Origin of the sequence: Paenibacillus cookii, assembly GCF_018333375.1 — a bacterium.
In the GTDB taxonomy this organism is placed as follows: Bacteria; Bacillota; Bacilli; order Paenibacillales; family Paenibacillaceae; genus Paenibacillus_AQ; species Paenibacillus_AQ cookii.
This window is the reverse complement of sequence record NZ_BORW01000028.1, coordinates 1-57,671: the sequence shown is the minus strand read 5'-3', so window position 1 is coordinate 57,671 and position 57,671 is coordinate 1. Positions and strand designations below refer to the sequence as shown.

Below are 57,671 nucleotides of genomic sequence, written 5' to 3'. Positions count from 1 at the left end.
GCAAATTCGAGAGTTGCGAAGCCCTATGTTATACTGGAAACAATGCATGAATTTTCAAAGAAGGGACTTTGGCAGACATGGGAAAAGACATGGGAGACAAGCTCAGCCGTTGGTACCGCACGACCATCCGGGTTCGCTATCAGGAAAGCGACCAGATGGGCGTCGTCTACCACGCCAATTACTTGAACTGGTTTGAGATCGGACGGACCGAAATGATCCGCGAGCTTGGCATTACATACCGTAGCATGGAGGAGCAGGGGGTGTTGCTGCCCGTCACGGACCTCGACATGAAATTCAGCCAGCCTGCCCGCTATGACGATGAAATTACGATTTTTACGCGGATGACCTCCTTTTCGAAATTGAGGATCAAATATGCATACGAGGTAAGAAGGCTTTCGGCCGAGGAACGCGGCGGATGGGACGCCATGGCCTGCGCAGAGGGGCAGGAGCTGCCCGGAGAGCTGCTGGTGTCGGGTTCGACGAGCCACGTATGGGTAAGCCGCGAATGGCAGCCCGTCAGGCTGGACAAAAGCGCTCCGGAGCTTTATGCCGCATTGGAGAGGGCGCTCGCCAGGGGAGGCGTTTCGTAATGTGGAAATGGCCGCTTGCCGTGTTGATCGTCGTGGCTGCCGAAATTTACGGCTTTGACCTGGTGGCAAGCCGGGTCGGAGCCGGCAACACGTTCCTGTTAACCATCGTAACCTCCGTCATCGGGATGGTCATGATGCGTTTCGAAGGGCGCAAGGTGCTGGAAGATTCGCGCGCCCGGATCAACGCCGGGCAGGTCCCGGGGAGAAACCTCGTCGACGGGTTATGCGTGTTTATCGGGGGGGTTTTGCTGGTCGTTCCGGGGTTCCTTACCGACATCGTGGGCTTCACGATGGTGTTCCCGCTGACCCGCCCGCTGTACCGTTTCCTGATCCTGAGATGGCTCGAGCGGAAAATGAAAGACGGAAAAATCACGATTTATCGCCGTTAAATGCAGCCTTTGGCTGCATGATAAAAATTATTTTATGTGTCTGATAAAACAATTTGATGCTCTTATCGGGGGCGCTTATGTTCACATATCCGACAAAATACTTTATGATAATAGTGATTCCATTACTTGGCGCCCTTCATTGTCAGGTAGAATGGCGGACGGCCGTCTTTTTTCTTTCGAATAAAATGTAAATGTTTTCACGGCTCGTTTGATCCGTTTTAAAATCCGTTTTACAAAGGAGAGATGTACGATGACAGCTACGAAAGGCCTTGAGGGAATTGTCGCCGCAGCTTCTTCCATCAGTTCGATCGTGGACGGTGTGCTCACATACCGCGGTTACAATATCGATGACCTTGCGCAGAACGCAAGTTTTGAAGAAGTAGCCTATCTGCTGTGGTTCGGAAAGCTGCCTAACGAGGCAGAACTGAAACAGCTCCAACAGGATTTAAGCAACGAAGCTACCATTCCGGATCAAGTCATCCAGCAAATGAAATCATATCCTAAAGATACAAACACGATGGCTGCTCTCCGTTCGGCGGTATCGGCACTTGCCTTGTACGACGCGGAAGCCGATGACATGAGCCGTGAGGCGAACGAACGCAAGGCGATCCGCCTTCAGGCGAAGCTGCCTACCGTCATCGCCGCGCTGGCGCGCATTCGCGACGGCAAGGAGCCGGTGGCGCCGCTGGCCGGGGCGTCCATTGCCGAAAACTTCCTGTACATGCTGAGAGGCGAAAAGCCGGAAGAGGTTTCGGTGAAAGCATTGGATCAGGCGCTTGTGCTGCATGCGGACCATGAGCTGAACGCATCCACGTTTGCCGCGCGCGTAACCGTGGCTACGCTTTCAGACATCTATTCCGGCGTGACTTCGGCGATCGGCGCTTTGAAGGGGCCGCTGCACGGCGGAGCCAACGAAGCCGTCATGAAAATGCTGAACGAAATCGGATCGATCGAAAACGTGGAGCCGTACATCATGAACAAGCTGGAAAACCGCGACAAGATCATGGGCTTCGGCCACCGCGTCTACAAAAACGGCGATCCGCGCGCGAAGCATTTGCAAAAAATGTCCCGCGAGCTCGGCGAAATGAAAGGCGATACGCGGCTGTACGAAATGTCCGTCAAGATCGACGACCTGGTCACGAGCCAAAAAGGTTTGCGTCCAAATGTGGATTTCTACTCCGCTTCTGTGTATACTCAGCTAGGGATCAATCACGAGTTGTTTACTCCGATTTTTGCCATCAGCCGCGTGTCCGGATGGACCGCGCACATTCTCGAGCAATACGAGAACAACCGGATCATCCGTCCGCGTGCCGAATACGTCGGTTTGACCGATCAGAAATACGTGCCGGTGGAACAACGCGCTTAACGGGCAAAAGATGATGCAGGGGACCGAAGCGCCGCATGCCGCGCGTTTTCGGAGCCCCTATGCGGCTGTCTATGGATCCAGAAATCATGTTTATGAAAACGAAGGAGGATGTTCATAATGAAATTGGAAAAGTTCGCACTTCCTACCGAGGGTGAAAAAATCGAAATCGTAAACGGCAAGCTCCAGGTGCCTAACAACCCGATCATTCCTTTTATCGAAGGGGACGGCACCGGCCGCGACATCTGGAAAGCATCGAAACGCGTTTTGGACGCTGCGGTGGACAAGGCTTACGGCGGCTCCAAAAAAATCGCGTGGTATGAAGTATTCGCCGGCGAAAAAGCTTTTAATACATACGGAGAATGGCTGCCGAACGATACGCTGGAAGCCATCCGTGAATATATCGTTGCCATCAAAGGACCTTTGACTACGCCGATCGGCGGCGGCATCCGTTCCCTGAACGTGGCGCTTCGCCAAGAGCTCGACCTGTACGTCTGCCTGCGTCCTGTGCGTTATTTCAACGGCGTGCCTTCGCCGGTTAAGCATCCCGAGCAAGTCGACATGGTTATTTTCCGTGAAAATACCGAAGATATTTATGCAGGGATCGAATACAAAGAAGGCTCCGAAGAAGTGAAAAAGGTCATCAAATTCCTTCAGGAAGAAATGGGCGTCAACAAAATCCGCTTCCCTGAAACTTCCGGTATCGGCATCAAGCCGGTTTCCTCCGAAGGCTCCAAGCGCCTCGTCCGCGCCGCGGTCGAATATGCGATCAAACACGGCCGCAAGAGCGTTACGCTCGTTCACAAAGGCAACATCATGAAATTCACCGAAGGCGCGTTCAAAAACTGGGGCTACGAAGTGGCCGAGCAGGAATTCGGCGATAAAGTGTTCACTTGGGCCCAATACGACGCCATCAAAGAAAAAGACGGCGTAGACGCCGCAAATGCCGCTCAAAGCGCTGCGGAAGCCGAAGGCAAAATCATCGTGAAGGACGCGATTGCGGACATCGCCCTGCAGCAAGTGTTGACTCGTCCGACCGACTTCGACGTTATCGCTACGCTCAACCTGAACGGCGACTACCTGTCCGACGCGCTTGCGGCCCAAATCGGCGGCATCGGCATCGCTCCGGGCGCAAACATCAACTACGTAACCGGCCATGCGATTTTCGAAGCTACGCACGGCACGGCTCCGAAATACGCGGACAAAGACGTGGTGAACCCTGGATCCGTTATCCTGTCCGGCGTTATGCTGCTTGAGCACCTCGGATGGCAGGAAGCGGCCGACCTGATCTACAAAGGCATGGAAACTTCGATCAACAACAAAACCGTTACTTACGACTTTGCCCGCCTGATGGACGGCGCAACCCAAGTGAAATGCTCCGAGTTTGCAGATGAAGTCATCAAAAACATGTAGGAGTGAGGTACATGGCATTAGCACGTAAAAAAATTACGGTTGTAGGCGCCGGGTTCACCGGCGCGACTACGGCTTTAATGCTGGCTCAAAAAGAACTAGGAAACGTGGTATTGCTGGATATCCCTCAATTGGAAAACCCGACGAAAGGCAAAGCGCTCGACATGCTCGAAGCGAGTCCGGTGCAGGGCTTCGACAGCCAGATTATCGGCACTTCGAACTACGACGACGCGGCCGGCTCCGACATCGTCATCATCACGGCCGGCGTAGCCCGCAAACCGGGCATGAGCCGCGACGATCTCGTGAACACGAATGCGGGCATCATGAGATCGGTTTGCGAAAACGTAAAAAAGGTCGCTCCGGAATCGATCGTCATCATCCTGAGTAATCCTGTGGACGCCATGACGTACGTCGCGTACAAAACGCTCGGTTTTCCTAAAAACCGCGTCATCGGCCAATCCGGGGTGCTGGATACCGCCCGTTACTGCACGTTTATCGCGCAGGAGCTGAACGTATCCGTGGAGGACGTTCGCGGCTTCGTGCTTGGCGGACACGGCGACGACATGGTCCCTCTCGTTCGTTATTCGAACGTCGGCGGCATCCCGATCGACAAGCTGATCCCTGCGGACCGCATCGAGGCGATCGTGCAGCGGACCCGCGTGGGCGGCGGCGAAATCGTCAACCTGCTCGGCAACGGCAGCGCATATTATGCGCCTGCGGCTTCCCTGGTCCAGATGGCCGAAGCCATCCTGAAGGACAAAAAACGGATCATTCCGGTCATCGCTTACCTCGAAGGCGAATACGGCTACAACGATTTGTTCCTGGGCGTTCCCGCGATTCTCGGCGGCGACGGCATCGAAAAGGTGTTCGAGCTGGAGCTGACGGCCGAAGAAAAAGCGGCGCTCGACAAATCGGCAGATTCCGTGCGCAGCGTCATCGCCGTGGTGAACGCGTAACGGACCGCTTGCAAAGCATGCATCATTTTTAAGAAAACCTCTAATTTTGTTCACGATTTAGAGGTTTTCTTTTCTTTTGGTTGGTGTAAAATGATATTGAGTGTAATCTAAATCATAGACACTAGTGGAGGGATATTGTTCATGGCAATGGTAATGTTATTCATACATATTATTGGCGCCGCTGCTCTGGGATTTTATTTGATTTTGCCGTTCGTCGTCGGAAAAGTGACCAAATTGTCCCTGTCTGCCCAGGAAGGCAGCGCGACGGCCATCCGCGGATTAAACACGTACGCGCAAATCGCGCTGATCATTCAATTGCTTACCGGCGGATATTTGATGAGCCAAGGGGAATACTCCGTGCCTTGGATGATCGTTGTCGTTATTTTGTTCCTGGCGATCGGAGCGATCAGCGGCATGATGGGCAAACCGCTTCGTCTTGCCGTGGACGGGATTAAAAATAACCGCGACATTTCGGTCGAAACCGGAAAAATCCGCACGCTCAGCGCGTTGCTGGCGATTTGCGTGCTTGTGATGCTGTTTTTCATGGTGTACAACCACATCATCTAACTCGAACTAACTTGCTGAAATAAACGAAAACCATCCTTCCGTGGCGGGAAGGATGGTTTTTTTCGGTGTTTATTGATCCGGATCATAGGGTAAGTAAATAGCGTCGGACGAATAAAGGGTTTGTTTTACTTGCATCCTAATATGGGAATGGTATCCTGTGTGCCAGAAATGGACCCAAAGCCAAGATCAGCACGGAAAGGAGCATGAATCATGTCAGGAAATCAGCAAAGCAAACAAACAATGCCTCCCCAGCACCAGAACCAACAGCCGGGGATCGAATCGGAAATGAATCCGCGGCCGAAATACGAGCCGAAAGATTACGTCGCCGCCGGAAAGCTGAAGAACAAAAAGGTCATCATCACCGGGGGCGACAGCGGGATCGGACGGGCCGTGGCCGTTGCGTTCGCGAAAGAAGGCGCGGATATCTCGATCGTATACCTGAACGAGCACGGAGACGCGGAGGAGACGAAACGGCAGATCGAGCAGGAAGGGCGCAAGTGCCTGCTGATTCCGGGCGATATCGGCGACGAGGCGTTTTGCAAAAACGCCGTGAACCAGACGGTGCAGGAACTGGGCGGATTGGACGTTCTGGTCAACAACGCCGCCGAGCAGCACCCGCAGCAGAAAATCGAGGATATTACGAAAGAGCAGCTGGAGCGCACGTTCCGTACGAATATATTCGGCATGTTTTTTATGACGAAAATGGCGATGCCGTATTTGAAGAGCGGCAGCGCCATCGTCAACACGGCATCGGTGACGGCCTACAAAGGCAACCCGACGCTGATCGATTACTCCTCCACCAAGGGCGCAATCGTCAGCTTCACGCGCGCCTTGTCGATGAATGTGGCGCCGAAAGGCATCCGCGTCAATGCGGTGGCGCCCGGACCGATTTGGACGCCGCTCATCCCGTCCACGTTCGACGAGCAGCAGGTAAGCCAATTCGGGGGAGATACGCCGATGAAACGTCCGGGGCAGCCGGAAGAGCTTGCGCCTGCGTACGTCTATCTGGCGTCGGACGATTCTTCCTACGTGAGCGGCCAAGTCATCCACGTCAATGGCGGGGAGATCGTCAACGGCTAATCGCGTACTCGAAAAAACAAAAAAGGTTGTGCGGATGTAAGATCCGCCCAACCTTTTTTTGCGTTCGGTTTCCGGTTTCCTTCGCAACGTTGTTCGAAAGTCACTCCGAATCCGGCACAAGCTGCGACAGCTCATCGAGCGACATGTCGAAGCTCGGAGCCATATGCTCCAGGAAATAGTCGGCTTCGGGCAGCTGAAGCTGCTTGATTTTGGCCAGGGTCTGCTCTTTGGCTACGGCGAACTCGCGATTGCCGGAAGCGACCTCCAAGGCGCATTTGAGATAGGCGTCCAGACTGTCGGCGGCTTTGACATACCCCAGCAGCCGGCGCTGCTCCTCATCGCCCGAATCTTGGCGGAACAGGGCGGCGTATTCCCCTTGAAGCTCGGGAGGAGCCATCGCCGCCAGCCGCTGCGCCGCAATGCTCTCCATTTCGCGAAAGCTCGCCAGCAGCTGGGGATTGTTATGTTTAACGGGCGTCGCGATATCGCCGGTAAATACCTCGACGGCGTCATGGTACAACGCAAGGGTGGCTGCGCGGTCCGCGTTCAAATTCCGGCCGAAATACGTGTTCCCGATCAGGCACAGCAGATGGGTTAACAGCGATACGTGGAACGAATGCTCCGCGACGTTTTCGGTTCTTGTGTTTCGCATCAGGCTCCAGCGCCGGATGTATTGCAATCGGTACAAATAAGCAGTCATCGGAAAGTCCAAAGAAATACGCTCCTTAGGTTAATAATTTAATCCAGCCTTAACATTCGGTTATTATTATACTCTTATGCCCGGACGGCGGGCTACCCGAAACGGAATGCTTTTCATTGGGAAGATTTCGGGATAGGATAAGAGAAGGAATTGATGCCAATCCATGAAAAGGAAGACATGACATGAGACCCTTTCGCATCAGGCTTACTTTGATTTTAATGGTCATGATCGGGATATCCATGGCCGGGGCGGGATTGACCATGGCCCGGGTATTCGAGAAATCCCATATATCGGCGCTGGAGGAAAACATGATCCGGGAAATCCAGCTGCTCAGCCGGACCTTCGATTTCCGCCCGACGCAAGGCGGGGACGCCATGGCTTATTATACCCGCGAAGCCAGGGAGCTGGCGGCTTTGACGGACTCCAGGGTCACTTTTATATCGAAAAACGGCACGGTCATCGGGGATTCGGAGAGCGATCCGCGGCAAATGGACAACCACGGCGGACGCGAAGAGATCGTCGATGCCGCCCGAAAGGGATCGGGGTATGCGATCAGGCATAGCTCCACGTTAAAGGAAGATATGTTGTATGTTGCGGTTCCTGTCGTAGCCGGAGACTATGACGGCTTCATTCGGCTGTCGGTCAGCCTGGCGTTCGTCGATCAGGGCGTGCGGAAGGGCTGGACGCTGATGGCCGGAGGTTTGGCCATTTTGTTCGTTGTGGCGGCGGTTGTCAGCTACCGCGTTGCGGCCGGACTGACGTCCCCTTTGGAAAAAATCACGAGAGTGGCGGGAAGGATTTCGAAGCTGGATTACGACGCCAGGGTGAGCATCACGCGAAAAGACGAAATCGGCGAGCTGGCAAAAGCGATCAACGGCATGGCCGACAGCCTGCAAAATCAGCTGCAGACGATCCGGGACAATGAGAACCTGCTGCAAAGCGTACTGGACAACATGACTACCGGCATATTGCTGGTTAACCCCGAAGGCACGGTGGCTTTAATCAATCCGGCCGCAGAGCGTATGCTGCATCTGAAAGGCGGGCAGTTAACCGGCCGTTCCGTCACGGAAATGAAGCAGTATTACGAGCTGACGCGCCTCATTCAGGACGGGATCGGGCAGCGGGATTTCATCCATGAGGAACGTATCGTCTACCAGCCGGAGGAAACGATCCTTCAACTGGACGGCGTGCCGATGTTCGGGGAGGACGACCGTTTTAAAGGCATGTTGTTCCTGCTCCAGAACATTACGGCGATCCGCCGCCTTGAGAACATGAGAAGCGAATTCGTGGCGAACGTATCGCATGAGCTGAAGACGCCGGTGGCCGCGGTCAAAGGATTTGCCGAGACGCTGCTTGGCGGAGGAGTCAAGGACGAGGAAACCGCGAGATCCTTCCTGCAGATCATCTATGACGAAAGCGAGCGGTTGAACCGGCTGATCAGCGACATTCTCGATTTGTCCAAAATCGAATCCAGGCGGTCTCCGATGGATTACGCGCCGGTTCATTTGGCTTCCTTTTGCGGATCGATCATCGATACGATGGCGACCGTGGCCGAGAAAAAAAGGATTGCGCTCCATGCCGACATTCCCGAGGAGCTGTTTATCGAAGCGGATGAAGACAAGCTGCGCCAAATTTTGCTGAATTTGCTGTCCAATGCCGTAAGCTACACGCAGGACGGCGGCAAGGTCGAGCTGAAGGTCCGCGAGCTGCAGGATGCCGAAGGAACGGAAAAGGTCGTGATCAAGGTGACCGACACCGGCATCGGCATCCCGAAAAAAGACCAGCCGCGCATTTTCGAGAGGTTCTACCGCGTGGATAAGGCGAGATCCCGAAGCTCGGGCGGAACCGGCTTAGGGCTGTCCATCGTGAAGCACCTGGTGGAGCTGCATCACGGCGATATTTCCGTGGACAGCGAACTGGGCATCGGAACGACCTTTACGGTTGAACTGCCGATGCTGCAGGAATAAAATGAATGTAAAATGGCTGCAAGCGTGGTCGTCTCTTTTTGCGTTACTTTACACAGCGTTTACAATGAAATGATACAATGGACTTGCTAAAGCAGAAACCATTGTATATGGAAGCGGGGGTACATTACATGTCACAGCGTTTGCTGGTTATCGAAGACGAACCGACGCTCGCCAGATTGCTGTCCTACAATCTGACGCAGGAAGGGTATGAAGTGACGACGTCGGATCATGGGACGACCGGCTTCGAGCGCGCGGTGCAGGAGCCGTTCGATTTGATCGTGCTGGATTTGATGCTGCCGGGAATGAACGGATTCGACATTCTGGGCAAGCTGCGCGGGAAAGGCATCGCGACGCCGGTCATTATTTTGACCGCCAAAAATGCCGAAGAAGAAGTCGTCCAGGGCTTGAAGCTCGGCGCCGACGATTACATTACCAAGCCGTTCGGCGTGTCCGAGCTGCTAGCGAGAGTCGCCACGGTGCTGCGACGCGTATCGGGAGTGAAGGAGGAGGCTGCGCCGCAAACCTCGGACTCGGCCATCCGTCTCGGCAAGCTGGAGATTTTCCCTGAGAAATACGAAGTGTTGCTCGGCGGGACCAGCATCAGTTTGCGGCCGAAGGAATTTGAGGTCCTGCTTTACTTGGCGCGCAAGCCGGGCGTCGTGTTGACCCGGGACGATCTGATGAATGCCGTATGGGGCTTCGATTACATCGGCGGCCAGCGCACGGTGGACGTCCATGTCAGCTCGCTCCGCAAAAAGCTGGAGCTGGAACCCGAATCCGTGCACATCGACTCCATCCGCGGGGTCGGATATAAACTTGTCATCAACAAAGGAAGCGCTCATCATCAACCGCAATGATGGGGGCTTCTTTTTTATGGAATTTACAATCCCCGAATCCTTCCTGCATTCTCCGTTAATCCTTCCGCGGTATGATGCAGCTAAAACAGCCATATTTAGGGGGAGTCAATTTTGAGCACGCTGCACATGGAGAACAAGACAGAAAACGATCTTCATCGGCGAGGTACCGGGAGCGCACGGAACGGCCGTGCCGCAACCGCCAAAACAGCAGCGTCCATCGAATCGAAAACAAAGGGACCCGGACGGTCCGCTGCCGGATATTTGCGAGACGTGCCGGGGGTCGACCCGGACATGACCTGCAGGGAAGCTTTCGACCTGCTGAAGGAGCAGCCGCATCTTCCGTGCGTCGTGATCTGCGGGGAAGGGATGCGCCCGGAAGGACTGCTGATGAAGGAGGCGTTTTACCGGAGGCTGACCGGCCGTTTTGCCGCCGATTTGTATTTTCGCCGCCCGGTAAAGGATTTTGGCGAAAAAGAAATTCTCGCGCTGGACATCCATGACGATCCGGCCTTGATGATCCGAAGCGCTTTGGCAAGACCGGAGTCGCGATTTTACGATTGCGTGATCGTAACCGACAACGGCCGGTTCACGGGCGTGCTGACGGTGCTCGACCTGATGAAAATGTCCGGGGAGCTGCAGGAGGAAGCGGAAGAGCGGCGAAAGCATACCGTCCTTGAAAATTACGGGCATGTAAGCGGGATGGAAAAATCCTTATCCGAGGTGGAAGAGGCCGCGAACCTGACGTTAACCGAATGCCTCCGGATGAAGGAATGGACGGCGGAAGGCCGGCGGAGGCTGAACGAAGCGGGCGAATCGTACGCCGAGGCCGTAGCCCTCATGAACCGCAATCAGGAGCAGGCGGAGCGCCTCATCGAACATGCGGGGCAGATTTCCGCGCTGACGAAAGGCATCGCCGACCTGGCGGATCAAAGCGGCCTGCTCGCCATCAACGCGTCGATCGAAGCCGCCCATGCAGGCAGCCAGGGCCGGGGCTTCCAGATCGTGGCGGCGGAGGTCAGGTCGCTGGCTTCCCAGACCCGGAAGCTTGCCGCGGATATTTCGAAGCTGCTCGAATCCATCAGCGAGCTGGCCGGGGAAACCGGGACGCTGACCGCGACGGGAGTCCGCCGGATCGAGTCCGGAGCGAAGCGGTTGTCCGAGGGCAGCCGGATATTCGGGGAGCTTGAACAAGCCACGGATCAGGTCGAAAAGACGGGACAATCGGTATACCGGCTCGCCCAGGATACGGCCAAACAGGCGTTCAGCGTAAAACAGGAATTGGAGCGGACATTAGACTGAAATAGCGGGAAAAACGGAATCCTTCGGTTTTACATTTTACACTGCGTTTACAATCGCGGCGCACAGCTTTTACATAACCGTTATACAATGAAATGGAGTTGCAGGTCCAACTGCCCCAACGGCTTATCGACAGGACATCCCATTGAACGAAGGAGACCTGAATTATACATGGAAAACATTATCGAAATCGAAGATTTGAATCTATATTACGAACAATTCCATGCTTTGAAAAATATAAATCTGGATATCCCGAAACATACGGTCACCGCCTTGATCGGCCCGTCCGGCTGCGGGAAATCGACGCTGCTGCGCACGCTGAACCGGATGAACGACATGATTGCCGGCACGCGCATCGAAGGCTCCATCAAAATCGGCGGCGTCGGCATTTATGCCAAGGACGTCTACGTGGAAGAGCTGCGCAAGCGCGTCGGCATGGTATTCCAGCAGCCGAACCCGTTCCCGAAATCGATCTACGACAATGTGGCCTACGGCCCGCGCCTCCACGGCATCCGCAGCAAAAGCACGCTGGACGGCATCGTGGAAGAAAGCCTGCGCCAAGCCGCGTTGTGGGAAGAGGTCAAAGATTATTTGAAGCGTTCCGCGCTCAGCTTGTCCGGGGGGCAGCAGCAGCGTCTTTGCATCGCGCGTGCGCTGGCCGTTAACCCCGATATTTTGCTGATGGACGAAGCCACGTCCGCGCTCGATCCGATTTCCACGTTGAAAATCGAGGAGCTGGTGCAGGAGCTGAAAGAAAAATACACCATCGTCATGGTGACTCATAACATGCACCAGGCTGCCCGCGTATCCGGGCGGACCGTCTTTTTCCTGAACGGGGAAGTCGTCGAAGCGGATGAGACGAAAACGCTGTTCAGCAATCCGCGGGATGCAAGAACGGAAGATTATATCTCCGGGCGATTCGGCTGATATAGAAGAAAACAACGTCAATAAAATTGTATAGGGGGAAACATCGGCCATGATTCGGAGAAAAGAATTGGATCACGACCTGGACCAGCTGCGTTCGCTGCTTGTTCGAATGGGGGAGCATGTCGTTGAGGCGCTCGACGGAGCGGTTCTCAGCCTCAAGACGCAGGATAGCGAAAAGGCGCAGGAAATCGTGCAGGCGGACGTGCTGCTCAATCAGATGGAAGAGGAAATTATGGATATCGGGTCGCGCCTGATCGTTACCCAGCAGCCGGTTGCGAAGGATTTGCGCAGAATTTTGGTTGCTTTTAAAATCTCCAGCGATCTTGAACGCATGGGCGACCTTGCCCTTGACGTGGCCAAAGTGACTTTGCGCCTGCAGGGCGAGCCGTTGATCAAGCCGCTGATCGACATTCCGCAAATGGCGGAAATCGTCAAAGTGATGATCGAGGAAGCGATCACGTCCTACTTGAACGAAAACACCGACCTTGCCTACAAAATGGCGCAGGACGACGACCAGGTCGATCTGTTGTACAGCCGCATTTTAACGGAATTATACGATCATATGAGAGTCAATCCGGATTCGTTGTCCCAAGCGTTGCTGCTCACGCTCGTCGGCCGTTATATCGAACGGATCGCGGACCATGCGACAAACATCGGGGAAAGCGCCGTGTATCTCGTGACGGGAAAACGCCCGGATTTGAACCGGTAAAACGCTATTTAACGCATAGAAGGCAGCAATTTGGCTATCAACATTGAAATGGATGAAAACATCGGAAATTTGCCGGTGTTTTTCTATTTATGCCCCCGATTTTTTTCTCGAATACAGGGTCATGTGTTAAGATATTAAAAGGCATGGCTTACAAGAAATCGAACGCTCGAATCGCTGGTAAATCAAGCAAGGGATCAATCCGTTAACCAAGCGGTACGTCTTCATTGAAATACATCCGACGGGTCATTTTTTTTCGAAATAAGGAAGTTTAAAAAAGGGAAGGTGCTGTATGAGCAAACTGATTCTGATCGACGGAAACAGTATCATTTACCGGGCATTTTTTGCGATGCCCCCGCTGACGAACACCAAGGGACTGCACACGAACGCCGTGTACGGATTTACGAATATGCTGCTTCGCCTGATCGAGGACCATAAACCGACGCATATGATGGTGGCTTTCGACGCGGGCAAAGTGACGTTTCGCCACGAAGGATACCAGGAATACAAAGGCGGCCGCGAAAAGACGCCCCCGGAGCTGTCCGAACAGTTTCCGCTGCTGAAGGAGCTGCTGCAGGGATTCGGCATTTCGCAGTTTGAGCTTGAAGGTTACGAAGCGGACGATATCATCGGCACCGTGTCGCGGATCGCGGAGGAAGCGGGACACGACATTCTCGTCGTCACCGGAGACAAGGATATGCTCCAGCTTGCATCGGACCAAGTCCAGGTGGGTCTTACCCGCAAGGGCGTAACGGAAATCGAGACGTACACGCCTGAGCAGATTCAGGAAAGATACGGCCTGAAGCCGCTGCAGATCATCGACCTGAAAGGGCTGATGGGCGACGCTTCCGACAATATCCCCGGCATCCCGGGCGTCGGGGAAAAAACGGCGCTCAAACTCCTTCATCAATTCGGATCGGTCGAGGAAGTGCTCGCGAACACCGCTGAGCTGAAGGGCAAGATGAAGGAAAAAATCGAAACCCACGCGGAGGATGCCGTCCTCAGCAAAAAGCTGGCGACGATTTACCGCGAGGTGCCGCTGGACAAGTCGTTCGACGACATGATCTTTGATGGATTAAAGGAAGAAAGCGCAGGCCCTGCGCTGGCGAAGCTGGAATTCAAATCGCTGCTCGAACGTTTGTCGTTCAAGGGAAACGGCGCCTCAGACCCGTCCGGCCCGCAGCAGGCTCCGGCCAAGGAAGTGAACGTTGTGGTTTTGACCGAGGACCGGATCGCCGAATTGAACGAAGCGCTTGGGGCCATCGAAGCGCTGCATGTGGAAACAAACGGGGAAAATCCCCATCATGCCGATGTGGTCGGCGTGGTTTTTTCCGGTCCGGAGAAGCATTTCTACGTACCGTTTGAGGTTTTGAAATCCGCAGCCGCGGAGCCTGTCCGAAAGTGGCTTGCGGATGCCGGGGTTCCAAAACGCGGGTATGACCTGCACCGGACGGATCTGGCTTTGCACTGGAAAGGCATTGCGTTTGCCGGGGCATCGTTTGACGTGCAGCTGGCGGCTTACCTGCTCGACCCGACCGAGTCCAATCAAAACCTTCATGCGCTGGCCGCCAAATACGGGCTGCAGACGCTGGCGTCCGACGAGGACGTCTTCGGCAAAGGCGCAAAATACAAGGTGCCCGAGACGGAGGTCCTGAGCAAACATCTTGCCGCCAAGGGAGCGGCCATTCTGGACCTGATCCCGCTGCAGGAAAAAGAGCTTGAGGGCAACGAAATGGCATCGCTGTTCCATGACCTCGAAATGCCGTTGTCGCGCATTTTGGCCGACATGGAAAAACAGGGGATTTCGGTGAACAAGGACGATCTGACGGAGCTGGGCAAAGAGTTCGAGGCGCAGATCGACGAGCTCGTCAAAAATATTTACGAGATCGCCGGCACCGAATTCAATTTGAATTCGCCGAAGCAGCTGGGCGAAATTTTGTTCGTGAAGCTCGGCCTTCCGGTCATCAAAAAAACGAAGACGGGATATTCCACCGATGCCGAGGTGCTTGAAAAGCTTGCGCCGTACCACGATATCGTGCGTCTCATTTTGCAATACCGGACGATCGCCAAGCTGCAATCGACCTACGTGGAGGGCCTCCTGAAGGAGATTTCGCCGGAAACGGGAAAAGTGCATACCTATTACCGCCAAACCATCGCGGCGACGGGCCGCCTCAGCAGCCAGTTTCCGAATTTGCAAAACATTCCGATCCGCCTCGAGGAAGGCCGGAAAATCCGCAAGGTGTTCGTGCCGTCGGAGCCGGGCTGGTATATCCTGGCGGCGGACTATTCGCAAATCGAGCTGCGCGTGCTTGCCCATATTTCCGACGACGAAGGCCTGAAAGAAGCGTTCCTGCACGACATGGACATCCATACGAAAACGGCGATGGACGTCTTTGGCGTCACCGCGGACGAAGTGGATGCCAATATGCGGCGTTCGGCCAAGGCGGTCAATTTCGGCATCGTCTACGGCATCAGCGATTACGGCCTGTCCCAAAACCTGAACATCACCCGGAAGGAAGCCGCGCGTTTCATCGACCAATATTTCGATGCGTTCAGCGGCGTCCGGCGCTATATGGACGAGATCGTACGCGATGCGAAACGGGACGGATTCGTGAAGACGCTTCTGGAGAGAAGGCGTTACCTGCCCGAAATCAACGCAAGCAATTTCAATCTGCGTTCGTTCGCGGAGCGTACGGCGATGAACACCCCGATTCAAGGAACCGCGGCGGACATCATCAAGCTGGCCATGGTGCATATGGATGCCGCTTTGGCGGAGCAAAAACTGAAAAGCCGCATGCTGCTGCAGGTGCATGACGAACTTGTATTCGAAGTGCCGGAAGACGAGCTGGAGCTGATGAAAAAACTCGTGCCGGAAACGATGGAAAACGCCCTGAAGCTGTCCGTGCCGTTAAAAGCGGAAGTCAGCTATGGCATGAATTGGTACGAAGCGAAATAATGCCCCATGACGGCCCCGCATCCGTTATAATGGGGATGAGGTGAAGACATCATGCCGGAATTGCCGGAGGTTGAAACAGTCAAAAGAACGTTGAATCAATTGGTCAAAGGCAAGGTCATTGACCGGGTTACCGTAAATTTGGCGCGGATTATCCAGCGCCCTGACGATATAGATCAGTTTGCTTTTATGCTGGCAGGACATCGGATCGAAGGCGTGGAGCGCCGCGGCAAATTTTTGCGGATTCTCCTGGACGGCCTGGTCCTGGTATCCCATCTCCGGATGGAGGGGCGATACGGCGTGTACGCCGGCTCCGATCCCGTGGAAAAACATACGCATGTCATTTTCCATTTTAACGACGGGACCGAACTTCGCTACAAGGACGTCCGCCAGTTCGGAACGATGCACCTATTCCAGCCGGGGGAAGAGTTTGCTTTGCCGCCGCTAAACAAGCTCGGCTTGGAGCCGCTGGATCCGGAGTTTACCCCCGGGAAGTTTAAAGAAGCGCTAAAAGGAAAAACTTCGAAAATCAAGGCGGTTCTGCTGAACCAAGCATATGTCGTCGGCATCGGGAATATCTATGTGGATGAGTCGCTGTTCCGCGCGGGGATTCACCCCGAGCAGCCGGCGAACACGCTGACGGACAAGCAGTTTGAAGCTTTGCACCAGGCAGTCGTGGCCACGCTGGCGGAGTCGGTTGAGGTTGGCGGCTCCTCCATCAAATCCTATGTCAACGGGCAAGGGGAGATGGGGATGTTCCAGCATCGACTGAAAATTTACGGACGCCAAAACGAGCCTTGCGTCACCTGCGGAACGCCGATCGAAAAGACCGTGGTCGGCGGACGCGGCACGCATTATTGCCCGGTCTGCCAGACCCTGAATTAAATAAAAGCATGGGCGTGCACTCCTTGTTTGTCCCTCCCATATACTGAGACCGTAGTGGACTTCAGGGAAAACGGAAGCTTCAAGACCCCGGTTCTTATTCAGAGCCGCGGGTTCGGGATCGGCCGTTTCGACAAGGGGAGGGAAACCAGGGGTGCTCAGTCATGTCTTTTCGCTGCTCCTGCTTGCGTTTGCATTAAGTTTGGACAGTTTCGGGGTCGGGATTACATATGGGTTGAGGCAGATGAAAATTTCGTCGTTGTCCGTCGTCATCATCTCCATATGTTCCGGAGTCATCATTTATATATCGATGCAGGTCGGCGTGCTTTTGGCCCGCGTCGTGTCACCGGACGCCGCTTCGGTTGTCGGGGCCGTCATTTTGATCATCATGGGGTCGTGGTCCTTGATCCAGTTGGTGATTCAGAAGGAAAAGGAACGGGACGACAAACCTGACGATAAACATACGGCAAACATCAAAGCGTCGGACCAAAGCCATGCAAGCGGGGCCGCGTTGCCGACGGCTTCCAGGGAAATGCCGGAGCAAACGGTATTTTCGCTCGAAATCCGCAAGCTGGGCCTCGTCATCCGCATTTTGCGGACGCCGTCTTCGGCGGATATCGATAAATCGGGCAGCATTTCGGGATTCGAGGCGATGTGGCTTGGCATTGCGTTATCGCTGGACGCTTTCGGGGCCGGACTCGGCGCTGCATTGCTAGGATTTTCGCCCGTTTGGACCGCGCTCGTCATCGCGCTGTTCAGCGGAACGTTTTTGGTGGTCGGCATGAAAACCGGCTTTAAATTCGCGGCAAGATCATGGATGCGGCATTTTACCGCGCTTCCGGCGTTGTTATTGATCGCCATGGGAATAATAAAGCTGTTATGAGGTGGTTTTGCACATGAATATCGGGTTAACCGGAGGTATTGCAACAGGAAAAAGCACCGTGTCCGCGCTCCTTGTCAACAAAGGGGCTCTGCTTGTCGATGCCGACGCGATCGCCCGGGAAGTCATGCTCCCGGGTCATCCCGTTTTGGCGGCGGTTGCCGAGCATTTTGGACAAGCCGTTATTCTTGAGGACGGCACCCTCGACCGGAAGAAGCTTGGGGACATCGTATTCCGCGACCCTACCCAGCGCAAAGCTCTGAATGACATCACGCATCCTGCCATCCGGAAGGAGATCCGCGGGCGGATGGACGATTTGCAGCGGGAACATCCGGACAAGCTGGTGGTCGTGGACATCCCCCTTTTATACGAATCGGGACTTGAACATATGTTTGAACGCGTCATGGTGGTTTATGCACCGGAGCACGTTCAGCTGGAGCGATTGATGCGGCGAAACCCATTGACGGCGGAGGAAGCGGCGGCAAGGATCCGGTCGCAAATGGATATTGAGGAAAAGAAGCGGAAGGCCGATATCGTGATCGACAACAGCGGAGACGCTGAGGAAACGGAGCGGCAAGTGGATCGGTTCTGGCTTCAAGCGGGATATGTATGAAGGCTGTTCGATTTTTGCGCAAAAAAAGAGTCCTGCTGCTGCTGTTCATCGGTTTTGTCGCGGTTTTGTTTTTCAGCACGAACTGGATGTCCTGGTTTTACCCGATCTATTACAAGGATAACATTCGCGAGCAGGCGGAGCGCTATGACGTTGACCCGTTTTTGGTCGCCTCGATCATCCGCGTGGAATCCAACTACAAGCTGGGCAAGGAATCGAAAAAAGGAGCGCTCGGCTTGATGCAGCTGATGCCCGACACGGCCCAGTGGGTCATGGAGCAGGCCAAGCTGCCGGAAGTCACAATGGACCATATCAAACATAAACCGGAGGCGAGCATTGCCATCGGAACCTGGTACCTGAGAAATTTGAGCAACCAGTTCAAAGGGAACCGCATCGCCGTCATCGCGGCCTATAATGCAGGACCGGGCAAGGTGGACGGGTGGTTGAAAAAGGGAGTTTGGGACGGAACGCTGGAATCGGTCAAAGATATTCCCATCGGCGAAACAAGGCACTATGTTCAGCGGGTGATTTATTATTATAATCAATATACGCGGATATACAACGAGTTTTGAATTTGGGGCGGACAAGCCATCCGAAGGAACTCCATGAGCGGGGTTTTGCTCTGACGCTTCCGTTCCCGTCACGGCAAAAAAGTATTGAAGCAGCCTCATCGGCTGCCCCAATACTTCTTTGGATGCATGTATTATTGGAATTGACCAGCCAGTTGTTGTTCAGCCAGGGTCACCAAACGTTTAGTGATGAGTCCCCCGATCGAACCGTTCTCATAGGAAGTCATGTTGCCTTGGTATCCGTCTTGCGGGATGGAGATACCCAGTTCCTGAGCAACTTCGTATTTCAATTGGTTCAGGGCTGCAGTAGCTTTAGGTACTACCAGGTTGTTGGAGTTGTTGTTTTGAGCCATTGATGTTCACCTCCTTGCTGTTTGTAAAAGTAGTATGTCTCAAAGATTCAAACTTCATCACTTTTTTTAAATGTTTTTCAGTTGGAAATTATAAGTAATTTTTTGTATCATCCCATCCACCCTCAAGGTAAAGGAAGTGAGTATGCATGAAATGTCCCTACTGCGATTACGCAGGCACCAAGGTGCTGGACTCCCGTCCGGCCAACGACAACAAATCGATCCGCCGCAGACGCGAATGCGAAAAATGCAGCAGGCGTTTTACGACGTTCGAAATGGTGGAGGAAACTCCGCTGATCGTCATCAAAAAAGAAGGAAGCCGCGAGGAATTCAGCCGGGACAAAGTGCTGCGCGGCCTCATCCGCGCATGCGAGAAGCGCCCGGTATCGGTGGAACAGCTTGAAGCCATCGTGTCCGAGGTGGAAAAAGCGCTTCGCAACACCGCGGTAGCGGAAGTCGAAAGCCGCCACATCGGCGAGCTGGTCATGGAGCAGTTGTATCCGGTGGACGAGGTTGCTTATGTGCGTTTTGCCTCCGTATACCGGCAGTTCAAAGACATCAACATGTTCATGAAAGAGCTGAAAGGGCTGCTTTCGAAGAATACGATGCCCGACTCGGTCGACTGACCGGATGTCCGAAGGCGCAAACGGCTAGGTGGAAGACATCAAGCCGCTTGCGTCTTTTTTATTTTCCGGGGTTACCGGCAAAAACATGGCATGGCATTCTGGGTGAATTCTTTACTTATGTGCCGTTGTAAAGTTCTGAAATTTATTTTAATTTTGTCAAGGTTGTTCGAAAATAAATTGTGAAAATTCGTTGACAACGGCAAAATATCAAATGTAAGATAATAACATATATGGGCTGGTTATGACGAAAATACATCGGGAGACATGGGAGGGGTCATCGATTTGTCTAATTTTGAAAGCGTTTTAAATGTAAAAAATCCTAAAAGCAGGATGTCCAAACGGAACGTTTGGAAAGAGCATGTCTTGGCTTACGCATTTTTGGCGCCTTCGATCATTTTATTTATCATGTTTTTGTTTTACCCGATGCTGAAATCCGTTTATTTGAGCATGACGATTACGGATCCTCGGGGACAGGTGGCCGAGTTCGTCTGGTTCGAAAATTTCGTGAACCTGTTCCAATCGCGCCAGCTTTATTCCAATTTGAGCGTAACGCTTCTGTTTATTTTGTACACGGTGCCGACTTCGCTGATCTGGTCCTTGTTTTTGGCGGCGATCACCCACAACAAGCTGCGGGGAATGAAAATTTTCCAATTCATATTTTCGCTGCCGATCGTCATTTCGGTCGGTACGGGATCCATTATCTGGTTTTTGCTGTTTCACCCGACGGCGGGGATGTTGAACTATTTTCTCAGCCTCATAAGCGTTGGCCCGATTCCGTGGCTGACCGACCCGGCCTGGGCGCTCATTTCCATTTCCATCATGACTGTTTGGATGAACATGGGTTTTCTGTACATCGTGTTGTCCAGCGGGCTGCAAGGCATTCCGGAGGAGCTTTATGAAAGCGCTAAAATCGACGGTTCCGGACCTGTACGCACGTTTGTGCGGATCGTGATTCCGCTGTTGTCGCCGACGATTTTTTTCGCCTTGATCGTTTCGGTGATTGGAGCTTTCCAGGCTTTCGGCCAAATTCATATCCTGACCAAAGGCGGTCCGATCAACTCCACCAACGTCATCGTCTACTCCATTTACCAGGACGCCTTCGTGAACTTCCGCTTCGGGATCGGCAGCGCGCAGGCGCTCATCCTGTTTTTGATTATTTTGGCGCTGACCGTGCTGCAGTTTAAAGTTCTGGAAAAGAGGGTGCACTATCAATGATTGCGAAACGAACGACTGCGCTGCTGCTGTACGTCCTGCTTGCCGCGTTGGCGCTGATGGTGTTGTATCCGCTTATTTTTACGGTGTTTTCGTCGTTGATGACCGAAAAAGAAGTATCCAATTTTCCGCCGCCGTTGTTTCCGACCCGTTTCCATCTCGATAACTTCAAGGAGGCCATCGCCGGATTTCCGATCGTCCGGTTCATATTGAACAGCTTTATCGTATCGGCCGCGGTCATGATCAGCCAGGTCGTGACATCGAGCCTAGCGGCGTACGCTTTTTCGTTCCTGAGTTTCAAAGGCAAAAACGCGCTGTTTGCGATGTTTCTGTCGACGATGATGATTCCATGGGAAGTGACGATCATTCCGAACTATTTGCTGATCAAAAGCTGGGGCTGGATGGACAGCTACCAGGGGCTGATCGTTCCTTTCATGGCCGGCGCTTTCGGGGTGTTTCTGCTCCGCCAGTTTTTTCTGCAGCTGCCGCGCGAATTGTTCGACGCAGGAAAAATCGACGGATGCGGGCATTTGCGGCAATATTTTTCGATCGTGCTGCCGCTTTCCAGGCCGGCGCTGGCCACGCTTTCGGTCTACGTGTTCTTGACGCATTGGAACCATTATCTTTGGCCTCTGCTCATTACGAACCGGGCGTCCATGCGGACCGTCCAAATCGGGGTGGCGATGCTGCAGCATGCCGAGGTCATGTCCTGGAATTTGATTTTGGCCGGGGTGACGCTGGTGCTGCTGCCGTCCTTCATCCTGCTGGCTTTAGGCGTCAAGCAGCTGGTGCGCGGCATCGCGGCGGGGGCGGTAAAGGGATAAAAGCGGTGATCGGCCTTGGATTTGCGGCGGGGCTTGTCATACAAGGCAATAGGCAGGTTTTTTAATAAAAGGGGAGGAATGATGCAGACTATGGGGAAGAAGAGGCTTGTAAGTTTGATGCTGGCAGCGGTAATGCTGCTGATGGCGGCCTGCAGCGTGAACATGGGCGAAGAAGAGCCGAAAGCGGCCGAACCCGGCACGAAAGGCGCCGAAACGAAAAGCGGGGCGCAAAAGGTCGTGTTCTGGCATGCCATGGGCGGTGCGACGACGAAGGTCGTGGATCAACTGGTGGACAACTTCAATAAGTCGCAGGATAAAATCCAGGTGGAAGCGGTGTACCAGGGAACATATGACGATTTGCTGAGCAAGCTGAAGGCGTCGATGGGCACCAGCGAAGGGCCGACGGTCGTGCAGATGTACGAAATCGGCAGCCGGTTCATGGTTGATTCCAAGCTGATTACGCCGATGCAAAACTTTATCGATCAGGACGGGTGGGACGTCGGCCAGCTTGAACCGAACATCAGCGGTTACTATACATTCGATCACAAGCTGTATTCAATGCCGTTTAACACGTCGAATCCGATTTTGTATTATAACAAGGATTTGTTTAAGGAAGCCGGACTTGATCCGGAAAACCCGCCGAAGACGTTTGAAGAGCTGAAAACTGCCGCGGACAAAATTTCGAAAACGGGCAAAGCGGTCGGCGCGAACTTCGCGATTTACGGCTGGTTCATGGAGCAGTTTTTCGCAAACCAGGGAGCGGAATACGTCAACAACGGCAACGGCCGGGACGACCTGGCGACCGAATCGCTGGTGAACTCCGACGCAGGGGTGAAGGTAATGACGTGGTGGAAGGATCTGATCGACACGAAAGCAGCCAACAATCTCGGACGGAAAACCGATGACTCGAAAAAAGCGTTCTCCGCAGGCCAGGTGGCGATGATCCTCGATTCCACGGCGGCGCTCAAAGGATTGGTGGACGGCACGACAGGCAAATTCGAGGTCGGAACGGGCTTTTTGCCGAAACCGGCAGATGCGAAGGAAGGCGGCGTCATCGTCGGCGGCGCAAGCTTGTGGATGATGAACAACCGTCCGGACGAGGAGCAAAAAGCGGCCTGGGAATTCATCAAATTCCTGACCTCGCCGGAGCAGCAGGCATTTTGGCACATCAACACCGGGTATTTCCCGATCACGACCAAAGCGTATGAACAGGACAGCGTGAAGGAAAATCTGAAGAAGTTCCCGCAATTCCAGACGGCGATCGACCAGCTGCATCAAACGAAGCTGAACCGGGCTACCCAGGGCGCCGTCATGGGCGTTTTTCCGGAAGCGAGACAAATCGTCGAAGGCGCCATCGAAGAGGTGCTCAACAACAAAAAGACGCCAAAGGCGGCGCTGGACGACGCGGCGAAAGAAATTACCGCCAAAATCCAGGAGTATAACCGGACGGTGAAATAAACTCCGTGGTAGGAGACGCCCTTTTTGGCTCTAGGGCCGGGGCGTCTTCTTTTTTTGAAAAAAAGTATTGCACAACTCTATCCACTATGATATATTATAGGAGTGCTCTTCAAAAGAGCGATACATAAGAATACGGGGCCTTAGCTCAGCTGGGAGAGCGCATCGCTGGCAGCGATGAGGTCAGGGGTTCGATCCCCCTAGGCTCCATTTTAAAAAAAGACATCCGTATTGGATGTCTCAGAGTGTCGAGAAAGTCCAACGGACTTTTCGACACTCTATTTTTTATATGGGGAATCATATCTTTTAAAATAAAAATCGATTTAAAGCGCTCTGAGAACCCTACTTCAGTGACCGACGAGGCAATTTTAAACCCCCTGCAAAAAAACAGGGGGTTTCTCGACAGCCTGAGACATCCGTATTGGATGTCTTTTTTTGTTTCGGGGCGGAGGGATGAATCTTGCAAGTGAAGCGGGTCCCGCACTGGGAACGGGGGGCCTCGCCGTTAAGGGGAGGGCGGATGAGCTTGGCGTTGCTATTTTTCGTAAGGGGTAGATCGTGTCGTAGATAAGCATCGATAGAATGACGTGGGTTAACAAGCATTTGTAGATATGGGTAGACAGACAAGCGTCGCCGGGCAGTTCATGGAGAAATTCATCTTCCGCTGAAATGTCTACGGAGGCATAAACAAGGTTAGATCGCTGCGCGTAAGCTGTTTCCGGTTGCTAACGGTTGTGACAGCGCCTATGTCGCTTAAAATGGTTCTCTGTAAGTTGTAACGGTCACCAACTAGCTTATTTGGAAGATTACCGTATGAAACTCGGCCAAAATGCCCAAATAACGTCAACCAGAACCGTTAAAATTTCATAACCTCCATTTTCTCGGCATTAACCGCTCTGGAAACCGTTAGAAATTTACTCCTCGCGATTCCTTCGTCTCCGGCGTTCAATTGGTCTCTTTAACGGTTGTGACAGAGCCTATGTCGCTTAAAATGGTTCTCTGTAAGTTGTAACGGTCGCCAATGAGCTTATATGCAAGACTACCTTATGAAATTCGGCCAAAATGCCCAAATGACGTCAACCAGAACCGTTAAAATTTCATAACCTCCATATTCCCGGCATTAACCGCTGTGGCAATCGTTAGAAATTTACTCCTCGCGGTTCCTTCGTCTCCGACGTTCAATTGGTCTCTTTAACGGTTGTGACAGCGCCTATGTCGCTTCAAATAGTTCTCTGTAAGTTCTAACGGTTACCAATGAGCTTATTTGGAAGATTACCGTATGAAATTCGGCCAAAATGCCCAAATAACGTCAACCAGAACCGTTAAAATTTCATAACCTCCATATTCCCGGCATTAACCGCTGTGGCAACCGTTAGAAATTTACTCCCATCGTCTTCGGGATTCCATATTACCTCCCCGTGTTCACGTATCTCCTCGCGTCCCATAGTCTTTTTTGCGTTCGCCCTATCGCTCACGTACACTCGATCTCCTCACGCTCACCTTATCCCCTTGATTCACGTATCTCTCTAGCGTCTTAACGTTCAACTTATCTCCTCATCTTTACTTGATCCTCGGGTAGCCGGCAACAACGCTATTTTTGTTTTCCGCCTGACCACCTCCAGCTTCGGAGGCCTGCCCCATCGGCGCAGGCCCAGGACGGCGCGCGGGCAGGAAGGAGCCACGCCACAGGCGACCGGGCCAACCGTCGTCGGCCGAAGCGATGCCGCAAGCAGGACGAGCGCTCCGGTGCGATCGACCGCCTGCTGGCCGCAGCTGCTTTTTCACCAAAAGGGCGTGAAAGATCATTAGTATGCTCTACAAGGGGAACTACGCAAGCAAACTGAAACATCTTGCATCTAGAAAATGAACGCAGCTTCAACAGAAGAAGCCAGGCTCCGTTCCGGATCAATAACTGGGTTTCTTACACCTCATATATCCCGATTCTGAAAAGCGATTTTTAGGACTTTCCGCACGTTTGTAGGGGGCCTTTTCCTCCATTTGGGGGACTATGAGCTTTGATAACCTTGCAAAAATGTGCATATAATAGGCTATATGAAGGGAGGAGCCGCGTATTCGCTACCTTTATGAATTTATAGAGCATCAGGATGATCTGCCGATCAAGCTTTTCGTGAACAGCGTGAAGCATATTCATTTTCACTGGCATAAAGAGGTGGAAATCGTCTACGTTCTCCAAGGCTCCGTCATCATGTACCTTGATCAGAAACAGTATACGCTCCATGAAGATGATGTCATTGTCGTGAACAGCATGTCGGTGCATCAGATCGAGCGGACAAGCCAAGACAACGTGCTGTTAACGCTGCAGTTCGGTCCCGAATGGTTGAATAATCAAGCGTTTATCTCGTGTAATTCTGCTGCGGATCCCGAGCAGAACCGGCAGCTGCAGAGCATCAAGCAAAATCTCGCCCAGATGGTCTGGGAGATCAATAAGAAGGCTCCGGGTTATCAAAGCTACACGATGGGCATTTTGCAGACGTTGTGCGGCTGCCTGCTGCGGTATTTTGCGGATGGAACGAATCCCGCAGCCGAAGAGGGCGGCAGAGAGTATGACTATAAGAGGCTGAACAGGGTCCTTACGTACGTAGACCAGCATTATAATGAAAAGATTACGCTGCAGACCATGGCAGAGCTGGAGCATTTGAGCCTGCATTATTTTTCTCACTTCTTTACGGATAAAATCGGCATCCCCTTCCAGAAGTATTTGACGTTGGTGCGCCTGGAGAAGGCGCAGGCCGAGCTTGCCGGAAGCGAAAAAAGCATCACGGAAATCGCTTTGGATTGCGGATTTGCCAACGTGAAGCTCTTTAATAAATATTTCAAAGAAAAGTACGGCTGCACCCCGAGCTCCTATCGTGACGCCTTGCTTGCTCAGGCAGCTGATCGGCCCGACCGCAAGCCGTTAACTTACGACGAGTCCTCAAGCGGCGACTATTATGAGATGGATACATGGAATGCCATGGGCACGTTATATCGGTATCTGGATGCTAGAGCAGACACGAAGCTCGAGGCGCTAAACCCGTCACCCCCGCTTACGGCGGAGCGGAAGATGGTCGAGGTCCAAGCCGATGGGCCTTCGGCAAGGTATGAACGGCACTGGAATGTCACGACAACCGCAGGCAGGGCAATCGAAGGGTTAAGGGAAGACTGGCGCCGGCAGCTGCGTGAACTAAAAGGGCATATTCCGTTCCGGTATATCCGTTTCCACGGCATATTTACGATGAGATGATGGTGTACAGCGAGAAGGAAGACGGAACTCCTATATATAATTGGTCATATGTCGACAAGCTGTATGATTTTCTCCTGGAGCAGGGAGTAAAGCCGTTTGTCGAACTCAGCTTCATGCCGAGCCAGCTGGCACGTTCCAAGGAAACAATCTTCTGGTGGAGAGGAAATATTTCACCGCCTGCCGATCAAACCAAATGGGACGCGCTGGTGCGGGAGTTCGTGCGCCATTGCCTGAATCGATACGGGGCGAAGGAAGTGGAAAGCTGGTATTTCGAGGTATGGAATGAACCGGATTTGTCCGGGGTGTGCTGGGCCGGGAGCAAGGAAGAATACTTTGCTTTTTATGCATCGACGGTTCGCGCGATCAAATCGGTCTGGCCTCAGCTGAGGACAGGGGGACCTGCGATGGGCTATGGCTCGTTATGGAATGATCCTTGGGCGGATGAGTTTATGGACTATTGCAGGGAACAAGAAGTGCCTCTCGACTTTTTTTCGTTCCATATTTATTCGGAATACCCTCGGCTTAAGGAAGAAAGGGAGCATCTGACCAAGATTATGCCTCCTTCATTTTATAGGGAAAGCATTGACCGTTTACGGGAGAAAATGAAAGCCGCCGCCTATGGCGACGTGGAGCTTCATATTACGGAATGGAACTTCTCCATGTACGACCGCAACTTGCTGCATGACACGATGTTTATGGCCCCTTTTGTCATTTATCATGCGATGAACACGCTGGGCGCGGTGAAAGCATTGGCCTTCTGGTCCTTTACCGACGTCTTCGAGGAGAGCACGGTGCCGACTTCACCGTTCTATGGAGGTTTTGGCTTGATTAACCGGGACGGGCTCAAAAAGCCGAGTTACTATGCCTTAGAACTGTTGCAAAAGCTGGGCGACGAGCTTCTGGTGCAGGGGGATGGTTATGTGGGAACGCGAACCAGGGATGGCAGCATGCAGTTTCTGTTCTATCACTACGTGCACGTGGATCCCCTGTTTTCAAGCGGCGACTGGTCCGAACTGTCCAGCACGAACCGTTACGATGTGTTTGAGGAAAAAGGAAACCGAAACTTCGAGCTATCGCTAAGCCGGCTTACCGGGACCTTTAAATGTACCAGTTATCGGCTGGACCGGCAGCATGGATCGGTGTTTGACGAATGGATTCGCATGGGGGCTCCCGAATTCCTTTCGGAGGAGGAGCTCGCCTATCTTCACAAGCGAAGCGGGCCGGTCATTCGGACAGAGCTTCTCCGGCAGGATCGCTGGCGCAAAGAAATTGATCTCCCGCCTCATGGCGTCATGCTGCTAACGTTAGACAGGCAGTATTAGCATGATGGAAATGAATCGAATCATAGATCAACAAGACATCCCTTTTTAATAAAAGGGGTGTTTTTTGCTGTTTATTTTCGAGCGTGATACACAAGCTAGGACGGAAGAAGCCAACTAGGCAAAAAATGCCCCTCTACACGACAACTTAAAACAAGAAAGCGTTCCCATGGAAACCCTATACTTAAGGTACAGCCGCACGAGAATGACAGGAGGGAAAACAAGATGAAGCGTTTCATGAAATGGATGACGGAATCGTTTGCGCCTCGATTGGAGGCGTTTACGAACAATGTCTGGGTTTCATCTATTCAAGACGCCATTATGGTCGCGATTCCGATGATATTTATCGGCTCGATCATTACGTTGATTTCGATTTTAAAGGAGTTCTTCCCGGGGATGCCGGATCTATCACCGATCACGACATTTAGCTTCGGTCTGCTAGGTTTATTCATTGCTTTCTTAACGCCTTATATGGTCATGGAAAAGAGGGAGCGCCACAAAATCAAGCTGCTGGCAGGAATGACAGGCTTATCTTTATTCATCATGCTGCTTAACCCGACCATGAACGAGGATGGAACCGTCAAGTTTATCCTTGAACGCTTTGGCGCGACGGGCATGATTACAGCACTGCTTGTGGGGATATTCGTAGCGGTGATCATGAATGTCTGCGGTAAATTCTCCTTCTTTAAAACAGAGAGCTCGCTTCCTGAGTTCATTAAGGAATGGTTCGATTTTCTCATTCCGATCGCGATCATTTTAACTACAGGATGGGTTCTGGTATACCAGCTGCACTTTGATATTTTTGCGCTCATCGTAAATGCATTTGAACCTCTTAATGCTGTGGGGCAAAGTCTCATCGGGTTCGTATTGTTTAACTTTATCGGCGTTGTCCTGTATTCCTTTGGGGTCAGTCCGTGGGTGTTGATGCCGATATGGTACACGATTTGGATTCCCGCCATTGAAGAGAACGCCTCTTTAGTGGCTAAAGGGCTGGACCCGGTTAATATCAATACTTTTGAAACCTTTTTCTCCGGATGGCTGGGCATCGGAGGTATGGGAGCCACTTTGCCGCTCGCCGTCTGGTTCCTGCTTGCCAGATCGCAAAAGCTGAAATCCGTCGGTAAAGCGACGATTATCCCCTCCCTGTTTAATATTAACGAGCCGGTCGTCTACGGAGCGGTTGCTTTCAACCCGCTGCTCATGGTACCGATGTGGATTAATGGTCTTATAACGCCGATCATTGTGTATTTGGCGCTCGATATGGGGCTGGTGAGAATCCCGAGCCAAATCTTTCAATTGTGGTATACCCCAATCGGGCTGTCTACCTACATGATGTCCGGGCTCGGCGGTCTTGTTCTTCTGGCCGTTGTCTTATTGATTGTATTCGCGGTATGGTTTCCGTTCTTCAAGCTGTATGATGCGCAAGAACTGAAGAAAGAGCGGGAAGCAAGTACAACAAGTCATGTGTAAAGGATGAATACAAATGAACCGATCAATTCATGAGTTAATTCAAGAAATGACGCTTACGGAAAAAGCATCCCTCTGTGCGGGATTGAATATGTGGATGACCAAAGGCATCGAGCGATTGAACATTCCAGCTGTGCATATGTATGACGGAACCAACGGGATCCGGAAAACGAACAGCGATGAAGAAATGGGCATCACGTCCGAGAACGTTCCGGCAACCTGCTATCCTACCGGTTCGGCCATCGGTTCCTCCTGGAACACCGAGCTGCTGCATGAAGTCGGGGTAGCGCTTGGACAGGAATCCAAGAAAATGGGCGTGGAGCTGCTGCTCGGCCCGGGCATCAACATGAAGCGGACGCCGCTTGGCGGCAGAAACTTCGAGTACTACTCGGAGGACCCTTGCTTAACAGGCGAGCTTGGCGCAGCCTTCATCAACGGGCTCCAAAGCGAAGGCGTGGGGGCTTCCCTCAAGCATTTCGCTTGCAACAATCAGGAGAACGAGAAAATGGTCACGAGCTCGGAGGTCGACGAACGGACGCTCCGCGAAATTTATCTTAGCGCTTTCGAACGGATCATTAAGAAGTCCGATCCCTGGACCGTCATGTGCTCATATAATTTGCTCAATGGCAGTTATACAAGCGAAAACGAGCATTTGCTCCATGATATTTTGAGGGAAGAGTGGGGCTACGAAGGTGTCGTGCTGTCGGACTGGACCGCCGTCAATGACCGGATTCGCGGACTTAAGGCTGGTCTTGATCTTGAAATGCCGGGGCCGGTTCATTACAATACGAAGGCAATCGTGGAGGCTGTGGAGCGCGGAGAACTCTCCGAAGAAAAGCTTGATCAAAGCGTTGCCCGTATTCTAAAGCTTGTAGAGCGAGTGACAGCTCCAAAAGAAACGGTCTCGGGCGCTGTTCAAGACTACCACGCGCTTGCGAGAAAAGCAGCTGCCGAAAGCATCGTGCTGCTCAAGAACGAGAACGGCATTCTCCCGATTCAGCCGGAATCCGCGCCATCGATTGCAATCATCGGACGTTTTGCCAAGAAGCCAAGAATTCAAGGGGCAGGCAGCGCCGAAGTTACGCCAACGCGGGTCGATATTCCGTGGGATGAAATCAAGGAGCTGGCAGGAGAGTCGGTTACGCTAAGCTATGCTGAGGGGTATCCCGCTGATGACTCCGTTCGCGAGGACCTGATTAAGGAGGGCGCGTCGTTGGCGGCGACATCCGATCTAGCCGTATTGTTCGTCGGCCAGCCGGAATATGCGGAATCCGAGATGCATGACTTGAAGAGCATTAACCTCCCAGAGCATCAAGTGAAGCTGATCCAAGCCGTTGCAGCCGTTCAGCCGAACTGCGTCGTGGTAACAAGCAGCGGAAACGCGCTTGCGATGCATCCATGGGTGCAGCATGTGCCCGGGGTCATCCATTCCTGGCTGACGGGGCAGGGGATGGGCAGAGCCATTGCCGAAATCCTGTTCGGGCACACGAACCCTTCCGGCAAACTGTCGGAGACCTTCCCGGTCAAGCTGTCGGATAACCCGTCGCACATGCGGATTCAAGGAGAAAACGGCAAGCTGTATTATCGTGAAGGACTGTTTATCGGCTATCGTTATTACGACCGTAAGGAAATGGCTCCGCAGTTTCCGTTCGGACATGGTTTGTCGTACACGACATTTAAGTACACGGATCTTCAAGCGGTACAGCATGAGAAGGGAGTTACCGTTTCCCTCCAAGTAGAAAATACCGGAAAGCGCACCGGAAAGGAAACCGTTCAATTGTATGTCCATGATGAGGAATGCAAATGGGTGCGTCCCGAGAAAGAGCTTAAAGCTTTTGCAAAAATCGAGCTCGCGCCGGGCGAGAAGCGGAAGATCGTTTTTGAGCTTGAAGAAAGAGATTTTGCCTATTACAACACGAAATACAATCGCTGGGTAGCAGAAAGCGGATATTTCCAACTCTGCGCAGGCAGCTCGTCCCGCGATATCCGAGTGACGAACCGACTGTTCTGCGACTTCGGCAAGGAAGAAATCACGTTCCATAAATTCAGCTTGCTCAATGAATGGGTGAGCGACCCGATCGCAAAGGACGTATTGGAAGAGTGCATCGATGAAATGAACAAGCACGTGAAGGACAAAGTATCTCTCCAGGATGAGTTCCTGGGATTTTGGGAGGACTTCCCGGTCATTAAAATCTTCCAGATGTTCGGGCAAAACTGGATGATGGAGCGGTCTCCGGATGAGGTCGTCGGCGAGCTGATCGAACGTGTGAACGAGAAACGGCTCGAGGCGCAGCAAGTCTAAATCTATTTAACTTAATCATGTCGACAAACATTATATAGGCCCATTCGTTTAAGGAGGATGTCATTCCATGGCATCCTTCTCTTTTATTGGGGAGTCGGACGAGCTGCTTAGTGAGATTAACTAAACATGGAAAGCAGAAAAAGGGGGGACTGTAATGCGAGGCGGACCGGGATTGGATTCAAGTACAGATTACAATAATCTTGGACCCGGAACATGAGCGCTTGATATTTACCAGTAAAATAGAGAAAATGAAGGTATCATCCATCTTCTTTTTATTTTTAAAAAAGGGATATAATGAAAGTTTTACATAAAGCAACTGTAATTATTGCGATTATTTCGTTATTAATGGGAACGACAAGTGCTTTTGCTTCCCGAAATAATCCCCATGTGTATATTAATTAGACATTTATACGAGCATAACGTATCAATAGCTTTGACAATGGAATGGTCTCGATGCCAAGGAGGAGTACATAAATGGGGAACGGATATGGCCAGCTTTTGGCGAAGATTCAAAATCCGGAACGACGGCTCGTTAAATTTCGAGAAATTGGAATATCATGTTTTCTGATTTTTATTTTATGTGTTACTGGTTGTTCCCCAAAAGATGAACCTTTTAATCATTCAAGCTTAAATCCAGACTTTCCAGTCCCGAAAACAGCCGAACTTCAGGAGAAAAAGGAATACTCGGAAGAGTACGCCTTCAAAAACGTTAAAGAAGAAAACGGACTACCGGACTATTATCGCAAAGAAATAGAGAGACGCGGCTGGATAGAAGCCGATCGATTGGGCTCAAAGTATACCTTTCAGAACGGGGACAAAAAAATCAATTTAATAATACTAACGGAAAAAATAATAATCCAGCTCTAGAGCCTAATTAGAGCCCCTCTTTGGCGTCATTTCAATGAAATGGGGGACAAAGGGGCTGTTTTTGAAAAAAATGCCCAACTTGTATATGACGAACTGCGATGCACGCATCTAATCGGTTCCCCGATAGGTGCGTTTTTTATGGATTGAAGTGGATTATAACGGGAAACGCCTTGTGAACACGCTACTGCCCGGCATACGCGATCCGGAAAGGGAAATCATGTTCCTTGTGCTGCGGCTCCCTTTAGTGAGTTACTCGAAAAACTTGATCTTAAGAAACTACTGCTCTTGATGTTGAGCCCTATGACTTGAATATGCCTTCAGTTGAAGTCGAATCCGCCGCCCCACAGCCTCTGTTGCCCGACTCCGAAAAAAAAGTGAGCCGGATTCCACGCTGACTTGTCTATAATATATCCCAACAAGAAAGGAGAGCCGGGCGTGACCGAGCATGAACTATTTCATACGTACAACAAAGACGTCTACCGAACATGTCTGTATATGCTCAAAAACAGCCAGGATGCCGAGGATGTATGCCACGACGTATTCGTTACGGTGTTCCGCCAGGACTGGAGCAGCGTGACGAATTTGAAGGCCTGGATCATGCGTATTACGATGAACCATTGCCTCAACGTGATCCGCAAAAACAAAACGAAGCACGAGAAGCAAGGACAACTGCAATGGCTTCATGATCAAGAAAGCCGGGCCGTAAGTCCGGTTGACAGCATCGTTGTAAACAAGCTTTCTTACGATGAACTGGAGCGTCAGCTGCTTCAGCTGCCGGAGAAACTGCTTAGCGTCGTTACGCTGCGATATATCGGCGATTTGTCCATTAAAGAAATTGCAGAGACGCTCCGCATTCCCCAGAATACCGTCCGGTCCAGGTTGTACAAAGCGCTCAAGCTGATCCGCAAAAAACTGGAGCGCCAGGAAAAATATATCATGAGGGGAGAGAATCATTTTGGAATCTATTGAGCTCAACGTTAGAAATCATATGAAGCGTACGGAAACGGTGCAGTATCCCGACTTTGATCAAATGCTGAGCAGCATTGAAAAAAATGAACTGAGGATCGTAGACGAAACATATCACAGACCGCAGCGGCGAAAAACGAGCGTGGCGATCATTGCGGGTGTGTCTGTGGCCGTTCTCGCAACGCCTGTTTATGCAGCCGTTCAATACGATTGGAGCAGTATTCTGTCCAAGAAACCAGGCATTGAAGCAGCCCTTGAGGCCGGTTATGGTCAGTATGTGGAGCAGAGTGTAACGGATCATGGCGTCACTTTGACGGTGCATACCGCTTTTACCGATGAGAACCGGACGGTCCTCCTGTACACGTTAAAACCGGAAGAAGCCACCCGAGGACAAGAGATCCGATACGACCGGATCGTCCTCAAGGACAGCAGCGGCACCCCCATTGAAGGGCATTATGTTCAGAAGTGGAACGCGGAGCAGGGCGTGTACCAGGGATATTTTGAGACGAATTGGGTGATGACAGAGGAACTGTCCAAGCTTCAATTTTCCGTGACGAATGTCCGGTATCTCGAGGATCTGGAGCACGAGATCCATTGGAATCCAAACGATCCGGGCACCCAGCAATTCACCATTCAAAAGGACGGCATCCAAACGGTAAAAATACAGGCCTTTGCATCCTCTCCGGGCCAAATCCTGCTTAACTCATCCGTAACCTTTACAGACGCTGCGGTTCAGGAGCAGACTTGGGCCAGAATCGCCGCGTACGACAGCCTCGGTAACAAAATCCGGGAGACGGAATCCCCCGCCTATGGTACAAGCGGTGCGACCGGGGAGTATGCAAGCCAACAGAAGTTTAGCGGGCAGCTGCTGAAGAAAAAAGGGAACCGTTTCGCTTTGGTGTATACCCATGAGAAGGGGCGCACTGACGGCACGTGGAACGTGAATCTCTCTTTGTCCCGGAAGCAGATGGAGAGCGGTTCGTTCAGAAAAAGCCTGGATATTCCGCTTCATACATGGCCCGAAGAGGCGAGCATCCGTGAACTGGTTGTAACACCGACCCAAATCCGGCTCGTCCTGAATCATCAGGACCGCCGATTCCGAATGCCTTACCAAACCTTGCAATTGGATGTTGGCGGCCGGGTATTTGAAGGGGAAGTTGGACTGGAGGAGAGCGATTCCCATGCCGGTAAAACCGTTCTCCGGTTTGAGCCTACGGACTCCATTACCGTGGATATCGCTTCACTAAAAAACACATCAATCACGCTGATCGGCAAGGAACGGGTGGATGTTCATAAGGGCAGCGATGTTCCCGTCCGTCTGACCGATATTTCCTCACAGCCGCAGACGATACGGACGAGCTACGAAGGATATCCGGTCTATTGGACCTATTATATCAAGGACAATAATCTGTACGTCGAATCCGAAAGCCCGGATGCAAGCTTTGGCGGTATCAATCAAACCTATTTCGTTGAGGGGAAAGAATCGATGTATCTGATTCCGCAGTTTTATTTTGGTTCGGGCAACAAGCATACCGATATGTACAAAAACTTCAACGGTACCGATCTGGACCTGTACGTATGGAACTACACCACCAAAAATCCGGATGACGAGCTTCGAGTAAAACTAAACTAAAGAACGCACAGCCCTATCATAACTTGCTGGAGCAGCTGCCTGCTGGGCGGCTGCCTTTTTCATTATGCGCAGAGATTTGCGCCAACCTGCTCCGAGTTTGCTGCGGTTCTATTTATAACTTCATAAGAATGGATGATGATTTCAACATTCGCTTTGGCGAAGTTCATCGTCCTCTGACTGTCTGCGGAGGCACAAACAATGTTAGATCGCTGCGCGTAAGCTGTTCTCGGTTGCTAACGGTTGTGACAGCGCCTATGTCGCTTCAAATGGTTCTCTGTAAGGTGTAACGGTCACCAATGAGCTTATTTGGAAAATTACCGTATGAAATTCGGCCGAAATGCCCAAATAACGTCAACCGGAACCGTTAAAATTTCATAACCTCCATTTTTTCGGCATTAACCGATGTGGCAACCGTTAGAATCTTACTTCCACACTTATTTCCATACTTATTTCGACACTTTTACTTGTCCGCTCACCTTGACTACATCTTCTCGCGTTCAATTGTTTCCTCGACTTTTCCCTTCATCTCCTAGGCGCTAACTTGTCTCATCGATCGCTTTACTTCATCCCATTGCGTTCAAATTTTCTTCTCGGGTTCACCCGATCTCTTCCGTTCACTTACCTTTCCCGTTCATTTATCTCCTTGCGTCCATTTATCTCCTTGCGTTCAATTTTCTTCTTACGTTCACTTCATTTGCTCATTGGTTTAACGGGTATGCTGCTTCACTGTGGACAAAGGGCGTTAACAACGTCTTCATCGCGGGATTTTTCCCTACCGGAAGGTCCTTGAACTAGCGGTGCGGATCAAACGGACTTTGGACATGATCGCCGGGTAGTCGGTAAGTACGATATCGTTGTTTTCCGCTAGCCACCTCCAGCAGTTTTTTCTCCAAAAGGGCGCGGAGGATAACTCGGGTGCGATGTTCAGATAGCTGCAAATGGCTTGACAGCTCCATCGGCGTAAATGGCCGCAGCAGTCGGTGAGCATATCTCAGGGTTTCGGCTTCTGCCCAATGGAGTCCGAAAGGTACGGCGCTGCTTAGAAACTTTCCAACGAAGGATAGGACGAGCTGTTTGCATACCCCGGGATCATCCCGGATGGATAAGTAAGCAATCGTAAGGATAAGCCAATCATCCAAAACCAGCAGGGATTGCTTCATGCATAAATCTTTGAATCGGCTGACTTCAATATCCCTGGCATGGCTTCGGTAATCCTGAATTTCGATACATCCTTTGACGTTCCCGGGCATGTACGCAAGGTCCAGATAGCGATACCCGTTATTAAAATCCCTAACCTCGTATTCGGGGTATAAATGATCCAGATTGCCTATGGCCGGAAACCAGACCAAACGCAAAAAATCGAGCGATCCGCGGCTTAATCCTTTCCGGAGTAACTCCCGTCTTCTTGGACTTTTCTCTTCGGCAATCTGTTGCTCCATCCAACTTTGATAGATTTCATCAAACCTGCTCATTCCATGTCACATCCGATCCGAAAAAATAAAAAACCGCCCCGATACATCCATGCTCGCATGAACATGACGTAACAAAGCGGTATGTGCTTCACACCCTATAATTGCATACAATGTACCATTAAAAGGGAAAATATTCAAGCTTAACTGCTCCATTGGAGCATTGAAACCGACCCCGACCCAATCTTGGGCCAAAAAAGTCAGGTTAAGCCATAGTCTCCATAAAACTTGAGCGCACCTGGTCGGGCATGTTTTGTTCTCACAGGGATCGTGCCGCTATATTGAAATGGCAGAATGCTGCGATTCGCTCATAAACGTACTCTCTAGAATCCACGACACCAAAAAGACATCCATTGGGGGGCTTTTTTGAGGGGAAGGACACTTGCTCCAGGGGAGGAGTCCCGCACGGATGGCCGATTGCAAATTCTAACGGTTGTGACAGCGACTATGTAGCTCAAAATAGCTATCTGCAAATTCTAACGGTTACCATCGAGCTTATTGACGAGATTATCCTATGATGTTCCTCCATAATGCCTAAATAACGTCAATCAGAACCGTTAAAATTCCAAAAGCAACAATTTCTTGGCATTAAGCGCAGTGGCAACCGTTAGAACTGTTCACTCCGCATTCATCAACATATCTTTAAGATCACCATGACTCCCCGCGAGCGCCTTACACTTCAACTTCAGCATAACTCCCCGCGAGTGCCTTGCTCTTCACGATCATCGTTGTCTCCTCACGATCGCAAACTCCCTGCGCAACCCGCCACTTTCAAAGTAAACTTCATTCCCGCAAGGGCGGTTACACCGTCAAACCCGAAATCGGTGCCAGCCGCGACCATTGCTTTCCTTTTCGCTAGCGGCCATCAGCGCCATTTTCCCCAACACAACTGCCACACAACAGGGCGCGACGCAATTCGGGTCCGATGCAGCAATCAATCGCCAATCCAATTACGGCAACCGTTCAAATATTCGCCTTTACAAATTCATGCGTCATTTCGGCTACGCGCCGATTTCCCGCCTCCGTAAAACCATGGCCCTCGCCTGGAAATATCTCGATCCTCCCACGAGGATATAATTTTGAAGCTTTTTCGCCATACTCAAGCGCCACGACCGCATCTTGATCGCCATGAAATATCAGAACATTTTTGTTATATCCACCTACATGTTCGAATACGTCGTACCCGTGAATCGTCTCGAAAAACGCTCGGCCGAGCGTCATTCCCCAAAGCTCTTGCGTGTCCGGAATGCTTTCAAGCGTAGGAAATCTTTCGTTCCATTGGTCCGGGATGCAGAATGCCGGATATAATAACAGAACGCCTTTCACGTCATCCATACGCTCCTCGGCGGTCAGCGCCGTGACCAAACCCCCTTGGCTACCGCCAAACAGAAAAATATGGTCCGCATCGACGTTTTCCCATGTTTTCACATGATCCAGTACGGTGCATAAATCTTCTTTCTCCGTAAACAAGGTCATTTCCGTCGTCTTAGAATCGCTTTTTGAATTCACGGAACCGCCGCAGAAATCAAAACAATACGCCCCCACGCCATGGGACGCCAGATATTCGGCATGCATCGTAAAATCGGCATTTGTTCCGTTGTAGCCATGACTGAAAATAACGACGGGACACTTTTTTTCATGCTTTGGCATATAGGAAATGCCGAAAATGTTCCTGCCGCGATGTGCGATTTTTACTGTGTTTGTTATGTAATCGTTCATGCTTGAACCCCCGTTCGTTGAAGTTTGCTTGCAAAGGGATGCCCTGGGTTGCTTCTTCAAGCCATACATTGCCGCATTCCAAACAACCAGAGCTTACCTACCAAATTATACTGTATCTGAGCATTTTAGGAATGGCCCGTGATGATTTTTTTGGCTTCCGGAGCGGAAAGTTCACTTTAAAGAAAATGGACCGGCCGGGCGAATCTTCCTGCGATGCGAAACGATCGGCACAATCGGAAAACAGAATGCAGACGTCGAAACTTGCGCAAAAAGTATTGATCCCACGAACGGGTTGCCTGTAAAATAGGAAAATATGACCAGTATGGAGGTATAGGTAAAATGGACGAGCTGACGGTCGCTCCCCCTAAAAAACGCAAGTTATGGATATGGATCCCGATATCCGTTCTTTGCATATGCGTGTTGGGCGCAATAGGCCTATTTAGCTATCAGAAATATGAAAGTTATAGCGTAGCACGAGATTACGAGGAACAATTTTCCGCATTGCAGCAAAAGGCAAAGACGTTTGCCGACAAAATCAACTCGACCCCGGATGAATCCTTGAGTTTCCCGGAGCTGGTGGATTACTACCAGAAACTGAAGAAGGAAAACACGTTCGAAGACCAGCTGAAAGATTTAAACAACAATCCCAAATACGCAAGCGTCAAAAACAAAATGTCGGCCGATGCCTTAATGATGACAAAAGCTTCGAATGAGCTGAATCAAATTTTGGGCGACATCGACAATATCCAAGTCTTACTGCAGAAAAACGCCGTCCTGGACGACGACATCCAAGTGCTGGAGACCTCCACGACCACGACCATCGGCGACTACGATTCCAAAGTATCCGACTTGATCGGTCAAAACAGCCAAATCCGCGACGAGCTGGCGGGAACGCTGGTCCACAATTATTTGAAGAATGCGCATAATCGGTTTCTGGAGGCCATTACATACCGGGGAAAATATTTGACGGAGAGCAGGGCGGCCAACGATGCTTATGTGGCGGCGATCGAAGCCGGGGAAGAATCCGAACGGCAAAGCCGATTGGCTCAACAATACATCAAGGAAGGCAATAACAGCTTTTATTTTAGCAGCGCATATTATAATTTATCCGACGAGGCCTATCAAAACGCATCCGACAATAACGAGATCGTCAAAGAGAAGCTTCAGCAGCATGAAAGCCATCGGCGGGAAGCGGCTCGCATGCTCGAAAAGTACCAGCAACTGATCAATCTGACGGGCACCCCGCAAAGCGAAGTGCTGGTAAACGGAGCAACCAACCCGAATCCACCTAATTCCGCCGTATCCGCTGCCAAGAAAGACGTTCAAGTTAGCGGCGATCATCCCGCGGAACACATTCCGGACATTACCATCAAAGCAGCCATGGTCGGTTATTTGAACAGCGCGGTTCGGGCGACCTCCAACTATGATTTCAGCGTCATGGAGCCGTATCTGAATCCGTCGGGCAAGGCATACAAGGAAGCCAAGGACTATTTGGGTTACTTGCAGAAAAAAGGCATCTACGAGGAGCTTATCTCTTCCGAGGTGACTTCGATTCAGCGGTTGTCCGAGGATCGGTTTAAAGCGTATACGCGGGAAACATACAACATTTATTACAACGACGGATCCATGAAAACCAAATCGTTCAAATCCCAATTTATTTTGGTCCATACGGATCAAGGGGTTCAAGTCGATGAATTGTTGCGTACCGATCAAATCAAATAAAGCGGCGCACAAATGTTAAAAATAGGAAACGCGATAACAGGTTCGCATACGTCGAAACAAAAAGAAGCAGCAGCCGTTCAGGCTGCTGCTTTGTTTTTATATAAAATGGCTGATCTCGACGAACTGTCTCTCCAGCGGGGAAAGCTCATAGTTTTGGCGGGTCACCAAATACTTTTCGATGTATCGGTCACCCGGCGGGAGTTCGAAATAATCCGTCACCCCGAATTGCCGCGCGATGGTTTTGGAGATCAATGTAACCCCCATGCCTAATGAGCTTAGCTGAAGCAGCGTCTCGAACACGCCGACTTCCGTTTTAGGGCCTTGTTTGATGCCGTTGGCAACGCAGATGCGCTCCAGGATGGAGGCGTATAAGCAATCTTTCGAAAGAATAAGCTGGGTTTTGCCTTGAAGGGCTTGGATCAGATTGGCGCTGGACCCGATGTTTTTGCCGGCCAAAACCATTTCCTCGGTTCCGATCGGCTTGTAAGTAAGTTGGGCCCGGTCGGATTTGCCGATGGTATAAGCGAGATCGATATGACCCTGCAACAACTCGTTTTCCATCGTCTCGGTCGTCCCTGTTTTGAGCGTGACGGACAAAGCGGGATACTTCCGATATAAATTCGCAAACGCCTCCGCAATATTCGTGCCGACGGCAGACTGCATCGTGCCTATCCGAAGCTTTAATTCCCGCTGCTGCATTTCCTGTTCGGTTTCTTCCCATAAAAGAATGATTCTTTTGAATTGCTTGTACAGCTTTTCGCCTTCCGGCGTCAATTCCATTCCGCGGGCGCTTCGGAGAAACAGCTGCCGTTGATAATGGCTTTCGATCTTTTTAATTTTGGCCGTCATGTTGGATTGCAGATGATTCAAGCTCGCGGCAGCGGCCGATACGCTTTTCAGCTCGGCAACGGCAACGAAAGCAAGCATATTTTCAATTTCCAATGAGATTCCCCTTATCAAAAAAAATGATAGCTGTATCTCGATTATACATTATTCATGATGGATTTTCTTCGATACACTTGGAATAGCCGTAAAGGAATGGAGGAATAAAAAATGGAGCATAAGCGCATCAAAACAGGCATTATTGGGGGCTCCTTAAACAATCAATGGGCAAGCAAAACGCATATTCCGGCGCTGCAAACCAGCACCCGGCATCAAATCACCGCCATTGCAACGTCCCGAATGGAGAGTGCGGTCAAGAGCGCGGCTGCATTAGGGGCGCCACTCGCTTTTGCAGACTACAGGGAATTATGCGAGAGCCCGGAGGTTGAGCTGGTGATCGTGAGCGTCAAGGTTCCTTTTCATTACGAAGCCGTAAAAACGGCCATTGCTGCCGGGAAACATGTCTACTGCGAATGGCCTTTGGCCGTGACGTTGGATCAGGCGCAAGAATTGGCGAAGCTCGCCGATCAAGCCGGCATTCATCATGCGATCGGCCTGCAGGCCAGACAATCGGCAGCCATTCAAGAGGTCAAACGACGGTTGGAGCAAGGTGAATTCGGCCGCATTCTATCTTGCAGCATCCATGCGTCCACGCAAGGGAAAGGAAGGGTGACGGACCGAAACGGCGCCTATTTGTTAAAAGAGGAGCATGGCGCAACCCTTCTGTCGATTAACGGCGGGCATTCCCTGGATGTGCTGCGTGGTCTGCTCGGTGACTTTAAGGAACTGACGGCCATCATGAACATCCATGATGTTGAGGCGACCGTGCTCGAAACGGGTGAAAAAGTAGAAAAGGATACGGCCGACCAAATCATGATCCAAGGGACGCTGGAGCGGGGCACCTCCGTTTCGGTTCACGTTCAGGGAGGAACCTATCCCGGTTTCCGCATGGAAATCCAAGGAGAAAAAGGCGTCATCCGATTGAAACAGCGCCATTCCGTCGGACATGTGCAGTTTGGGAACCTGCTGGTGCAGCAAAAACGGTATGCTTCAAGCCACTTGGTGGCGCATGGCGACGACGATGGCTTCGAGACGATTTATGGGGAAGGGGAGCAGCTGCACTCGCCGATGCTGGATGTTTTGAAGGCTCATGAGCTTTTCGCCAGGGACATGATTGACGGCACTTTTGCATCGCCCGATTTTCATGATGCGGTTCAACTGCATAAGCTGCTGGAGTCCGTCCGAACCGCTGCCGTTACCGGCTGCAAAATAGCGCCTTGTTCAATAAGTTGATTCGTTGCTTTCCGATCAACACCCGGCTATCGATGCGATGGCCGGGTGTTTTTTAGCTTAAGAAAGCCACAAACAATGGTACCGTTTTTTCCATCGGAATCTATTGGCGAAAATCATTCAACAGGTCATGCTATTCGTGGATGAGCATATGGATGAAAATATGACCCGCGAAGATGCTGAAAATGGAGCGGGCATCCATCTGCGGCAAGTCGAGCGGGTAATGGTCCATGAGGCGGCGGATCGGCTTAGAAATATGGATCCTTAGTTATTTGCGGGGGTGTGCAAGAAGCACGCGGGCAAAAGCCCGCCGGACTTCCAATAAAGCAGAAAAAAGGAGGCGGCAACATGAAGGAACAAACAGCGGATATCGTGATCATCGGCGGCAGCGTTGGCGGCGTGGCCGCGGCGCTGGCGGCTTGCAGGCTTGGGAAAAAGGTGATTCTGACCGAGGAATGCGCCTGGATCGGCGGGCAGCTGACGAATCAGGCGGTACCGCCGGATGAGCATCAATGGATCGAGCAGTTCGGGGCGACGCGCAGCTATCGCGATTACCGGGAGCAGGTTCGCCGGTATTACCGGACGTTTTTCCCGCTGACCGCGGACGCCGCCGTCCAGCCGCTGCTCAATCCGGGCAATGCCCTGGTCAGCCGAATCAGCCACGACCCGAGGGTTGCCCATGCCGTGCTGCAGGCAATGCTTGCCCCGTACGAACATAGCGGCCGGCTGCGTATTTTTACCGGTTGGAAGGCTACCGGATGCGAAGCGGACAACGGTCAGGTCAGAGCGGTCACGGTTACGCAGCTGGGCAGCGGCGACCAAATGGCCTTGTCCGGCCGTTTCGTGCTGGACGCGACGGAATGCGGCGACTTGCTCCCGCTAGCCGGCATCGATTACGTCACGGGGGCCGAATCCCGGCTTGAAACCGGGGAACCGCATGCCTTGGAGGGAGCCGCTGACCCGATGGACATGCAGGCGGTGACGCACTGCTTTGCGGTGGACTACCTGGAAGGCGAAGACCATACGATCGATAAACCGAAAGATTACGAGTTTTGGCGGCAATATCAGGCGGATTTTTGGCCGGAACGCCAGCTGAGCTGGTTTTCTCCGCAGCCGCGGACGCTGAAAAAGGTCGAATACGCGCTGTTTCCGCGGGACGGACTTTTTTCGTTGTGGAATTACCGGAGGATCATCGACAAGGAGCTTTTCCGCGAGGGGGCATTTGCCAGCGACATCACGATCGTGAACTGGCCGCAAAACGACTATTGGCTGGGCCCGGTCATTGACGTCCCGGGGGAGGAGCGGCTCCGCCATTTGGAGGGCGCCCGCCAGCTCAGCCTTTCGCTGCTGTATTGGATGCAGACCGAAGCGCCAAGGCCGGACGGCAAGCAGGGATACCCGGGACTTCGGCTGCGAGCGGACGTGTGCGGGACGGACGACGGACTGGCCCAACAGGTCTACATTCGGGAATCGCGGCGAATACGCGCGCGCTTTACGGTCAAGGAGCAGCACGTCAATCCGGACTGTACGGGCACGAAGCTGGCCGCGCCGTTTCGGGACTCCGTCGGCATCGGCTTCTATCACATCGACCTGCATCCGAGCACGGCGGGACGAAATTACATCGACGTGGAAAGCGTTCCGTTCCAGATTCCTCTGGGAAGCCTGATTCCGGAGCAAGGCGGCAACCTGCTGCCGGCCTGCAAAAATATCGGGACGACCCACATTACGAACGGCTGCTACCGCCTGCACCCGGTGGAATGGAATATCGGCGAGGCGGCGGGTTTGCTGGCTGCATTTTGCCTGAATCGCGGGTCGATGCCCTCGGATGTTCATGAGCAAGGCTCCCTGCTGGAGGATTTTCAGCGCTTGCTTCAGGACCAGGGCATTGAACTGTCTTGGCCGCTTTAGCGGGAAACTGTGGCCACAGAGGGGATCATTCCGAATCGCTAATAAAAATTATGATGATGACAGACCCTGTCACTATTAGCGGTTATGATGAAAATGTACCGACCGATGCTGATGAGGCGGCGGCGAGAAGCTCATTCAAGAAAGGATGAATCCATGATGTATGTGACGGTTTCGGATTTGATCACGGAATGGAACAAGGAAGCTGCATTAACCCAAAACATTTTGAACGCCTTGACCGATGAATCATTAAAGCAGCAGGTGTATCCCGGAGGGCGTACGCTGGGAAGGATTGCGTGGCATTTCGTCTCGAACATCCCGGATTACTTGACCGAATTCGGGGTTGCGACCGAGCGGGTGCCCAATCCGGATGATGTGCCTTCAGCCCAAGAAATCGCCGAGACTTTTAAAAAGATAAGCGAGCGTGCAGCCCAAGCGGTTGAAGAACAATGGACGGACGACGATTTGAAGCAGGTGCAAAACGCTTTTGGCAGACTGGAAACGAATGCGTCCATCTTTATGGGATTGATCAAGCATATCGTCCATCACCGGGGACAGGTTACCGTGCTTATGCGTCAGGCGGGATTAAACATCCCTGCGGTGTATGGTCCCTCCAAGGAAGGTTGGATACAAATGGGGGTTACGCCGCCGGTGTAAAAAGAGCTGAAGGCAAAAGCAATGTTGGGGGTTAAGAGCTAATTTCATGCAAGGAAGAGGCTATCCCGCGGACGCGAAGTCCGAGGGATAGCTTTTTTATGCTTTTTTCTAAGCTTTCACAGCAAAAAAGCAGCCCTTCCGGGCCGCTCCTCAAGCTTGCATGGCCGGTTTTAGCGTCCGCCGCTTTGGTTTTTCCGGTCCTGCGGCTGTTCCCTTCTGAATCACGGGTTGTTACGAACGGGATTTGCTTTTCAGCCATTCCTCGAACTGATGCAGCGTCCTGACGTGATCGTCCAGCACGGCGGTATAAATGTCGAAGCTTTTCACTTCGTTTCCGTATTCGGGGCGCGATGCCCATGCATGTTTGATCGTCAGGATGGATTCGCGCAGCTCGGGGGTGAGCCGCTTGGGCAACGTTTCAATATGCTTCAGGTCCGGCTGCTTGTCCGGCTCGTCCACGAACCATATATCCAGTTTCCAATCCATGCCGCTTTGGGCCCGGTATTTTAATCCGATGTAAAACCCGTCGGGGTAGTTGATATCCGTATTCCAGATCCCCGTATCGTTCAGGAAGCGAAGCTCCCTGACGCCCTGCTTGACCATCAGCATCGTGGCGATCTCCGCCACTTGATCCATGTCGAGTTTGGGGCAGACCACGGTTATGTCCAGATCCCTCCATGCCATTAATCCGAGAGCTGCGCTGCCGACCCGTACCGGATTGCCGGCTAATGACAGCAGATCGTCCATGTCCAGTTCTTCCGCCACCCTGTTTGCTTCGGCTTGCAGCTGATCCTGGCGCCTCAATAATTCATTTTCGCACATGTTGATTCACGCTCCATTCCATAGAAAACGATTTGAACCCTGCAATGCCTGCCTCTTCTGAAGGGCCTAACGCTGCAAAAGCGTCGCAACCCCTGCAAACTTTCGGCAAGGGCATGCGACGCGCAAAGTCCAAGACACCCGGGCCGCTGCATTTCTTCTTGGCCCGGGTGTCTTTCACCGCAAAGAACTTTATTTTTATTTCCTCCGACGGGATCAGTTGCGAACGCCGTTCACGGGCGTTACCTTAAGGGCGTAGAACGCTCCTTTTTTGTTGATTTTTCCGGTGATGGTCGGAGCGCCTTTTTTGGTGAAGGTGTATTCGTTTTTCTTGATCTGTACCGAATAACCGTTCATTTGAAGTCCGAAGATGGATTTGACTTTCGGTTTGGCCGCGGCAAGGGCCTGGTTTTTGCTGAGCACGGGTTTGGCGAACGATTTGGCGAAATCCTGGTCGTTAGCCCAATCCTGGCCATGCAGATTTTCCACTTCCCACACTTTGCCGGTTTTGACGCCGATCGCTACATGGTTGGCATTTTCGTTGTCCTGGAAGTTCCAGACGAATTCCTTGTCCCCCTTTTTCTCGCGCGAAGCAAATTGGAGCGGTTTGATCACGTGGCTGCCGAGCGATTTCAGGGAACGGTTCGCCTTGTTGACCAGGGCCGCTTTCATGTCCTTCAAAGGATACGTGATGCTGGCCGTGATCTGGTTGCCTTGATCCAAATCGATGTACAGGCTCTGGCTGTTCCCCCAGAGAACCCAGTAGTTCCGCGGAACGTTATCCTGATAAGGGGAGTACACCCGCCAGATGGCTTCCGTTTTGAATTTGCGGTCGGTATCGAAGGTTTTCAGGAACGAGGCCGTTTTGTTGGCGAGCGTCGCTCCCAGCACGGCGTTCGTATTGGAAGTTTTGTAAATGATGCTGGTCGACTCGACCCGTTTTTTGGCCGGATTGTACATCTGCTCGAATTCCGCCTTCACCGCCCCGTTGACGTAGCCGCTGATGATCCAGGTGGCTCCGGAGGTATCTGCGTGCGTGAAATCGATCTTGCCCTTTCCGGCGAGCTTATTCAAAACTTTCGTCAATTCGTTCAGCGTTGCCTGATCCAGCCCGGCAGGGGCGGATTGCGCTATTTGCACATCGGCCTGGCTTGTCTGCGGCGCAGCATAGATGGGAGCGGCCGACAGCAGCAGCGCCAGGGCCGCAGCGGATAAAGTGATGGATTTGAATTTTTTCATTTTGTTTCCCTCCTGTGTCTTGATCCACAGATGTATTCGTGGTTTACGAGATATTAGACGAATCAAATCAGGGATATGTTTCATTTTTAGGCAAGCTTATCCTGAACGTCTCCGATTTTGTCCTGAACGTCATGCCGGAGCCCTTCGGAAGCACTGTCGCAGCGAATGAGCTGCCGGTGAAGACAAAACGGCAGGCGAGTATCGTTCAAGATGTTACAATGGCGGCACCAACGTCGAAGGAGGAGCTGCGATGCTGCTGAATTCCAAAAAGAAAAAAATGTTATTTTATGGCATTATGGTCGCCGTATGGGGAGGCGCAGGCATCATATATGCGGTCAAAAGCAACCTGCTGTTCTCCGCCGCGGCATTTGTGGTTGCGCTCGCCATGGCGGCCAAACTTTACGGCGCGGTCAAAAGCCCGGACCGGGAAGGTTAGGTGCGGACATGATCCTTGAAACGAGGCATGTAACGGGTTGGTATACGAAACATGCGCCGGTGATCCGGCAGGTGAATCTGGAAATCGAGCCGGGAAAAGTATATGCGCTGCTGGGCGCCAACGGCGCGGGGAAAACGACGCTGCTGAACGTCCTGGCTTCGATTCACGGCCAATACAGCGGGGAGGTCCGTTATTGCGGCGAGAAGCTGACGGGCAAAAACGACAAGCGGGTGAAGCGTTATCGGTATTTCATACCGGATCATCCCGCCTTGTTCGACGAAATGTCGCCGCTTGCTTTTATGGATTTCGTGCACCGCTTATACGGAAAAACGGTGGATTCGCCACGGTTGGCGGCGTTATGCGAGACCTTCGGCTTCGAGACGTTCCTTCACCGGAAGATCGGCGCCTTGTCGCTGGGCAACAGGCAGAAGACGGCACTGATCAACGGGCTGCTGCTGGAATGTCCGCTGCTGATTCTGGACGAACCGCTGGTCGGCCTGGATGCCGTCGCGATCGAACGGATTTACGGGGAGCTGCGCGCTTATGCGCAGCGGGGGAATGCCGTGCTGCTGTCCACGCATTTATTCCCCATCGTTAGCCGGATCTGCGACGAGGCTTTGATTTTGCACCAGGGAACGATACGGGAAACCGTCGCCGTACATGGGGAAGAGCAGGTCAAAGCGGCGTTTTTCCGGGTGATCGGCCATGAATGACGTTCGCGCCTTGTTTCGCGTGCTGCTGCTGGACGAAATCAAGGGGAGGCGGCCGCTGAAGGAATTGGCGGCGATCCTCGTGCTCATCGTCGTCCTGTTTTGCGTCGTTCCTTCGGAATACACGGCTGTTCACGCCCGATCCCTCGGTGTCCTCTTGAAAGGAACGGCCGCCGCCGCCCTGTATTTGTCCTTGCTGTCCGGTTTATCCAAGCTCAAAGACCGGAAATACAAGCTGCTGCTCGCCATGCCGGTGGGGAAAACCACGTTGATGTTGCTGTATGCCGCCGTCGTATGGATCAAACATATCGGGCTCCGGGTGATGCCCTTTGTGTTGGCCATTCTTGCCTCAAACGTTTCCTATAGAAACATTACGTTGCTGGAGGGCGCCGGCGGGGGGCTGATGTGCGCGGCCGCCGGGCTGGCAGCGTGCTGGTGCGGCATAAGCGCGGTCTTCTTTTTGGGCGACCGGGGGTTTTTGCGGTCCAGGCCCGAAAGATCGGCGATGAAGTTTGGCTGGATCAGAAGAGAGTTCGTGCGTTTTGCGGGCGAAAAGGTGCTTTTCCTGAACCATGCCGGATACTCGCTGTTTCTGGTTTTTTTCTTATACATGTCCACCGCGGTCTCCCGCGCCGGCGTAGAGTTGATCCTGTTTTTGCTGGTGCTGCTGTCGACGTGCTCGACTCCCGGGGTGCTGTTTTCCTGGGAGAAACCGTACCGCCAGCTGCTCCTGTCGCTGCCCGTGTCCCGCGGCGGCCTATTCGCCGGCAAATATATATTCGCCTTGGCGATCATGTTTCCCTTATATGCCGCTGCCTACGGCATCGTTTGCGCATTTGGGCCCGGCCTGGATCGCTGGGGGCTGCTTGCGATGATGGCGATATCCCTCGGATTAACGACGCTCGTCAAGCTGTATTACGATATGAAGCGGCCGAATTACGATTGGAGCCATCCCCGCCAAATGTTCGAACATAAACGGAAGTATATGCTGTGGCTGATCTCGGTCACCGTCTCGGTTCCCTTGATGGTATACTCTTATATGTCGATCTGGTTTGCAGGGGCCTTGCAGATGGTTTTTGCAGGGTGTCTTCTGTATGCAATCCGAAAAGGGAGGACCCAAGGGTAATGGAATTTGGTGTGCGGAAGCCGGTGGCTCGGCATGGATTTTAGTACGGCATGGATTGTTCTGTTGTTTTTTGTGCTGTTTTTTTTGAAAACGAAAGACGCGGCGGCAGCGGCCTTGTTCGGCGTGCTTAATTTCGTGAATTGCCTGTTCGCCATGCAAATCAGCCGGATCGTTATGGGCGAGATGCTGAAGGTCCGGGACCCGGCCGCGGAACAGCTTTTCCTGTTTGCGTTCATCGGGGTCGTCGCGTATCTGGCCGGCAGGTTATTTCGGGGCGGCGGGAGCCGGAACGGCTTTGGGGCGCAGCATCTGTTCTCTTTGCGCCAGCGCATATGGATCACGTTCGGCAATATGTGCATGATGATGGGCGGCGTCTATCTTTCGCTCTTTTTTTTCGCCAATGCCGGCGGGGGACAGGACATGGTGCTGCACACCCTGTTGCTGACCGTCTATATGGCGGTCATCGTTTCAAGCCACCGGCTATATACATACACGTTCAAAAAAGAAATGGAGAAGCGGCAGTTGAAGCAGGAACTGGGGCAGCTTGAAAAATACGCGGATTCCCTGGAGGACGTGCTGCATGACATGCGGATATTCAAACATGATTATGCCAACATTTTGTCGACCCTGCAGGGGTTCATCGAGGAAGAAAAATACGAGGAACTGAAAACCTATTTCTATCGGGACGTATGCGCTTATTCGGACAAGCTGCTGCAGATGAACACGAGGCTGTCCCTGCTTGGGCGCATCAAGATCACGCCGCTCAAGGGCATGATTTCCTCGAAAATGTTGAAGGCTCTCGCGGAGCAAATCGACGTGTTTGTCGACATCGAGGAAGACATCCATGAGGTGGACATTTCCGCGCTTGATTTGTGCCGGATCATGGGAATCCTGCTGGACAACGCCATCGAAGCCGCCCGGGAAACGACGGAACCGATCATCAGGCTGGGGATCGTATCCCGTAAGGACAAGGTTTTGTTTATCGTCCAAAACAGCTGCCCGGAACGGACGCCCCCGATCTATAAAATGTTTGAAGCGGGATTTTCCACGAAAGGGGAGAACCGGGGCATCGGTTTGCCCGCCGTGCGCGAATTGCTCGACCGCAAATATCCCGAAGCCATCCTGGACACGGAAATCGATCCCGAATCGATGACATTGACGCAGCGGCTTGCGGTCCGAACAGCCGTCCGCGAACAAACGAATCCGAAAGCAGAGGAGATGACGTGATGCTTAACGTTTATATATGCGAGGACAACGAGCGGCAGCGCGAACAAATCGAACGGCTCGTGTCGCATTCGATCATCAAGCACAAGCTGGATATGGAGGTGGCCTGCTCGACGGGGGATTACCGCGAATTGCTCGAACAGTCCGGGAAGGACGGCCATCCGTCCTTGTTTTTGCTGGACATCGATCTGAAAGCCGACATCAACGGCATTCAGCTTGGGGGGATGCTGCGCGACCGGAACCCCGATTGCCTGATCGCGTTTATCACCACCCATTCGGAGCTGAGTTATTTGACCTTCCAATACAAAGTGGAGGCGTTTGATTTTATGATCAAGGACGACCCCGGCCAATTCGCCTTGAGGCTGGAGGACTGCCTTTGCAAGGCGTATGAGCGGCATTTGAAAAAGGGCGGCGATCCGCGCCGGATGACGATCGAAACCGAGGAATCCATCATCAACGTCAAATATGAGGACGTGCTTTTTTTCGAAACGTCGTTTTTGCCCCACAAAATCAAGCTGCATGAGCGAAACAGGCAGATCGAATTTTACGGAACGTTGAAGGAGCTCGAAACGCAGCTGGACGACCGGTTTTACCGCTGCCACAAGGCATACATCGTCAATCTGGACAATATACGCGAAATTGACAAGCGGAAACGGATCATCCTGATGGCCAACGGCGAAACCTGTTACGTATCCTTCCGGTATTACGGCGGGCTGGTTCAGGCGATGAAGGAGAGGATGGGGGAATCCCCGTAGACGGGTTGAAGGCGATGAGGCCGGCGACTTGGCAAAAACGCAAAAAACAAGCCGACGATCGGAGCTAGACCGATATCGGCTTGTTATTTTTCGTTTGTATGAGTCAGGTCGACCGTGCGATGGATGCCGGAATGAATTCAGGATGGTTCCGGAGCCTGCCATCCCATGACGAATTCCGCTTGTCCCGTCTCCTCGTCGACGGTTTCCTCCAAGACGGAAAAGCCTTGACGTTCATAAAAATGAATCGCATTTTCGTTATCTTTGTATACTTTGAGCTCGAGTTTCGGAACGCGTTCCTTGACGTATTCCATCAGGGCCCGGCCGTAACCTTTGCCCTGATGGTCCGGGTGCACGAACAAAGCGGCGAGCAGATGCTGAACGACCGAAATAAATCCTGCGATTTCCCCTTCGTTCTCCAGCACGTAGCTTTCGGCCATCGGCAGGTAGACGCTGCGCATGTCCTCCTGTTTGGATTGCCAATAGGCGCCATCGATGAAATGGTGCGCTTGTTCGGAGGCGGCCAGCCATAGGCTGATGACGGCGTCCATATCCTCTTCGTTCATGAGGCGGATTTGCATCGTTTCGACTCCTTTCATTGCTTCTGTAATCCAGACCGAGTGTAAAAGTTTTCCTGGACGGTGTCAATACATCGATAGAATAGAACTCCAATCAAAGCCCCGCCGGGTACGGCCGGTTCATTAATTTTGGAGAGTCTGTCACATGGGCGCGGGTTCCGTTCGTAGGAATAGATATAAAGGGGGGAGAGACATTGCAGGATTTGCAGTTGCCTCAGATCGTGTCCGACATTCTCGCGGGGGATCCGGCCAAATACGAGCTGATCATGCGCAAGTATCAACGGGCCATCCGGGAAGCTGTCCTTTTTGCGCTTGTTACGGACAAGCGAATCTATATGATTATAATAAAAGAAGTGCATTTAGATTTAGGCAATCATTTCGAGCCGTGGATCAGGGAGGAACGATGAACCATATTTTGATCGTCGATGACGAAGAAGACCTGCGCAAGCTGTTGTCGGACTATTTTGAGGTCAACGGATACGCCGTCATGACGGCAAAGGACGGGAACGAGGCGCTGCGGAAGCTTGAAAAGCAGCCGGATATCGTGCTGCTCGATATCAATATGCCCGAAATGAACGGTTTGGACTTATGCCGGAAGATCCGGAGCTTCGTGTCCTGCCCGATTTTATTTCTGACGGCAAGATTGGAGGATGCCGATAAAATATCCGGTTTTCAGGCCGGCGGGGACGATTATATCCAAAAGCCGTTCAGCATCCATGAACTGGGCGCCAGGGTGGAAGCGCACCTGCGCCGGGAAATGAGGAACCGGCAAAAATCTTCGGTCAGGTTCAGCGAAGAGCTGGCCATCGATTATTCGGAGCGGGCGCTGTACGGTTACGGCCGGCATATTCCGCTGGCAAAAAAAGAGTTCGACATCGTCGAGCTTCTGTCCGCGCATCCCGGCATGGTTTTTGATAAAGAGCGTATTTACGAACGGGTTTGGGGGCCGGACGAAGAAGGAGAAAGCTCCGTGATCGCGGAACACGTCCGGCGCATCCGGAACAAGCTGAAGGAGCACGGCTGCGAGGGCTGGATCGAAACCGTCTGGGGGGTGGGATACAAATGGCGAAAATCCTCAGCCGTTTTCGATTGAAAAATATGAGCATGCTGCAAACGTTTATCCTGTTTCATTGCCTCTACTTGGCCGCCGTTTTAACTGCCATCGTGTTCGAATTCGATTGGGCCGCCCGCCTTCAGCTGCATTTTGCCGGCCATCCTTACGGGAACGATTGGGTTTTGCCGGCCCAGATCGCGGCCATGCTGCTGACGGTCGGCATCGGCCTGGTCATCATGGGCAGTCTTTTTTATCGGCTGAAATTAAAAAAACCTTTGGACGTGCTCATGAGCGCATCGGAGAAAATATCGGCGAACGATCTCGGGTTTCATGTGGTTTATGACGGCAAGGACGAGATGGGCGAGCTGTGCCGGGCGTTTGAAAAGATGCGCAGCCAGATGGAGAACAATTTTAAAGCCCTATGGCGTTCGGTAGAGGAACGCAATCAACTGAATGCCATCTTTGCCCACGATCTGAGGACGCCGCTTTCCGTCATGAAAGGATACGTTGAATTCACTGCCGCTTATTTGCCGCAAAAAAAGATCTCCGAGGAAAAACTTCTGGAAACGATGCAAACGATGCAAACCCACATTTTGCGGATGGAGCGTTACGTAGAGGCCATGAACTCGATTCAGAAGCTGGAGGACATACCGGTTAACCGGCGGGAGACGGCGTTCGCGCTCCTGACCGGCCAGCTGGATGACACCGCCCGGCGGATCGCCGGCCATCACGGGAAAACGTTCGGCTCGCGCCAAGCCGCGGATTCGGCGAAGGTGTTTGTCGATACGGATCTTGCGATGCAGGTGTTCGAAAATATGATGGCCAATGCGGCGCGTTATGCCGCCGGCCGGATCGAAGCCGAGTACGTTGTAGCAAACGGCATGTTGACGATCACCGTCGGGGATGACGGCCCGGGGTTCTCCGATGAAGCGCTGCAAAAGGCTTTGCTCCCTTTTTACCGGAGCGAGGGACCGGAAGCAAGCGGGCATCAAGGATTGGGATTATATATCTGCTCAGTGCTTTGCCGGAAACATCAGGGCGGATTGCGGGCCGCAAACGGTCCCCTTGGCGGCGGCATGGTAACCGCAAGTTTTTATGCCGAGTTGATAAATCGTTGAAAATTGTAAGATAGCATAGCCTTATCTCAAGATAAGGAGTGCTTGATATGAATCGCCTCAACCAAACAATTTTTGCGTGCTTCATCTGCATGATGACCGTTTTGGCCGCCGCATGGCCATCCGCCGCCGGCGCTGCCGGAACCCGGAGCCGAGCGGAGATGGTGTCCGAGATCGACGAATACGTTCAAAAAAATATGAAGCTGAACCATATTCCCGGCGCGTCCTTGGCGATCGCGAAGGGAGATGGCACGTTTTATGCGAAAGGTTACGGCACGGCTTCGGACGGCAAAGGCATCACCGCGACGACGCCTATGCCGATCGCCTCTTTAAGCAAATCGATGACGGCGCTGGCCGTGCTGCAGCTGGCCGACCTGGGGCGGATCGACCTGGATGCGCCGTATGTCTCCTATGTTCCGGATATAAAGCCTGCGGATGAGCGCGTGACCCGCATCACGATCCGCCATCTGCTGAATCAGACCAGCGGCTTGAACGACAAAACGAATCCGGACATGACGAGGCCAACCCCCTTCCGGAAGCTGGAGGAGGTCGCCTCTTCGCTGAACGGGGTAAAGCTTGCGGCCGATCCCGGAAAAACATACAGCTATCACAATCCGCTCGACCAGCTGCTGGCGCTGCTGGTCGAGCGGGTCAGCGGACAGCGTTTTTCCGACTATCTTCATGATCACGTCTTTGGGCCGCTGGGAATGAAGGACACGTTCAACGTCAGCGCCACCGAACAAATCAACGCCAATCCGGCCATTCCGGCAGGGCATTACGTGCTGCTGGGCAAGCCGGTCGCCAAAGAAGAGCCCTCATGGTTTATCGGCGGCCCCGCCGGCGTCGTTTCCACGGCCGAGGATATGGCCAAATGGATGCGTGCGCAATACGATGCCAAGCTGCTCTCCCCCGGTCTCTTGAAGCAGTACCATGCCGCGGGGGAGCAGGGGCCGTACGGCATGGGATGGCTCGCGTCCGATGAGCCGGACGTTGGCCGGACGATCTCCCATTCGGGCATCCTTTGGACGTATAAGTCGGAAGAAACGATAGATCTGGATCAGCGGTTGGGGATCGCGATGATGTTTGATGCCGGCCTCAACGCATTTATCGATTATTCCGCGTTTGTCAGAGGCATCGCCGACATCATGGACGGAGGGAAAGCCGAAGTTTCGGCGGTGAACAGCCGGAATGCGGAAACGGTGCTGATGGCGCTGATGGCAGCTACCGTTCTGTGGGGAGGGTTTTCGCTCTATAGGCAAATCAAGCATCGAAACCGGGCCGCGATGTCCCGCCGGAAGCTGATCTTTGCGGCGATTCGGGCTTTGCTGCCGATGTTGATACTGGCCTTATTATCGCCGATAGTGACTTTCATCGGCGGCGGAAGGGTGCTGCCTTGGCAGGGCATATGGATGACGCTGCCGTCCGTCATGTTATGGCTGGGGCTCCTGTCCCTGGCCGGCATCGCAAGCTTCGTCTGCCGCTGCGTGCTGTATCGAAAAACGCGCCGCGGATCGGGAATATCCGCATAACCAAAAAAACACCGGGGATACCGGTGTTTTTTCGGTTTCTCAAGCGACCGTCCCAATGATGTTCACGAGCGCGAATCTTAGAATCCGGGCATGTCGCTGTTCCGAAGTTGCGTTCCGAAGTTACGTTTCGATCTGCCGCGAAACCCGTTCTCCCAGCTCCGGATCAGCGCTGCTCAGATACCCCAATACGATGCGCCGCGTTTCCGGGGAGATGCCTGCCAGATCGGCCGCAAGATTATCCACGAGATGGTCCTGCTGCACCTGGGAAAGCGTGCGGTAAAACTCGCCGGCTTGCGCAAAATCATCCGGTTCGGCCAGGTCGGCACGCACCAGCTTTCCTTGCACGAATCTGCCGCCGCCGCTGGTGACGAGCGCTTCCGGGGACCAGTTTTCCTGATGATTGACCGGCAGCCTGCGGAAATCCGGACCGAGGCGCATCCGCTGCGAATCCCAATAAATGTTGGCGCGTCCCTGCAGCATTTTGTCGTCGGACAGCTCGACGCCTTCCAGCAGGTTCGACGGCGAAAAGGCGATTTTTTCCACCTGCTCCTTATAGTCATCGGGATTTCGGTTGAGGATCAGCCGTCCGACGGGTTTCAAAGGATACTGCTTCTCGTCCCAAATCTTGGTATCGTCCAGCGGGTTGTAGGGAAGCCGGGCGGCGTCTTCCGGGTCCATCAGCTGCACGTAAAGCCCGTAATCGACCGTTTTTCCCGCCGCGATCGTATCGTGCAGATCTTTGCCCGCAATATCGGGATATTCGCCGGCCAGCCGGACGGCCTCATGCCGATCGATGTACTGCTCTCCGCGGAAAGGGATCCAGTGGTACTTCACGTATGTGCGGACGCCCTGCGCATTCCGCCAAACGAAGGTATTGACGCTGTGCCCCTTCATGAAGCGGAAGCTTCTGACCGTGCCTACGTCGGAATAAAGCCAGACGAGAAAGTTCGTGGACTCCGGCGCCCTGGCGACGAAACTCCAGAAGCGTTCGGGGTCGATCAGGTTGTTTTTCGGGGAAGGGAGGAAGGCGTTGATCGTTTCCGGAAAACGCATGGCGTCCCGGACGGAAAATACCGGGATGTGGTTGCAGAGCAGATCGAAAACGCCTTGCTCCGTATAAAATTTGGTGGAGAAGCCGCGCACGTTGCGGGAAGTGTCCGGGGTGCCCTTCGTGCTGACGGCAAGCGAGAACCTGACGGTGACCGGAACCTGCTGGCCGGGCTGCTGCAAAAAGCAGAGCTTGGTATATTCCGCCATGGGATGTATGGTATGAAAATATCCGAAAGCGCCGTAGCCTTTGACGTGCACGGGCCGTTCCGGAATTTTGCTATGTATGAAGGTTTCCAGCGTCTCATGCATGATATTGTCCTGTTCCAAGACGGGACCGTCCTCGCCAACCGTCTGCGAATGGAAAGCTGCCGGAACGTCTCCCGACCATTCATTTTTATCCTTCATGTTTCGACCTCCCCAGTGGTTCTCTCGAAAAACCGAATGAAGATAAGCTGCGGTGCCATGCTGGCTATATAGACAGTATATTGCGCGCGGAAGAAATAAATTTCTAAAATATATTCAAAATATTCCTTGACGGGAATATTCCAAAAGGGTTATGTTATAACCATAGCAGGCGAACGAGAAACATTCGGAGGAAACAATCCATTTGGGGAGGAAATAGCATGTTGAAACAATCGTTGAAAGCGGAAGGCAAAGAGTTATTCATTGAGCGTATTTTCAATGCGCCGCGCGAGCTGGTGTTCCAGGCATTTTCGGATGCGGAGCATTTGAAGCAGTGGTGGGGACCGCGCGGATGGACCGTCCCGGTTTGCCATGTCGACTTCCGCCCGGGCGGCGTCTGGCATTATTGCATGAAATGCGTCGATCCGAACCAGGGCGATTTTTACGGCTTTGAATCCTGGGGCAAAGGGGTCTATCAGGATATCGTGAAAAACGAAAAAATCGTATATGTCGATTATTTCTCCGATGCCGAAGGCAACGTTGCGGAAGGCATGCCGGCCCCTCTGATCACGTTGACGTTCGAAGAGCATGACGGCAAAACGAAATTCGTGAATCACGCGGCATACGAATCCGCCGAAGCGCTTCAAAAGGTGCTTGATATGGGAATGGAACAAGGATTTACGGAAACGATGGATCGGCTTGAGGAGCATTTGCAGGCAAATCAATAAGCGGCTTTTTACGCTGGTTTTTTATGCAAAAAGAAAGGGTGAGGGTGGAAGCCTCGCCCTTTTTCGGTACGCCCAGCATGGGCGTCATCTCTAGGGTGAAAGTCCCGAACGGGGGCTGGCGAGCGCCTACCGTTAGCCAAGGGCAAGGGTGTCTGCCGCGAGGCAGAATCTGAAGGAAGCCGGAGGCAAAAGCACGGGCCAAGGTACACGAACTGGATTTGAGGCAGGGATAGCCGGATGAGCTGCCCGAACACAGCGAAATCCCAAGCCGCCAAGAGCTATTTCTGTAAACTCCAGT

Annotated in this window: 51 protein-coding genes and 1 tRNA gene; 43 read left to right on the top strand and 9 right to left on the bottom strand. The window is 52.5% G+C overall.

The window, feature by feature from the left end; translation table 11 throughout:
- Positions 1-77: 77 nt before the first annotated feature.
- The 7 genes from KI367_RS20330 to KI367_RS20300 all read left to right on the top strand — a co-directional run bounded on the left by KI367_RS20330 (position 78) and on the right by KI367_RS20300 (position 6,355).
- The gene (locus KI367_RS20330; RefSeq protein ID WP_212951972.1) at positions 78-590 is read left to right on the top strand and encodes an acyl-CoA thioesterase; all 513 of its coding nucleotides are present in this window, start codon (positions 78-80) and stop codon (positions 588-590) included.
- Positions 590-979, top strand: a complete 390-nt coding sequence (locus KI367_RS20325; RefSeq protein WP_212951970.1) for an FxsA family protein — start codon at positions 590-592, stop codon at positions 977-979. The genes KI367_RS20330 and KI367_RS20325 overlap by 1 nt, the downstream gene beginning before the upstream one ends.
- A gap of 250 nt (positions 980-1,229) precedes the next feature.
- Complete coding sequence (gene citZ / locus KI367_RS20320) at positions 1,230-2,345, top strand: citrate synthase (RefSeq protein WP_212951968.1); 1,116 nt, start codon at positions 1,230-1,232, stop codon at positions 2,343-2,345.
- 117 nt (positions 2,346-2,462) lie between these two features.
- On the top strand, positions 2,463-3,755 hold the full coding sequence (gene icd / locus KI367_RS20315) for an NADP-dependent isocitrate dehydrogenase (RefSeq protein WP_036707858.1): 1,293 nt from the start codon (positions 2,463-2,465) through the stop codon (positions 3,753-3,755).
- Between the two features lie 11 nt (positions 3,756-3,766).
- Positions 3,767-4,708 carry a malate dehydrogenase gene (gene mdh, locus KI367_RS20310; RefSeq protein ID WP_036707861.1) on the top strand — a complete coding sequence of 314 codons (942 nt, stop codon included), beginning with the start codon at positions 3,767-3,769 and terminating at the stop codon, positions 4,706-4,708.
- A 141-nt stretch (positions 4,709-4,849) separates the two neighbouring features.
- Entirely contained in the window at positions 4,850-5,275 is a 426-nt protein-coding gene (locus KI367_RS20305; RefSeq protein WP_212951956.1) for a hypothetical protein, read from the top strand.
- Between the two features lie 210 nt (positions 5,276-5,485).
- Complete coding sequence (locus tag KI367_RS20300) at positions 5,486-6,355, top strand: SDR family oxidoreductase (protein WP_036707864.1); 870 nt, start codon at positions 5,486-5,488, stop codon at positions 6,353-6,355.
- Positions 6,356-6,455: 100 nt separating this feature from the next.
- On the opposite strand, the gene yfbR is transcribed toward KI367_RS20300, so the two are convergent.
- Positions 6,456-7,055 carry a 5'-deoxynucleotidase gene (gene yfbR, locus KI367_RS20295; RefSeq protein WP_052146858.1) on the bottom strand — a complete coding sequence of 200 codons (600 nt, stop codon included), beginning with the start codon at positions 7,053-7,055 and terminating at the stop codon, positions 6,456-6,458.
- 182 nt (positions 7,056-7,237) lie between these two features.
- Between yfbR and pnpS the strand changes: the two genes are divergently transcribed.
- From pnpS to KI367_RS20245, 10 genes are all read left to right on the top strand, one after another.
- Positions 7,238-9,022 carry a two-component system histidine kinase PnpS gene (gene pnpS / locus KI367_RS20290; RefSeq protein WP_212951954.1) on the top strand — a complete coding sequence of 595 codons (1,785 nt, stop codon included), beginning with the start codon at positions 7,238-7,240 and terminating at the stop codon, positions 9,020-9,022.
- Between the two features lie 128 nt (positions 9,023-9,150).
- Complete coding sequence (locus tag KI367_RS20285; protein ID WP_036707869.1) at positions 9,151-9,879, top strand: response regulator transcription factor; 729 nt, start codon at positions 9,151-9,153, stop codon at positions 9,877-9,879.
- 111 nt (positions 9,880-9,990) lie between these two features.
- Complete coding sequence (locus KI367_RS20280) at positions 9,991-11,178, top strand: methyl-accepting chemotaxis protein (RefSeq protein WP_212951952.1); 1,188 nt, start codon at positions 9,991-9,993, stop codon at positions 11,176-11,178.
- A gap of 168 nt (positions 11,179-11,346) precedes the next feature.
- Positions 11,347-12,102, top strand: coding sequence for a phosphate ABC transporter ATP-binding protein PstB (gene pstB, locus KI367_RS20275; protein ID WP_036707871.1), 756 nt, complete (start codon positions 11,347-11,349; stop codon positions 12,100-12,102).
- A gap of 49 nt (positions 12,103-12,151) precedes the next feature.
- The gene (phoU, locus tag KI367_RS20270) at positions 12,152-12,811 is read left to right on the top strand and encodes a phosphate signaling complex protein PhoU (protein WP_212951951.1); all 660 of its coding nucleotides are present in this window, start codon (positions 12,152-12,154) and stop codon (positions 12,809-12,811) included.
- 289 nt (positions 12,812-13,100) lie between these two features.
- A complete protein-coding gene (polA, locus tag KI367_RS20265; RefSeq protein ID WP_212951949.1) occupies positions 13,101-15,764 on the top strand; it encodes a DNA polymerase I in 2,664 nt (887 codons plus the stop codon).
- Positions 15,765-15,815: 51 nt separating this feature from the next.
- Entirely contained in the window at positions 15,816-16,646 is an 831-nt protein-coding gene (gene mutM, locus KI367_RS20260) for a DNA-formamidopyrimidine glycosylase (RefSeq protein WP_212951947.1), read from the top strand.
- 151 nt (positions 16,647-16,797) lie between these two features.
- Positions 16,798-17,526, top strand: a complete 729-nt coding sequence (locus tag KI367_RS20255; RefSeq protein ID WP_036707875.1) for a manganese efflux pump — start codon at positions 16,798-16,800, stop codon at positions 17,524-17,526.
- 13 nt (positions 17,527-17,539) lie between these two features.
- The gene (gene coaE, locus KI367_RS20250) at positions 17,540-18,136 is read left to right on the top strand and encodes a dephospho-CoA kinase (protein WP_212951946.1); all 597 of its coding nucleotides are present in this window, start codon (positions 17,540-17,542) and stop codon (positions 18,134-18,136) included.
- Positions 18,133-18,705 carry a lytic transglycosylase domain-containing protein gene (locus KI367_RS20245; RefSeq protein ID WP_212951944.1) on the top strand — a complete coding sequence of 191 codons (573 nt, stop codon included), beginning with the start codon at positions 18,133-18,135 and terminating at the stop codon, positions 18,703-18,705. The genes coaE and KI367_RS20245 overlap by 4 nt, the downstream gene beginning before the upstream one ends.
- A gap of 131 nt (positions 18,706-18,836) precedes the next feature.
- Here the strand turns inward: KI367_RS20245 and KI367_RS20240 are convergent, their stop codons facing one another.
- On the bottom strand, positions 18,837-19,055 hold the full coding sequence (locus KI367_RS20240) for an alpha/beta-type small acid-soluble spore protein (RefSeq protein ID WP_036707882.1): 219 nt from the start codon (positions 19,053-19,055) through the stop codon (positions 18,837-18,839).
- A gap of 146 nt (positions 19,056-19,201) precedes the next feature.
- Between KI367_RS20240 and nrdR the strand changes: the two genes are divergently transcribed.
- The 12 genes from nrdR (at position 19,202) to KI367_RS20185 (ending at position 34,967) form a co-directional block, all read left to right on the top strand.
- Positions 19,202-19,678, top strand: coding sequence for a transcriptional regulator NrdR (gene nrdR / locus KI367_RS20235; protein WP_036707885.1), 477 nt, complete (start codon positions 19,202-19,204; stop codon positions 19,676-19,678).
- 330 nt (positions 19,679-20,008) lie between these two features.
- Positions 20,009-20,893, top strand: coding sequence for a carbohydrate ABC transporter permease (locus KI367_RS20230; RefSeq protein WP_036708023.1), 885 nt, complete (start codon positions 20,009-20,011; stop codon positions 20,891-20,893).
- On the top strand, positions 20,890-21,714 hold the full coding sequence (locus KI367_RS20225; protein WP_212951942.1) for a carbohydrate ABC transporter permease: 825 nt from the start codon (positions 20,890-20,892) through the stop codon (positions 21,712-21,714). The genes KI367_RS20230 and KI367_RS20225 overlap by 4 nt, the downstream gene beginning before the upstream one ends.
- Before the next feature lie 81 nt (positions 21,715-21,795).
- On the top strand, positions 21,796-23,172 hold the full coding sequence (locus KI367_RS20220) for an ABC transporter substrate-binding protein (RefSeq protein WP_036707888.1): 1,377 nt from the start codon (positions 21,796-21,798) through the stop codon (positions 23,170-23,172).
- A gap of 134 nt (positions 23,173-23,306) precedes the next feature.
- A tRNA-Ala gene (locus tag KI367_RS20215) sits at positions 23,307-23,379 on the top strand.
- A 1,918-nt stretch (positions 23,380-25,297) separates the two neighbouring features.
- On the top strand, positions 25,298-26,413 hold the full coding sequence (locus KI367_RS27285) for an AraC family transcriptional regulator (protein ID WP_246537143.1): 1,116 nt from the start codon (positions 25,298-25,300) through the stop codon (positions 26,411-26,413).
- A 2-nt stretch (positions 26,414-26,415) separates the two neighbouring features.
- The gene (locus KI367_RS27280; protein ID WP_246537141.1) at positions 26,416-27,735 is read left to right on the top strand and encodes a GH39 family glycosyl hydrolase; all 1,320 of its coding nucleotides are present in this window, start codon (positions 26,416-26,418) and stop codon (positions 27,733-27,735) included.
- A gap of 222 nt (positions 27,736-27,957) precedes the next feature.
- The gene (locus KI367_RS20205; protein WP_212951940.1) at positions 27,958-29,202 is read left to right on the top strand and encodes a PTS sugar transporter subunit IIC; all 1,245 of its coding nucleotides are present in this window, start codon (positions 27,958-27,960) and stop codon (positions 29,200-29,202) included.
- Between the two features lie 13 nt (positions 29,203-29,215).
- The gene (locus KI367_RS20200; protein WP_212951938.1) at positions 29,216-31,501 is read left to right on the top strand and encodes a beta-glucosidase family protein; all 2,286 of its coding nucleotides are present in this window, start codon (positions 29,216-29,218) and stop codon (positions 31,499-31,501) included.
- Positions 31,502-31,975: 474 nt separating this feature from the next.
- Positions 31,976-32,368 carry a hypothetical protein gene (locus tag KI367_RS20195; protein ID WP_212951937.1) on the top strand — a complete coding sequence of 131 codons (393 nt, stop codon included), beginning with the start codon at positions 31,976-31,978 and terminating at the stop codon, positions 32,366-32,368.
- Between the two features lie 435 nt (positions 32,369-32,803).
- Positions 32,804-33,337: an RNA polymerase sigma factor gene (locus tag KI367_RS20190; protein ID WP_212951935.1), complete on the top strand. Its 534-nt coding sequence runs from the start codon at positions 32,804-32,806 to the stop codon at positions 33,335-33,337.
- The gene (locus KI367_RS20185) at positions 33,324-34,967 is read left to right on the top strand and encodes a DUF4179 domain-containing protein (protein ID WP_212951933.1); all 1,644 of its coding nucleotides are present in this window, start codon (positions 33,324-33,326) and stop codon (positions 34,965-34,967) included. The genes KI367_RS20190 and KI367_RS20185 overlap by 14 nt, the downstream gene beginning before the upstream one ends.
- Before the next feature lie 791 nt (positions 34,968-35,758).
- Here KI367_RS20185 and KI367_RS20180 read toward each other — a convergent pair.
- Together KI367_RS20180 and KI367_RS20175 are read right to left on the bottom strand one after the other, a co-directional pair.
- The gene (locus KI367_RS20180; RefSeq protein WP_052146847.1) at positions 35,759-36,439 is read right to left on the bottom strand and encodes a hypothetical protein; all 681 of its coding nucleotides are present in this window, start codon (positions 36,437-36,439) and stop codon (positions 35,759-35,761) included.
- A gap of 960 nt (positions 36,440-37,399) precedes the next feature.
- Positions 37,400-38,155: an alpha/beta hydrolase family protein gene (locus KI367_RS20175; RefSeq protein ID WP_212951932.1), complete on the bottom strand. Its 756-nt coding sequence runs from the start codon at positions 38,153-38,155 to the stop codon at positions 37,400-37,402.
- A gap of 501 nt (positions 38,156-38,656) precedes the next feature.
- Here KI367_RS20175 and KI367_RS20170 point away from each other — a divergent pair.
- Positions 38,657-39,877, top strand: coding sequence for a TcaA NTF2-like domain-containing protein (locus KI367_RS20170; RefSeq protein ID WP_212951930.1), 1,221 nt, complete (start codon positions 38,657-38,659; stop codon positions 39,875-39,877).
- Positions 39,878-39,973: 96 nt separating this feature from the next.
- Here the strand turns inward: KI367_RS20170 and KI367_RS20165 are convergent, their stop codons facing one another.
- Positions 39,974-40,819 (bottom strand): LysR family transcriptional regulator, encoded by an 846-nt coding sequence (locus KI367_RS20165; protein WP_212951928.1) that lies wholly within the window; start codon positions 40,817-40,819, stop codon positions 39,974-39,976.
- A 111-nt stretch (positions 40,820-40,930) separates the two neighbouring features.
- Here KI367_RS20165 and KI367_RS20160 point away from each other — a divergent pair, with 111 nt between their 5' ends.
- The 3 genes from KI367_RS20160 (at position 40,931) to KI367_RS20150 (ending at position 44,611) form a co-directional block, all read left to right on the top strand.
- Entirely contained in the window at positions 40,931-42,052 is a 1,122-nt protein-coding gene (locus KI367_RS20160; protein WP_212951926.1) for a Gfo/Idh/MocA family protein, read from the top strand.
- A gap of 345 nt (positions 42,053-42,397) precedes the next feature.
- The gene (locus KI367_RS20155; RefSeq protein WP_212951919.1) at positions 42,398-43,957 is read left to right on the top strand and encodes an FAD-dependent oxidoreductase; all 1,560 of its coding nucleotides are present in this window, start codon (positions 42,398-42,400) and stop codon (positions 43,955-43,957) included.
- Between the two features lie 156 nt (positions 43,958-44,113).
- On the top strand, positions 44,114-44,611 hold the full coding sequence (locus KI367_RS20150; RefSeq protein WP_036707897.1) for a DinB family protein: 498 nt from the start codon (positions 44,114-44,116) through the stop codon (positions 44,609-44,611).
- A gap of 231 nt (positions 44,612-44,842) precedes the next feature.
- Here KI367_RS20150 and KI367_RS20145 read toward each other — a convergent pair whose 3' ends face one another.
- Both KI367_RS20145 and KI367_RS20140 read right to left on the bottom strand, forming a co-directional pair.
- Positions 44,843-45,433 (bottom strand): hypothetical protein, encoded by a 591-nt coding sequence (locus KI367_RS20145; RefSeq protein ID WP_212951917.1) that lies wholly within the window; start codon positions 45,431-45,433, stop codon positions 44,843-44,845.
- Between the two features lie 213 nt (positions 45,434-45,646).
- Positions 45,647-46,669 (bottom strand): hypothetical protein, encoded by a 1,023-nt coding sequence (locus KI367_RS20140; RefSeq protein WP_036707899.1) that lies wholly within the window; start codon positions 46,667-46,669, stop codon positions 45,647-45,649.
- A gap of 250 nt (positions 46,670-46,919) precedes the next feature.
- On the opposite strand from KI367_RS20140, the gene KI367_RS20135 reads away from it, so the two are divergent.
- Genes KI367_RS20135 through KI367_RS20115 form a run of 5 tightly spaced genes read left to right on the top strand, consistent with a single transcriptional unit; the run spans position 46,920 to position 50,920 of the window.
- A complete protein-coding gene (locus tag KI367_RS20135; protein ID WP_212951915.1) occupies positions 46,920-47,105 on the top strand; it encodes a hypothetical protein in 186 nt (61 codons plus the stop codon).
- Between the two features lie 8 nt (positions 47,106-47,113).
- A complete protein-coding gene (locus tag KI367_RS20130) occupies positions 47,114-47,818 on the top strand; it encodes an ATP-binding cassette domain-containing protein (protein WP_212951914.1) in 705 nt (234 codons plus the stop codon).
- Entirely contained in the window at positions 47,811-48,941 is a 1,131-nt protein-coding gene (locus KI367_RS20125) for a hypothetical protein (RefSeq protein WP_212951912.1), read from the top strand. Before KI367_RS20130 ends, KI367_RS20125 begins: the two co-directional genes overlap by 8 nt.
- Before the next feature lie 33 nt (positions 48,942-48,974).
- A complete protein-coding gene (locus KI367_RS20120) occupies positions 48,975-50,168 on the top strand; it encodes a sensor histidine kinase (RefSeq protein WP_212951911.1) in 1,194 nt (397 codons plus the stop codon).
- Entirely contained in the window at positions 50,168-50,920 is a 753-nt protein-coding gene (locus KI367_RS20115; protein WP_212951909.1) for a LytR/AlgR family response regulator transcription factor, read from the top strand. The genes KI367_RS20120 and KI367_RS20115 overlap by 1 nt, the downstream gene beginning before the upstream one ends.
- 137 nt (positions 50,921-51,057) lie before the next feature.
- Here KI367_RS20115 and KI367_RS20110 read toward each other — a convergent pair whose 3' ends face one another.
- Positions 51,058-51,516, bottom strand: coding sequence for an N-acetyltransferase (locus KI367_RS20110; RefSeq protein WP_246537139.1), 459 nt, complete (start codon positions 51,514-51,516; stop codon positions 51,058-51,060).
- Between the two features lie 173 nt (positions 51,517-51,689).
- On the opposite strand from KI367_RS20110, the gene KI367_RS20105 reads away from it, so the two are divergent.
- From KI367_RS20105 to KI367_RS20090, 4 genes are read left to right on the top strand one after another with little or no spacing between them, the layout of a single operon-like run.
- Positions 51,690-51,902: a hypothetical protein gene (locus KI367_RS20105; protein WP_036707912.1), complete on the top strand. Its 213-nt coding sequence runs from the start codon at positions 51,690-51,692 to the stop codon at positions 51,900-51,902.
- Complete coding sequence (locus tag KI367_RS20100) at positions 51,899-52,588, top strand: response regulator transcription factor (RefSeq protein ID WP_036707915.1); 690 nt, start codon at positions 51,899-51,901, stop codon at positions 52,586-52,588. Before KI367_RS20105 ends, KI367_RS20100 begins: the two co-directional genes overlap by 4 nt.
- Entirely contained in the window at positions 52,558-53,667 is a 1,110-nt protein-coding gene (locus tag KI367_RS20095; RefSeq protein ID WP_212951908.1) for a HAMP domain-containing sensor histidine kinase, read from the top strand. The genes KI367_RS20100 and KI367_RS20095 overlap by 31 nt, the downstream gene beginning before the upstream one ends.
- A 47-nt stretch (positions 53,668-53,714) precedes the next feature.
- Entirely contained in the window at positions 53,715-55,193 is a 1,479-nt protein-coding gene (locus KI367_RS20090; protein ID WP_246537137.1) for a serine hydrolase domain-containing protein, read from the top strand.
- Between the two features lie 120 nt (positions 55,194-55,313).
- Here KI367_RS20090 and KI367_RS20085 read toward each other — a convergent pair whose 3' ends face one another.
- Positions 55,314-56,648, bottom strand: a complete 1,335-nt coding sequence (locus KI367_RS20085; protein WP_212951906.1) for a catalase — start codon at positions 56,646-56,648, stop codon at positions 55,314-55,316.
- A 218-nt stretch (positions 56,649-56,866) separates the two neighbouring features.
- Between KI367_RS20085 and KI367_RS20080 the strand changes: the two genes are divergently transcribed.
- Positions 56,867-57,373: an SRPBCC domain-containing protein gene (locus KI367_RS20080; RefSeq protein ID WP_212951905.1), complete on the top strand. Its 507-nt coding sequence runs from the start codon at positions 56,867-56,869 to the stop codon at positions 57,371-57,373.
- The last annotated feature ends 298 nt before the right edge of the window (positions 57,374-57,671 follow it).

Bases quoted from the DNA above. Each gene is read 5' to 3' on its own strand.
- KI367_RS20330 (WP_212951972.1), top strand. From the start codon at position 78: ATGGGAAAAGACATGGGAGACAAGCTCAGCCGTTGGTACCGCACGACC.
- KI367_RS20325 (WP_212951970.1), top strand. From the start codon at position 590: ATGTGGAAATGGCCGCTTGCCGTGTTGATCGTCGTGGCTGCCGAAATT.
- citZ (WP_212951968.1), top strand. From the start codon at position 1,230: ATGACAGCTACGAAAGGCCTTGAGGGAATTGTCGCCGCAGCTTCTTCC.
- icd (WP_036707858.1), top strand. From the start codon at position 2,463: ATGAAATTGGAAAAGTTCGCACTTCCTACCGAGGGTGAAAAAATCGAA.
- mdh (WP_036707861.1), top strand. From the start codon at position 3,767: ATGGCATTAGCACGTAAAAAAATTACGGTTGTAGGCGCCGGGTTCACC.
- KI367_RS20305 (WP_212951956.1), top strand. From the start codon at position 4,850: ATGGCAATGGTAATGTTATTCATACATATTATTGGCGCCGCTGCTCTG.
- KI367_RS20300 (WP_036707864.1), top strand. From the start codon at position 5,486: ATGTCAGGAAATCAGCAAAGCAAACAAACAATGCCTCCCCAGCACCAG.
- yfbR (WP_052146858.1), bottom strand. From the start codon at position 7,055: ATGACTGCTTATTTGTACCGATTGCAATACATCCGGCGCTGGAGCCTG.
- pnpS (WP_212951954.1), top strand. From the start codon at position 7,238: ATGAGACCCTTTCGCATCAGGCTTACTTTGATTTTAATGGTCATGATC.
- KI367_RS20285 (WP_036707869.1), top strand. From the start codon at position 9,151: ATGTCACAGCGTTTGCTGGTTATCGAAGACGAACCGACGCTCGCCAGA.
- pstB (WP_036707871.1), top strand. From the start codon at position 11,347: ATGGAAAACATTATCGAAATCGAAGATTTGAATCTATATTACGAACAA.
- phoU (WP_212951951.1), top strand. From the start codon at position 12,152: ATGATTCGGAGAAAAGAATTGGATCACGACCTGGACCAGCTGCGTTCG.
- polA (WP_212951949.1), top strand. From the start codon at position 13,101: ATGAGCAAACTGATTCTGATCGACGGAAACAGTATCATTTACCGGGCA.
- mutM (WP_212951947.1), top strand. From the start codon at position 15,816: ATGCCGGAATTGCCGGAGGTTGAAACAGTCAAAAGAACGTTGAATCAA.
- coaE (WP_212951946.1), top strand. From the start codon at position 17,540: ATGAATATCGGGTTAACCGGAGGTATTGCAACAGGAAAAAGCACCGTG.
- KI367_RS20245 (WP_212951944.1), top strand. From the start codon at position 18,133: ATGAAGGCTGTTCGATTTTTGCGCAAAAAAAGAGTCCTGCTGCTGCTG.
- KI367_RS20240 (WP_036707882.1), bottom strand. From the start codon at position 19,055: ATGGCTCAAAACAACAACTCCAACAACCTGGTAGTACCTAAAGCTACT.
- nrdR (WP_036707885.1), top strand. From the start codon at position 19,202: ATGAAATGTCCCTACTGCGATTACGCAGGCACCAAGGTGCTGGACTCC.
- KI367_RS20230 (WP_036708023.1), top strand. From the start codon at position 20,009: ATGTCCAAACGGAACGTTTGGAAAGAGCATGTCTTGGCTTACGCATTT.
- KI367_RS20225 (WP_212951942.1), top strand. From the start codon at position 20,890: ATGATTGCGAAACGAACGACTGCGCTGCTGCTGTACGTCCTGCTTGCC.
- KI367_RS20220 (WP_036707888.1), top strand. From the start codon at position 21,796: ATGCAGACTATGGGGAAGAAGAGGCTTGTAAGTTTGATGCTGGCAGCG.
- KI367_RS20205 (WP_212951940.1), top strand. From the start codon at position 27,958: ATGAAGCGTTTCATGAAATGGATGACGGAATCGTTTGCGCCTCGATTG.
- KI367_RS20200 (WP_212951938.1), top strand. From the start codon at position 29,216: ATGAACCGATCAATTCATGAGTTAATTCAAGAAATGACGCTTACGGAA.
- KI367_RS20195 (WP_212951937.1), top strand. From the start codon at position 31,976: ATGGGGAACGGATATGGCCAGCTTTTGGCGAAGATTCAAAATCCGGAA.
- KI367_RS20180 (WP_052146847.1), bottom strand. From the start codon at position 36,439: ATGAGCAGGTTTGATGAAATCTATCAAAGTTGGATGGAGCAACAGATT.
- KI367_RS20175 (WP_212951932.1), bottom strand. From the start codon at position 38,155: ATGAACGATTACATAACAAACACAGTAAAAATCGCACATCGCGGCAGG.
- KI367_RS20160 (WP_212951926.1), top strand. From the start codon at position 40,931: ATGGAGCATAAGCGCATCAAAACAGGCATTATTGGGGGCTCCTTAAAC.
- KI367_RS20155 (WP_212951919.1), top strand. From the start codon at position 42,398: ATGAAGGAACAAACAGCGGATATCGTGATCATCGGCGGCAGCGTTGGC.
- KI367_RS20150 (WP_036707897.1), top strand. From the start codon at position 44,114: ATGTATGTGACGGTTTCGGATTTGATCACGGAATGGAACAAGGAAGCT.
- KI367_RS20145 (WP_212951917.1), bottom strand. From the start codon at position 45,433: ATGTGCGAAAATGAATTATTGAGGCGCCAGGATCAGCTGCAAGCCGAA.
- KI367_RS20140 (WP_036707899.1), bottom strand. From the start codon at position 46,669: ATGAAAAAATTCAAATCCATCACTTTATCCGCTGCGGCCCTGGCGCTG.
- KI367_RS20135 (WP_212951915.1), top strand. From the start codon at position 46,920: ATGCTGCTGAATTCCAAAAAGAAAAAAATGTTATTTTATGGCATTATG.
- KI367_RS20130 (WP_212951914.1), top strand. From the start codon at position 47,114: ATGATCCTTGAAACGAGGCATGTAACGGGTTGGTATACGAAACATGCG.
- KI367_RS20125 (WP_212951912.1), top strand. From the start codon at position 47,811: ATGAATGACGTTCGCGCCTTGTTTCGCGTGCTGCTGCTGGACGAAATC.
- KI367_RS20120 (WP_212951911.1), top strand. From the start codon at position 48,975: ATGGATTTTAGTACGGCATGGATTGTTCTGTTGTTTTTTGTGCTGTTT.
- KI367_RS20115 (WP_212951909.1), top strand. From the start codon at position 50,168: ATGCTTAACGTTTATATATGCGAGGACAACGAGCGGCAGCGCGAACAA.
- KI367_RS20110 (WP_246537139.1), bottom strand. From the start codon at position 51,516: ATGAAAGGAGTCGAAACGATGCAAATCCGCCTCATGAACGAAGAGGAT.
- KI367_RS20100 (WP_036707915.1), top strand. From the start codon at position 51,899: ATGAACCATATTTTGATCGTCGATGACGAAGAAGACCTGCGCAAGCTG.
- KI367_RS20095 (WP_212951908.1), top strand. From the start codon at position 52,558: ATGGCGAAAATCCTCAGCCGTTTTCGATTGAAAAATATGAGCATGCTG.
- KI367_RS20090 (WP_246537137.1), top strand. From the start codon at position 53,715: ATGAATCGCCTCAACCAAACAATTTTTGCGTGCTTCATCTGCATGATG.
- KI367_RS20085 (WP_212951906.1), bottom strand. From the start codon at position 56,648: ATGAAGGATAAAAATGAATGGTCGGGAGACGTTCCGGCAGCTTTCCAT.
- KI367_RS20080 (WP_212951905.1), top strand. From the start codon at position 56,867: ATGTTGAAACAATCGTTGAAAGCGGAAGGCAAAGAGTTATTCATTGAG.